Raw genomic sequence first — 56,545 nt, forward strand, 5'->3', positions numbered from 1 at the left:
CCTGCATGATTATTACGTTTGGTGTAGTTTTCGCCACTGTGCAAACGTTTGACGCGAAGACCTTTTACCTCTGCATATCCCTGCTTATCTATTGCATCTCGCTGGCACTGCTGCTCTCGCTCGTGATACCTCGCCCCAGCTACTCGATGTTTTTGGGAATTGTGATCGCACTGATCTTGCCAGGTCTCGGGCTGTGGAGCACCTTCTCCAGTCACTCGGCAGCACCATGGATTAAATATTTGACACCCTTTTCATTTATGGAAAAAGGCGGCGCTTGGACCGGCTTCATTTGGCTCTATGCGGCAGCATTCCTGATCGCTTCTATGTACTTATTCCGACGGAGGGATTGTTAATGGCAATGATCGAGACCATACAGTTGAACAAGCGCTTTGGCAATCGCACGGTCGTGAATGACGTCAGTCTTACTGTGCACAGCGGGGAGATTTTCGGATTCCTCGGTCGAAATGGCGCTGGAAAATCGACCTTTATCAATATGCTGACAGGCATTCTGATTCCGACAGCGGGCACCATTCGCATGTTTGGAGAGGATGCCCATACAGAAGGGTGGAAAAAACGAATTGGTGTACTGCCAGATTACTCCACCTTCTACGACCATTTATCTCCTGCGGAGCACCTGCATTATTTCGCTCGGGTAAAAGGCGTCACACTCACAAAGGAAGACTGTAGGCGCATCCTGACAGCCGTTGAGCTTGAGGAGCATGCATCCCGCAAAGCCAAAACGTTTTCCTTCGGGATGAAAAAGAAGCTGGGCATTGCCCAAGCCTTAGTCGGAGATCCGGAGCTCATCTTCCTTGATGAACCTACTTCTGGCGTAGACGTCGAATCAGCCCTGCATATTCAAAGTTTGCTGCGCAAGCTCCATCAACAAGGAAAAACGATCTTCATGACCTCGCACAATTTGAATGAAGTCGAGAAAATCTGTACCCGGATCGCCATCATGAAAAGCGGAAAAATCAGTTCACTCGGTACTCTCGATGAGTTGCAAGCTGCCCATCAGGCATGGCGATCTGTGAACGTACGTCACTCGGCTTTTGCTACGGACGATTCTGGAAACCTGCGCAACTTTATCGAGTCCCTCGGGCGCAATACGATTTGGGAAGACGGTCGTCTCTTGATCCAGGTCGATGACGATCAAAAAGTGGCAACCCTCGTTCGTGCTCTTGTTCAGGCACGCGTAGATATTTATGGCGTGAACGTTGAAGTCCCTTCGCTCGAACGAATTTTTATGGGGGAAGAGTCTCATGATGCTTAATCTCGTTTTTGTCCTGCTCCTATCCGGGATGCTGCTTTTTAACATCTCGATAGGAAAAAGCATGACCATCGGAAGTATGTCAATCACAATTGGCCTGATCGTCCTCAATCTCATCTTTTTCATCACAAAGTACAGGAAGAGTCAGCATGAAAAAATGAAAGATCAGGTTAGTAGATACGAGCGATAATCAGGCTCATATAAATGGGGGAAGATTCGCATGGCCAGTAGGTATCTGGAGTTTGCCATTATCCTGACAGGGGTTTTGCTGTATAGAATCTTTTGGGGAGATAGTCTTACACCAGGAGTTATCGGGATTTTAATTGGGATGATTTTCGTTTCTCTCATCCTCTTTATGAGAAAGCAGTACGCAAAACGCTAGGAACAAAAGAAGCAGCTTGATTGCCACCGAAAACAGCCTGCAAATATGCGGCTATGGGGCAATTGGCTGCTTTTTTCTACAAGATTTCGAGAAGCTGATCGAGTCGTTCAATGACAGCGAGTGGCTGATGCTCGGAAGTAGGCTTTTTCCCTCGTGGATTGATCCAGACAGCTGAGAAGCCTGCGTCCATCGCGCCTGCTACATCTGCCTCCCACGTATCTCCGACAAATAACACCTGCTTGCTCTCGACTCCGAGCTTTTCGCGAACATGTTCATATATTCGTGGATCAGGCTTATGATGTCCGATAATTTCGGAGAGAAACACACGCTCCCGCGGAAAATACGCAGACAATTCCAGCCGCTCCAGCTTGGTAAATGCCATATCGACAGGACCATTGGTGACAATCCCCAGTGTATGCTCTTCTGCCAACCTCGCGATCGTAGACTGAACAGTGCCATCTGGCTGGATTGCATCCAAACATGCCGCTTGATAGGAGCGTTGAAAATCGTCGACTTGCTCCACTTCAATCTGTCGGTCACAATCAGCCATGGCTCGCTGAAAACGCAACCTTCTGTATTGTGTAAAATCGTAGCGCTTGGCAATAACATCGACCCACAAATCATCTCCGTGGCGCCTCAGAGCCTCAAGGAATTTCGCTTGGTCCAGTTCTGCTGTAAGGGCATGGGTCGCAATCGTCTGCTGCATCCCTTTCTCCCAGCAAGCTGAAAAATCGAAGAGAGTGTCGTCGAGATCAAATAGGATTGTTGTAAATTTGGACATGGCTGAGTTGCCTCCCCTTCCTTTTTTCTTGCTGTTTTCATTGTGCATATGACTCTGTCTTTTGTTATGATCATTGTAACGGAAAAAGGAGGTGGAAACATGTCTAACGAAAAACTCGATATTTTGGTAGAGGGTATGAATGAGTTGCGTTTGGTTGCTCATGCTCTAATGGATCGGCAAGACGAATTCGATGCCAAGATGGAAGCTTTGACTATGGACGTTCACCAGTTAAAAGCAGATGTTGCCGAACTGAAGCAGGATGTTGCTGAGTTAAAGGAAGGTCAAGATCGCCATGAGCGTATCTTGGAGACATTGGCGCTGCGTGCTCTCGAATGGAATAATTTCCGCCTCGACTTCATTCGCAAATCATCCTAATGCCTTTAGCTTTTAGGCAATTCCACAAGTAGTGCCTCTTTCAACTCAACTGGCAAAGAAATAGATTGGCGTGTGTTCGCATCGATCATGACCATTGTCACATCGGCGTCCGCCACTAATACATCTGCAGCATTGTACAGCTCCTGGCGGATGACGAAGCTTTTTTCACCTACCTTGACCACTGTAGTAATCGCCGTTACCTCTTCACGCATCTTCAACTCTTTGCGGTAGTTAATGTTGATATTGACCACTACCGGCATGATGGCCCGTCGCCTCAATTCATCCAGCGTAAATCCTTGTTCCCATATCCACTCAAAACGCGCCCACTCCATGTACTCTAAATACTTGGCATTGTTCACATGTCCGATTACATCAATGTCAGTAGAACGAACCGTTAAATGATAGCGATGAGCCATCGTTCTCACTCCTTGTTTTTCTTCAGTATAACGAATTCAAGTTGCTGAGTGAACACTCATTCAAAATATTCCGAATGATCATGCTGTTCTTTCCTGATCTTTTTCCTATAATAAAAATAAACACCAGAAAGGAAGATTGGATGTTCGAACAAGAACTATTGCCGACCTTGCAAACAGCTCGATCCCGGTATCAGGATGCACTCGTCCATTTGGATGAAGCCGAGCTAGGCTGGAAGCTGGCTCCGGGCTCCAATTCCATCGGATTTTTGATTCATCATATCGCGGAAGTCGAATATCGATTCTGTATGATGTTTTTCGGAAGAGCAATCCCGCCCGAAATCACCCTCACTACAATTGGACCTGTAAAGGATGAAGGAAACTTTACCGACTTGTCTGCCTTGCTTGCTTTCAAAGATGCTGCCTATCACCACTTGGTGGATTCTCTCGCTGCTCTGCCAAAAGACGCGTGGGACATCCCCTGTAAAGAACCAATCGCCACACTGACTCCCCGTCAGGCACTTGGTCGACTGATCTATCATATGGGCTACCACGGCGGGCAGATTGGACTTATCCGCAAGTACGGAGGACCTCAATGAGTCTCATTCTGACAGGTGAGCGACTCATCATTCGCGAATTGCTGCGCGAGGACTTGACCGATTTACTCGCCGCCTACAACAGTAATCCAAAGTACAATCAGCTTCGAAACGGCACCAGCACAGTAAGTCTTGCCGAACTGGAAGCCGAATATGACGCCACCATAAGCATACCTTCCGGGCATTGGCTCGCCATTACTCGTGAAGGTACGATCATTGGAGTCATTCATATCGTCCTCTCCAGTGAAACCGATCCAAAAAGCTGGATTAGTCTCTTGCTTCTGCATGCCAATTATCAGCAGCAGGGCTTCGGAAAGGAAGCAGTGACGCTCATAGAAGCTTTCTGTATCCAACATGGCAATCAGCATGTTCATCACGGTGTCATCGCGTATAATGAACCCGCCCTTCTTTTCTGGGGGCGGCTTGGCTATGAGCAGTATCGTCAGGTGGAGGCACCAGTCGGTCGTCTGACACAACCGGTGCTCCTGGTAGCCAAGTGGCTAACCCCTGCAAAGTAAAGGAGGTGAAATACATGAACCGTCGCCTTTTTGAAAATGATGTGCCCGCTCTCCTCTCCTAGTCGGTGAGGATGCGGTTCTCTTACTGCCTCCCGGCTACGGAATAACGCTAAAATGATTCATTCATTATTCCGGGAGGGACTTGTTATGTCACAATCACAATGGAAGCAAATGTTTTTAGGGGCTGTTTGCCTATCTCTTGCTGCAGCGATCTGGGGCGGTGTTTATGTCGTCAGCAAGGTCGTGTTGGAAGTGATTCCACCGTTCACGCTATTGATTTTGCGTTTTTGCATTGCTTTCGTCGTGCTGGGGGCATTTACCATTGCTCGCAAGGAGAGTGTCGCAAAAAAAGATTACCCTCTGCTGATGGCCATCGCCTTCGTCGGGGTCACGATCTCAATCGCCGCGCAATTTCTCGGCACCAAGCTGTCTACTGCCCACATGGGTGCATTAATTACCTCTGCATCGCCTGCCTTTATTGCCATTTTTGCGGTTTGGCTATTAAAGGAGCGCATCCATCTGAAGCAGGCAATAGGTATATTGTTAGCGACGATTGGTGTCATCATCGTCATCGGTGTTCCAGATCAAGCTGACGCCCAGTCTTCCCTGGCAGGCAACCTGATTTTGTTCATAGCAGCAATTAGCTGGGGATTGTATACCGTTCTCAGCAAAAAGGCAACGCAGCGCTATTCTTCCCTGCTCGTCACTACCTACGTTGCATTGTTTGGCATCATCTTTACGAGTCCGCTCATGCTTTGGGAGCTGTCTGTCACGCCTGTCTCCTGGCAATTTGGCTGGGACATCTGGGCAGGCGTCCTCTATATCGGGATGATTTCTACCGCAGGTGCTTTTTATTTGTGGAACAAAGGCTTTGAGCTGATGCCCGCAGGAAGTGGGGCCGGGTTCTTTTTTGTTCAGCCCATTGTCGGTGCATTTTTAGGCTGGCTGTTACTACATGAACATTTGGGTGTCGGCTTTTTCGCCGGCGGCGCATTTATTTTCCTCGGTGTCGCCTTGTCCACTCTGCGTACACGTGAATCGGCCAAAAACAAACGTGAATCGATGGAGGGGTATCCTCTCTCCCATCACAACGAGAAGCAAGGCTAAATGCTTATATGCTACGAGGACTTCCCATTCGTTGGGAAGCCCTCGTTTTTTTTGCTTATGGACGAAAATATTGCCGGACGTTTCCTTTCTCGAAAGACAGCTCCACTTCAGCAAATGCGCCATTAATAAACGTGATTTGCGGCGGCATATGTCCACAATCCACATCGTAGAGGACAGGAACTTGGAGCTCAGCAGCCAGATCCTGATAGACATCTTCCACGGTATAGCCGTCGACCGCCTGATTCGCTGGACTGCGCCCAAACATGATCCCCGCACAATGATCGAACCATCCAGCCAGCTTCATTTGTACCAATGATCTGCGCAGATCAGTTGTAGAAAGCTCACAGTTTTCCAAATACCAGATGATTGCTTCGTTCCCGATCAGTTCTTTTTGAAACCTTTGCACGTCCCCATACGGTGTTCCGATCACATGACGAATGATATCGATACAGCCGCCAAGTAACCGTCCCTGCATATTTACGTGGGGAGTAGTCTTTGTAGTTTTCCATACAGTCGGTTCCGTCAGGTGAAAGATATGCGGCGAAGGATTCGTATGCTGCCATTCCTTTTGATACCTCGGAGAAGAATACTGCAAGACCGACTCGCCCTTTTGCGTTGACAGAACTGTTTCCCACATAGCCGTCGTCTCATCCATAGCTGCTCCGCGCAAATCTACCAGATTCGTCCCATGGGCCGTAGCCATCCCCGTTTTTATTGTAATCGCAAGCAACAGCACACTCACATCCGAATAGCCTAACACCCATTTGGGTTGCATGGCATCAAAATCAAGCTTGTCTAAAATCTCAATCAGCAACTCGCCACCCCAGGGAGGGATGATGATATCGACGTCTTCATCTTTCATCAGGGAATTGAATTCGGCTGCGCGGTTTATGGCAGGTGCTGACTTGGCTTTTTCCTGTGTCCAGACTGTATCTTTGCAAACGATGGAATACCCCCTGCTCTCCATACGACTGCATGCCAGCCTGATTAATTCATGCAAATACTCTGGTACACCTGATGATGGTGCAGTTACCCCTATCGTAGCGCCCTTTTTCAACGATGGATACGTGATCATGCTTCTCCCTCCCGCTCGCTATGTATGATTTTGGATAATCATACCACATACCCTGGTTTTTAAAAGCTGCGAAGGGAGAAGTGCATTTCCAGTCTAGCGCCTCTGGTTTTTTGGACAAAAAAAAGACGGCCTATAGCCGTCATCAAGTTATATAAAACGGGAGGGAAGTAGAGGAGTTCAAACGAACGTGTTTCCTGTTCGTGAATGATTACTTCTTGCTGGCGTCAGTCGTTGTAGACTGACCAGTGGAACCGCTGCTTTCGGTTCCCGCAGCACTAGGCGATCCAGTGCTGGTACTTGCATCAGATTTGGCATCTGTCGCAGGCGCTTCCGTAGACGAACCTGTGTCCGTCGATGCATCAGAGCTGTTCGCTGAAGCATCCGGAGTGGACTGATCTTGCGAAACCGAGCTATCGGTCGATTGTCCGCTATCAGAAGTGGAGGAGCCCGGAGCGGTTTCGCTTGTCGTGCCCTCTGGTTGTGTCGCAGGTTCAGGTGTTCCTGTTGTGTTAGAGCAGGCAACCAAGCTGCCAGACAGGAGTAATGCGACAGTGGCAATGGAGAACCACTTTTTGTTCATGTTCATTCCCCTTTCATTCCTTGGCTTCGTGACCTTCTCGCTGTCACACCTATATCGTAACGGGCAAAGATAACCATTCTATAAGGAAAGTAGGAAAAAACGATGATCAAAATATGAAAAAAGTATGACCATGATCATTTTGATCGGATTCATTTTGATCGGATCATACTTTAGTTCTCCGGCTTAATCCTTGGAAGCCATATCGTAAAAGTACTGCCCTTACCAGGCGTACTATCCACTCTGCATTTGCCATCATGCAGCTCTACCAGCTCTTTTACAATCGCGAGTCCAAGTCCTGTTCCCTTATTGTTCTTGGAACGTCCCCGATCCACTTTGAAAAAGCGTTCCCAGATGCGGTCCAGGTCATCTGCTGCAATTCCCATCCCTGTATCAATCACTTGAATCTGTACGTATTCTCCTTCCAACGAAGCACGCATGCAAATTTCACCTGTAGCCGTAAACTTGAGTGCATTCTTCACCAGATTTTTCAGAATTTGCGCGATCCTGTCTTTATCGGCATAAATTCGCGGAAGCTCGTCCTCTACCTCTACTCCCAAACGAATCCCTTTTTCCTCTGCTTCTTGATGAAAGGAAAAAGCAACCCGATTCATGACATCTGCCACATCGACAGGGAACTTGACCAGATTTACTTCATTGTTCTCCAGCTTCATTAAGTCCATCAGGTCATCCACCAAGCGATTCACTTGCATCGTTTCGGTGTACATCACAGCGTAATACTTCTGTCGTGCCTCTTCTTCTTCTACCAAGCCATCCTGCAACGCCTCGAGAAAACCTTGGATCGCCGTGAGAGGCGTACGCAATTCATGGGAGACATTCGCCAAAAAATCATTGCGCACTTGCTCCAGATGATGACGCTCCTGCTCTACCTTCTCCAGCTTTTGTGCCATCGTATTGATCGTTTGCGCCAAATCGCTGATCTCGTCGGACGTATCGACCTGGACGCGCTCTGCATAATTCCCACGACCAATTTCTGCCGCTGTTCTCTCAATGGTTCGCAATGGGCGGGAGATTGACCATGACAAATACGAGACCATGATCGTAGATAGAAGCACGCCAAACAAGGTCGCCCACAAAATCGACTCGCGCATTTGCCCAAAGGTTTTCTCAATTCCTTCAATCGGCGCGTGCAAAATAATTCCGCCATAGACGTTTTCGCCCTCGCCCCACGGGACAGAGACCGACAACATCGGGTCATCCAGACCTTCGATTTGTAGTTCGGTTACCGCGCTTTTTCCCTTCAGCACGTTATCCGCGATAGAAACTGCCACGGACTTGCCCGTAAGCATCTCATCCTTCATCGAAGTGGCGACAATTTTTCCTTCTGTATCAAATAACCAGATGCGGGTATCAAATGACTCGTCCAGCATTGCCAGCTTGTCCAAGAGCCGTTTGTTGACTTCATTGCTGTTATGGATAGCGGCATTCACTTTTTTCGCCATTCGCAAAAGCTCTTCTTCTTTAGCGTTGTAAATATACTCTTTCGTAAAAAAGGAGAGAACGATCCCTGTAATCCCCAACCCTACCAAAACGGTCGCCAAAAAGCTGACCAGCAGTCTGCGGTAGATACTTTTCGACATGCCTAGCATCAGTTATCCACCCCAAACTTGTAGCCGATCCCCCAAACCGTTTGAATACATTCGTACGGGAGCTTATCTAAACGCTGTCTGATCTTTTTAATATGAACATCGATCGTTCGAACATCACCAAAATAATCAAAGCCCCACACTTGTTCCAGCAATTGCTCCCGCGACCATACACTTCCCGGCGACTTGACGAGTTGAACAAGCAAATCAAACTCCTTCGGGCGAAAGCTCACTTTTTCCCCGGCAACGATCACTTCCCGTTTATCCAGATCAATCGTCAATTGCTCAAAAACAAAGGTCCGAGCCACTGCCTCATCTTCTACTTTTGGCTTTGGCTGCAATCTGCGCATGATCGCGCGGATACGTGCGACGATTTCACGTGGACTAAACGGCTTCGTCACGTAATCATCCGCTCCGAGCTCCAAGCCGAGAACACGGTCAAACTCCTCATCCTTTGCCGTCAGCATAATAATCGGCGTATCCCACTTCTTGCGGATTTCCCTGCATGCTTCAAAGCCATCCAACTGCGGCATCATGACATCGAGAATGACCACATCCGGCTGTTCCTTTTCCATCATCTCAAGAGCTTCTCGTCCATCTGTTGCTGCGATGAGCTCGATTTGTTGTTTTTCAAAATAAAGGCGAATAATTTCGCGTACGTTTGGATCGTCATCGGCAACCAAGACTTTCATCGTGGACATAGCCAATAACCTCCCTTCTTTCAAAACGACATATAATGAAACATGCCGTTCAGACAATTTACGTTTTTCCATGGTAACATAGATCACCCGTGTTGTGGACGGATAGAAGTCCTATCCAGCTGGTAAAAGCAGGACAAAATGGTTTGCAACAATAAAAAAGCGAGTGGACCTAAAGCCCACCCGCTCTTCATTCATTACTTCGTTTCTCTTATAACCGGAACACTGCGTGTGAGGCTAGCCCACAACAACCCGAACAGTGCGCCCGCAAAGGCTGGCACCAGCCAACCAATTCCTACTTTGTACAGAGGCAATTGTTCCAAGAATGGTGTCAGCGAATCGATAGACAATCCAAGCTGGGAAGCTCCATCCAACAAACTGATGACAGCCGTTGCCGTGATCGCGCCGACGTAAACGGCACGATGTCCTTTGAACATCCGATCACAAAACGTCAGCAGCATCAGCACGATCGCCAGCGGATAAATCGCCATCAAGACAGGCACAGAGAAGGTAATCAGCTGTGTCAAACCTACGTTTGCTACCGCAGCGCTGAACACACTCAGGATCACAGCCATTTTCTTGTAGGAGATGCCAGGAATACGACTCGAGAAAAATTGACTGCACGCTGTGACGAGCCCGACAGAAGTGGTGAGGCAAGCAAGCGTAACAGCTGCTCCCAACAAAAGTGAGCCTAACGGACCGAACAATTGATGCACGACCCCTGTCAAAATTTGTCCACCATTTTCCGATTTCGCAAACGATACACTGGTCGCTCCCAAATAGCTGAGGGCAAGATAGACAAGTCCAAGTCCGGTAGCGGCGAGAATTCCTGCTTTAATCGTAGACCACATCACTTTTTTGCGATCGATGATTCCTCTTTCCTGAACAGCCGTTGTTACTACCAGACCAAATACCATTGCAGCTAATGCATCCAGCGTCAGATAGCCCTCGATAAAGCCTTTGAAGAATGCTGTATCCTGATAGGCGCCTATTGGTTGTGCCACCTCACCCATTGGAGAAATGAGTGATTTGACATACATCAGGCCAATGATGATCAAAAGTGCAGGTGTCAAGATTTTACCGATTCGATCCACAAGCTTGCTCGGGTTCAGACTCAACCAGAAGGTGATGGCAAAATAGACGATTGTGGTCACAAAAAGCGGTACCCAACTGCCTTTCATAGACTCAGGCAAAAACGGCAATACGCCCATTTCAAAGGTTACTGTACCTGTCCGCGGAATGGCCATGAATGGACCAATCGACAGATAAACAATAAACGTGAACACGACTGCAAACATCGGATGGACTCTTGACGCCATCGTTTGCAAGTTACCACCAGCCAATCCTACCGCAATGATTCCAAGTAAAGGCAGACCTACACCAGTAATCAAAAAGCCGGCCATCGCGATCCAAACATTATCTCCTGCTGCTTGTCCTAGAGCTGGCGGAAAAATCATGTTCCCTGCTCCAAAGAATAGGGCAAACAGCATCAAACCAATTGTAATTGTTTCTTTCGTGGAAAGTTCTTTCATATGAATCCTCTCAATATTATTTAATAAAATAAAATTTTCATCAGTATAACTTAAAATTAACTTACTATTCAACCTTTAATTTTTTAAAATTATTGAACTTTTGTTAAAAATGAAAGTTTTTACAGGTCAAATACCTCTTTTCTCTTGATCGCCCCCACTGCTTCCCATACGTACAGACAATAGATACTGCGCCATGGAGCCCACTTTTCCCCCAGCTTGCGAATGTCGTTTTCATTTGGCTTCGTTTTCATCCCATAAAGGTGAATAATTCCATTTCGCAAACCGATGTCAGCAGCAGGCAACAAGTCTGGACGCCCCATCCCAAACATGAGTAGACACTCTACTGTCCATCGTCCAATTCCTCGCAGCGAAGTGAGATAAGTAATGATTTCCTCATCCTCCATTGTCCATAGTCTTTCCAAATCTACCGTTTCATTCACAATGGCGCGGGCGAAATCGATGATATACTCTGCTTTTCGCTGACTAAATTGCAGAGAACGCAAATCCTCCACAGTCAATCTCGCTACCGCGTCAGGCGTCGGAAAAGCGATGATGCTCTCGCCGTTTGAGTTTTCTACTGGGTCGCCTGCTCGTGTAACAAGCCTCTCGCTCAAATTGGCTGCAAAGGTCAGATTGATCTGCTGCCCGATGATCGTCTTGACCATACATTGAAACAAATCGGCATCCAGCATAAGACGAAGACCGCGAAACCGTTCAGTCAAGATGGCGAGCTCCTTTTCTTCCCTCATCTGCTCGTAAATAACAGATAGATCCAAATCGGCACTAAAAGTACGGCGGATCATTTTCTCTAGCAGCTGCTGGTCTGTTTTGGGCAAAATTACCTGTGTCTCGTAGCGTAGTGCAGGCTCTTCCAAGCTGCCTATAAATTGCATACTGACTAGCACAGGCCGTAAGCCGATACGATAGACGCGCTGTAGGCTATTTTTTTCTTTATTCACACGTATCTGCGTATCTGGATGTGTCTCAAGACGCCGAAGCAGCCGGTCAAAAGAATATGGAGGAGTAAGCGAAATAATCAAACAATTCACAAGACTCTCACCTTTCCAGATAAAATAAAAACCTCCGGAGAATCTCCGAAGGTGTCAAGTATACTTCGCAAAACTTATTTCGTAAACATCCCTTTGAGAACAAATTTTACGTTTGCCGGACTTTCTGCCAAACGGCGCATGAAATAACCGTACCAGTCGTTTCCATAAGGTACATAAACACGCATTTTATAGCCTTCACGAGCCAAATCAATTTGGGACTGCGTGCGAATACCATACAACATTTGGAATTCAAACTGTGTACGCGGGATATTGTGTTCCTTTTCCAGCTTTTTCACAAAATCAATAATGTTGTCATCATGAGTTGCCACAGCAGCGTACCCGCCGTTCAACAGATGCTGCTTGATGATTTTTTTGTAGTTCTCATCTACATCTGGCTTGTTTGGGTAAGCGACTTCAGGAGACTCCTTGTAAGCTCCTTTTACGAGGCGGAAATTCACTTTTTTGTCCTTCAGGCTATCGATATCATCCGATGCTTTGTAGAGATACGCCTGAATAACGGTTCCTACGTTGTTGTACTCTTGCAGCAATTCATTCAGAATCTCCATGGTCACATGATTGTGTGCGTAGTCCTCCATGTCGATACGAACGAAAATGTTTCCGTTTTTCTTGGCCGAATCCAAAATGCGTCTCATGTTGTCCATGCAAAGCTCGCGGCTAATATCCAGACCGAGAGAAGTCATTTTCAACGAAAGATTGCAATCGACACCGGATTGGTGGATCGCTTCCAGCGTTTTGATGCAATAGTCAGCAGACTCGTTTGCTTCCTCCACGCTAAACACGAATTCGCCCAGATGATCCAGTGTGCACACGAGACCTTGCTGGTTCAGCTTGCGTACAGCATTGATTGCCTCCGCAATGGTTTGACCAGATACAAAGCGGCTCGCTCCAAAGCGCAGACCCCACTTTTTCGCGGCAGAGTTTAAGGTTTTGTTTTTGGATAAAAATAGAAAGAAATCCTTCATAGCTTGTTCCATCGTTGACTGTCTCCTCCTCAACGTACTCTGTCCACTTCTATTAGCATGAATCGTGCCAACTTATTCTCGTAAGCGCTATCGTGATGTCTATCCGACACATTCAACACATATGTACATTGTGTGTTTATTCTTGTACACTTTTGATTAGATGTACAACAGGGACGATCCTTTTTCCTGTTAGTTTGGATAAGAGGTGACGATTTGAAACCGTTATTTTCGCTGGACAGTACGCTCTCTTCGTTTGCGATTCCGATTCCACCTGATATTGTCAAAATACGCACAGGTGAAACTGTAGGTGAATGGGTAGATAAAGAACGAAGAGGCAAAGTCGTTATCGTCTCTCCTACAACCACGCTCGAACAATCCATCAGCTACATTCTCGTTGGCCCAGGCGTTTCCGATCTGCCGACACTCGTCATCGTGGATGAACAAGGGACTCCGACGGGAATGGTCGAGCCATACCAGCTCATGACTGCCTTTGTCGTGTTGACCCAAAACCAGTCTGCCCTGCTCAGTACCTTGATGGATACGATGAGTGAGGCTGTCACCATCGTGGACTCCCGCAATGTCGTCCAACACTGGAATCGGGCAGCAGAAACGATTTATGAAATCGATCGCGAACAAGTCGTCGGAACTTCGCTCGATGAGCACTTCGCCAGTGAATCGATCCGCCTGCTCGATGCACTGCGTCAAGGGACATCTGTTCAACGTGTCTATCACATTCCTCGTCCAGACAGTCATGTACTCATTAATGCGGCACCGATTCGCCGTGAGGGTGAGATTATCGGCGCGATTTCCATCGAACAGGATATTACCGAGCTGGTTCGTCTCAATGAAGAATTAGCGCATACGACGGCCCATCTCCACAATTTGCAGCAAGAGATGAGTCGATTTCAGGCAGCAGACGATCCTTTTTACGCGATCAAGGGGCATTCGGCCTCGATCCAATCCGCTATTGGTTCCGCAAAAAAAGTGGCGCAGACGGATGCCACTGTGCTGATTTATGGAGAAAGCGGCGTCGGAAAAGAGCTGTTTGCCAAAGCGATTCATCAGGCAAGTCGCCGACATGACAAGCCCTTTATTGCGATCAACTGCGGTGCCATTCCTGCTGCTCTGTTCGAAAGTGAGCTGTTTGGTTATCAAGGCGGTGCTTTTACCGGAGCCGAGAAAAAGGGCAAGCCTGGCAAGCTGGAGCTGGCGCATGGCGGTACGCTTTTCCTCGATGAAATAGGAGAACTGCCGCTAGAATTGCAGGTCAAGCTGCTACGTGCCTTACAGGAACGACAGTTTTACCGTGTAGGCGGAACAGAGCCGATCACCGTCAATACACGGATCGTAGCGGCGACAAACAGACAGCTGGAGCAAATGGTTGCAGACGGTCGTTTTCGCGAGGACTTGTATTATCGGCTGAACGTCTTTTCTATGGAGATCCCTCCACTGCGCGAACGACGTGAGGATTTGCCAGAGCTCGTACAAATTTTCATTCATGAGTATTCGGTGGCTCATGACCACTCTGTACCACGCATCTCCCCCGAAGTCATGCAGGCGTTGTTCGAGTACAGTTGGCCGGGAAACATCCGACAGCTTCGCAACGTCATTGAACGTCTGTCGATCCTGCAAGAAAACGGTGTTATCTTGCCCGAGCATCTGCCGTCTGTCATTCGCAGTCACGCAGAACCCGCACACGTCTCTATGCTGACTCCGATGGGGGGAACGTATGCACAGCCGACCCCGACACCGACGTCAATCATACGTTCATCAATTCCATCAAACCCTCCTCCACCTGCGAACGAGAAAGAGCGCATTCTGGCAGCGTTGGAGCGTACGTACGGGAACAAAAAAGCAGCAGCTGAGCTGCTCGGCGTATCTCGTGGCACCCTTTACAATAAAATGAAGAAGTTCAATATTAACGAGGAGTCTTTCAAATGGGATTGATAACATGGTCAAATCATACGTATCAAATCCATTATGCTGGGGAAACGATTGTCCTTTTGCCGAAGGAGTACGCCTTGTTTCAATTTCTGTACACATGGAAAAACCGGGCCTTTTCAAGAAGTGATTTGCTGGATCGCGTTTGGCCGTTGGAAGACCCTACTGACCGTACTGTCGACGATCACATTTATCGCTTGCGAAAAAAACTGCAAAAGTGGTCTCATCTGCTCACGATTGATACGGTCCGAGGAGTCGGCTACCGGCTTACGCTAAAAGAGCAGCAATCGCCTAGTCCATCCGCATTACACAGTGATTTCTCCGAGAACATCCAGAAGATGCTAACCACCTACCACGGCATGGGTATGGGGGCCGCTTTGCAGACGCTCTATGCGAATCAGCAAGTGCTTGGCTTCCAGATGGACTCTTTTTATGCTACCTATTTGCGGTTTGTTGCCGGTGACTTCGGCTGGTTCGTCGAGGATAACACTCCCATTTTCAAAAAGCTGTTTTATTTGTTCCATCTATACCATATGACAGAAATTGACTCGCAAAAAACAGTAGAAATTTTACAATGGGCTCTGAAAAACGCGAAAAGTATGCCTGAAAATTATCAGGATGAGATGCAGATCACCGCAATCAGTGTCTACGCCCAGGCCAAAGAATGGGAGCGAGCCAAAAAACAGCTGCTTCCTGCCAGGGAGGTTGTTGCGCGAGTCAATTCACCTGGCTTTCAACTCTTTTTTCAAGCGGAAGAAGCCCTCTTGTATCTGCTCATGGGAGAGGTTGACGAAGCTGAGAAAGTTATTCAACGTTCTGAAAAGATCTTGCAAGAACTCCCTATGCAGCGTGAACTCGGCAGCTTTACCATTGCGCGCGGCCTTTGTCTGTACCATCGACAGGAGCTTGCCAAGGCGCGCCGCTTGGTCGATGAAGGTCTGGAGGTGTTACGGAGCACCAAGTTCGTCCCCCATCTCATTTATGGCGCACAAAAGATCTTGTTGTTCTTGAAAGACTTCGGCTACGACGCAGAATGGGAGCGTAAATACCAAAAAATCTGGATGGAATTATCCGAAGAGTATCGGTTTGACTACTTGCAGAAAAAGATTCGGGCCATCATCTCATCAACTATCTGATATTCCTCTGACAAATCCCTTTTATCATCGAGTTAACAGATCGATGGAGGGATTTTTTTGTTAAAAGAAAATAGAACGTTTCGCACCCTGTTCATCTCGTACGGACTGTCTACGCTTGGCGATTGGTTTGATTTTATTGCGGTATCCATCCTCTTGGGGTTTGTGTGGAAGGTTGATCCGATGACGATGGCCCTCCTGCCCGTTGCCTATGCAGCTCCAAGCATTTTGCTCGGGCAGTTTGCCGGAGTACTTGCAGACCGCGTGAACAAGGTACGAATGATCATGACCATGAATATCATGCAGGCTGCTCTCACTCTGCTCCTGCTTGCCATGCCGAATCCATTTTGGTTCTTGGTGGTCATTGCCTTGCGTTCAGGTGCTTCTGTCTTCAATGATCCGGCGCAACAGACCTTGACACGTCAAATCGTACCCGAGAATCAATTGTTACAGGCCTCTGCTTTGAATGGAGCCGTATTCCAGATGGGGAAATTAATCGGTCCACTTGCCGGAGGATTGGTAGCGGCGATTTTTGCCCCCGCCATTTGTTTGATGATTAATGCTTCGACCTTCCTTCTCTCTACTGGATTTCTATTCACGATTCGCAAAGTGGAGAATACGTTGTCTCGTACATCCGCAGAAGAGCAACCTCTCCCTTACCGTCAAGCATGGCAAGAGGGCTGGCGCATCTTTTTGAAAAACCGTATCCTGTTGTTCAGCACGATCTTCGCAACCATTACCTCGTTGGCGATTCAGTTGGCGGATACACAGCTTCCCGTGATTTTCCGCGAAAAGCTGCCCGACAATCCGGAAATGCTCGGGGTTACGGTCAGTGTCATTGGATTAGGGGCACTTGTGACCGTCACCTGGCTCCATCGTCTAAAAGAGATTCGTTCTTACGGGTGGGTGCTGGGCGGTGGCGTTTTGCTCATCGGAATTAGCTTTTCGTGGATTGGATTTTTCCAGCCGGCTGATGGCATGTATTGGCTTCTGATTCCCGCTATATTGGCTGGAGTCGGAACAGGTCTGACTTCGGTCGGCGCCAATTATTTGGTACAAAAAGAAAGCCCTCCGCAAGCACTGGGCCGCGTAAGGGGAATTATCGATTCAATGACTAGCGCCACTTTCATTATTGCTCCGTTGCTCGGTGGCGTCATCATGACCATTTGGGGTCCAAATACCGCTTTTCTATGGGTCGGAATGTTAATCGCTTTGATTGGCGGAGCCGCTGTCCTCCTACAACGATGGATTTGGGGGAATCGAACAAAAGACGTGGCTATTGCTACCGCTACGATTGGATCGGAACGAGTCGGATAATTTTATCGTCCCCTTCCCTCGGATTTCCGCGACCATCGCGGTTGTTGGTCAACAAGTAGAGTGTGCCGTCTTTTCCTTCGACCACATCGCGCAGTCGCCCGAACTCGTCTTGGAACAGAGTAACAGCCTCCAACACCGTATCTGGTTGAGTAACGTCTAAGCTAATTTTCTGAAGCTGCTTACCCCTGAGGTTCGCTACGAGCAGTTGTCCTTTCCACAGCCCTTTGGATACAAACGTCATGCCAGAAGGAGCCCATGTCGCATCACCGCTTTGCAGGAGGGGGGATTTCATCCCCTCTTTTTGCTGTTCACCTGAAATGACCGGCCAGCCGTAATTGGCGCCCGGCTCGATCCGATTGATCTCATCGTGTGCAGTCTGGCCGTGTTCCGAGCTATAGAGTATCGCTGTATCCGGATACCATGCGATGCCTTGCGGATTGCGATGTCCATAACTGTAAACAGGTGAGCCTGAAAAAGGATTGTCGGCAGGAATGGTTCCATCCAGATTGACGCGCAAAATTTTTCCGGCGAGACTTGCCCGATCTTGCGCAAGCATCGGCTCATGCGCATCGCCTGTCGTGATATAGAGGCGCTGATCCGGACCGATTTTGATCCGACCTCCGTTGTGGATCGAGCTTCCCGGGATTTTGTCGAGGAGCACCTTGTCAATCTGTGCTGCGTTGTTTGCTTCCCGCAGTCGCAGGACACGATTGAAAGTGGCGTCTCCCTCTCTGTATGTATGGTAAACGTACAAGTAGTGATTATTCGCAAAATCGGGATCAAGCACAAGGCCCAACAGCCCACCTTCTCCCTCGCTTATGAACGGGGCAGGGAATGAGATGAGTGGCTTTGGCAGTAGCTTGCCTGATTGAATTACTCGCACTCTTCCTGGTCGCTCTGTAAAAAAGATTCGACCATCCGAGGCTATGTCTATGGCCCAAGGCACATCCAAGTGATCAGCCAATACCTCCATCCGATAGGGAAGAGTCTGTTGAGCTGGCTGCGATTCTGTTGCAGGATTCGCTTCGCAAGCCACAACCGGCATACTCAAGATCAAGGTAAGCACACACACCATCCATTTTTTCCACATCTCACGTTTTCCTCCCTGCGCGATTTTGTCCAATAAGAATCAGGAAGCGTTTTAGACAAGATTTCTCTAATGTATACTTCTGTTCCTCTTCGCTTCGCAAAAAATCTGTCTCGATGTCCTCCAGCAGTTGTGCCGGGCCGAAGCACGGTGACATGTTTTCCAGTAGCCTGTATCCTCACTTAGTTCGGGCGGTCTCCTTCCAAACACGTGCTTCCACAGCCAAGGTCGTCGTCCAGTTTTTAGATCTTTTTGCTAGTTAGTTCTAGAGGTTTTTCCGTATTTCTTTGTCTTTTTTCATCTATGATGCCTTTCAAAATGTTGACTGAAGCCGCTTCTTCCCCTCACTACAGCCCCTCCAAAAGCAACCAATAAGGCAAAAAACCCGTCCCTTTGCAACAGGGACGAGTTGTGATCCTCATCATTTACCAGCTTATTTAGCTTCCAATGTTTTTAATGAGATAGTAAGCATCTTCTAAATCTTCGCGTCCTTTCTCGCTCACATCCAACAACTCAGAAGCAGTTATTGCTGCGGCTGTACCCGATGCAATTGCACCAATCACCGTTCCGGCAGTAATTACAGCAATACCCAACTCAGCAGATAAGGCTGCAGTAAGTCTAGTGATGTCATCTCTTGCATCTTCTACACCATCCGCCTTCGTCATAAATGTATCAATATCACGCGCGTGATTGTCTTCACCAACATAAGTAGAAGTAAAAGTCTTTTTTGAGGAGTAGTCCAAGAAAAAATTAGCCTCTTTATATGATGCTAGTTTAAAGAAGTTTGGCGAAATTTCTTCGTATGTAGCCAGATAACCTCCCGATTCGCCTTTAAAAGCAAATTTGTTTTGTTTCCCTACATTGACTGATTGATTGAGGAAATCTTCATCTAGTTTTTCGCCGTTCAAATAATATTCTCCAGATGGTGTTATTTTAATTTCATGAGTTTTGTTATACTGTTCTTCTTCACCATCATTGTATTCCTCAACAATGTCCTTTTCCAGTGTGATTACTTTTGTACCATCTTCATCGGTTTTTATTTCCCTCGAAACTTCTGTTGTTATAATCCCAATAACATTATTATTCTCATCATGAATTTCTCTTTCGTAAGAAAAATTATCAACTAGATTCTCACTATCGTCTGATTGGGCATGTACACCATTAGCTGATAGTGTTAAGACTGAAAAAGTAAGGGCTGCAGCGATAAATTTTTTGAAAATCACTTTCATTTCCACTCACTCCATTTTTGTTATTTTTTTACATTATTAATTATTTATAAATAACTGATAAAAGTAAATAGTAATAATCCGACGATTTTTGGCATTGCTCGACATTGAAATCCAAACAAAAAAGCCCCCTTATTTGGCGAAGGCCTTGTGAGTGAACTTTAGCAGAGCTATTAAACATCTTAAACCTTATGTCGATTTTTGCTTAGTTTATAAACAAACAACAAAAACAACAGTGCATACACAATCAACATACTGTAAGTGTATAAATCTTTAACTCGTATGGTTAATAGTGCCAATGCTGTGATTAAACAAATACCAGTGTTTTGAAAATTATACTTTTGAAATCTGTATCTATAAATACTATATATGATAATCAACAACACTATTATTGGGGCGATAAACTGTATCGAAGTTACATCTATCAACTTGTTCAGTCCCTCCTTTTTGTTACCTTCCTGTGACTGCGCACTTATCTTAACTCAACTGGATAAATATGTAAATAATATTTTTTATCATTTCTTACAAATTTTATTTGTGTCAATTGTGTCCAATGCCAAAAGTCTCAACTCCACCCAATGAATCCCGTAGAACTTTATAGACATTCATCGAAATTGGAAAAACTGGCTAAGACGCAATTGGCACTCAGCGCGAAGACTTTCAATGCTGTAACCGTTTTCGAACAGATATCCTCGTACAGTCACAAGCACGTAGTAAGAAAAGCCATCCTGCAGCTTCTACTTGACGTGAATTTTACCGCCCATCCGCTCGAACTCTCTCCGATATTCATGGTGTTTCCGTTCGGCCCATTGAGACACTACCTCCAACAGTGGTTTGTATGATATCCTCATTTCTATTGCATCCAGTGTCTCAGCATCCTTTGCAACGGCTTTGAACAGCATCCCGTAGACTAAACACTCATGCAACGTTTCTTGCCAGCCAGTTGGCAACAAGTTGCTCGCCTCCAATCAGAGCTACTTGTAAACTGGAGTTATGCTTTTTGGTGTTAGAAGCCGCGTAGGAAGAAGCGGATTTTCAGTCCAAGCGCCTCTGGAGCCCTACTCAGCGAAGGAATGTATGTCGGGGGTTTTCAGCCTCAACCTCTGAAATTTCATCCTTGAACCTCTACTTTTGAGGCGCTCCCGACATTCATTCCGTAGCGGACAGCCCCCGCCTCCCGGTAGGGCGTAGGTCGAAGCGTAGACTGGAAATCCGCTTCTTCCCTCCCCTCCAGCCCCTCCAATCTCACTAGCCAAAAAAGACAAAAAAAAAAAAATTGGTCCCCATTGAACCAATTCACAAAAATACCTACTCAATATTCACTCGTCTTCGTTCCTCGATTTGTCGATGCAAAATGTACTTGCGCAAATTGTGAAAATGACGTGCATTGATTCCTTTGATCGTACAGCCATAAAAATAGTTCGGACCCTCTATTCGTTCATGTATGATAACCAGGTCAGTTTTCACTACCCCATCCGGGCGATTGCGACCATACAATTCAAAAGAAAAGACAATTTGCTGATCCGCAGGCATCTGTTTGTCTGAGCGGAATGCCAAGCCTCCCAGGCTCAAATTCACCAAGTACACCATTTGACTATAGACGGAAAAAAATGAGTCTGGCTCCTGCGTCGGATACTGGATCCAGCCCTTAACCTCCATGTCGAAACGGGGATAGCGCCTGCGCTGTTCCCGAAACTCAGCAGCTGTTGGAGAGTGGAACAAAAACAAGCGATTTTTGTCTTTAGCCACGACCACGGCTTCAAACGTACTGATCGTTTCATAGTCAGCCGTCAATAGACAAGGGATCTGATCCCCTACTGTGACTTCCAATGGGCCGGGAAATACGGCTTCGATCAAGTCCCCTTCTTCATAGGTAACATGACCTTCTATCACTCGATTCCCTTTTCTAATTTGTATTATGCTTTCCATCTGCGTTCTCCACCACTTCGCACAAATATATTACCGGGATTTCCGAAATCTTTACCTGGATGCTTTTCGCGGAAAATAAGGTATAATGGGAACATTGACAGATAGGAGGTTACAGACCGATGAATCGTTATCAATTGGTAACACTGGCTTTGGCATTTTTGGTAACCGCCTGTCTCATCGGAGTTGGCATTGCCATTGGGGAAAAAAGCCCCCTCGGTATCCTTGGCTGTATCGTTGTTGCCTTCTCGTTGATGGGATTTGGCTTTTCGTACAAGCGCAAGCATATGCGCTAACCTCTTCTCCGTTATCGCCGTACAAGCAAACTATTCACATAAAACAGGACAGAGGGCAAGCCCTTAGCCTGCTTCAGTAGTTGTCTAGCGATAGTATAAATGTGTGGCTGGCTCCGATTTACCTTGCGATCCGCGAGATAAAACGCGACTAGCCCGTCCACGATCATACGGTGAAATGCAGGATTTGGCAAGCGTTTAACGCTTGCCTTTGCTTGTTTTATGAAAAGCTTCAAGCGTTCAGTCGCTATCCGTTCCGAATCGTAATAGCTCACGAAGTTTAAATCTCCACCCATTTTATCTTCTTCCAGGTCAATTAAATAGTCCAATAAAATATGTAACCCGCACAGCCACGGAAAGTAAGCTTCACTTACCGTTTGTATTTGCTCTTCCCCTACATCTGGATCAGTCGCCAAGCAAAAAAGAGCGAATATCCCGATGGTCGAGCCTGTGACAGCCGCAAATTCTTGCCAGTGCAAATCGTGATAGCGTTCTTTATACTGATCCCACCACGTCAACAAGTGATCCTCGCGCAAATGGGGAGCAATGTGCTTATATACTTGCAAATCGCTATACAAACAAGAAAACTCGAGTATCTTCGCCTGGACTTTTTCATAGGCTGGCAATTGTGCAACATGCTGTTGACAGGTCTGAACCAGCCCGGCCAAAAAGCCGCCGTCATCCTTATCCTCGCGGTACAAATAATAGTCTCGCAAGGGTGCGTCTGGTGTCAGTGCATCCTGCATCGACACGTGAAGCTGACGGAAGTCTTGCGGGTCTAGTGACGTGCTGCGATCACACAGATTATCCAAGTAGTCGCTGATTGTTTGATAGGCGACAATCAGCGGAACAATTGTCTCTACATGCGGGATGACCTGTGCTGCATAAACACATCCCCCTTGGCAGTGAAACTTTTTGGAGTTCATGCTGTCTTGTGCCTGTTTTCTCAGCTCGGGATTGGGAATCGCCTGTGCTCTTTTGTACCAGGCCGCAAACTCCCGCTCCAGAACAGGTTGCACATGACGATAGACTCGGTATAGTAGCTGCCATGGATTACGTAGTTCGCTCACTTATTTCCCTCCCAAAACAAATGGTAAACGAAAGACATTCCGAAGCTTTTACCAGCTTACATCGAAGCCTTCGCTCATGACCAATAGAAATATCTTATCACATTTGGATGCCCACTCCAAAAGTCAGCCCTGAAATACACCAATTCGCCTTTTTGACTCCATATAGAGTACAAAAATGAACTTTTTAGTATTGATACGAGTAGAAGAGATCGTCATTTCCTTCTGCTTCTCCAGCTCCAGCATGCGTTTTCGCACCTCGGTAAAATCAAAGAATGTGGTCGCGTAGCTCTCAAATTTGGGATTGCTGTAATCGGTCAGCCCGAGGGAAGCCAGATGGGTTAATGCCTGATAAATGGCTCTGCGAACCCGCTGCTCAGCGGCCTTCGTTTCCTTTTGGATCAGGACATTCACTCCCTTCCCCAGCTTGCGGGCTGCAATCGCCCAAAAAATATCGCGTAAAGGAGGAAAATTTACTTCTCCATCCCTTTCCTTCTCCCAGCGATACAGCCACTCCATCATGTCGAGCAAATCTTTGCTGCCTTTTTCGCTAATCATTCCCAATTCAGTCAAGAGAAACCGTGCGGAAGACAAGATGCCTTTTTCCGGAAACGATGCTTCTTTTGAGGGAGCTGCCGTCACATTCATACTGCCGGACAAAACGGAAAGCGACCGCTGAATACCCTCGATGGATTGTTGGAGCAATATGCGTTCCCGTACCTTTTGCAGGACACTGATGACCTCCAAGCGATTCACCGGTTTGGTCACGTAGTATTCGACCCCTGCCGCATACGCCTCAGCGATCATCTCCTTCGTTTCGATTTGCGAGATCATGACAATTTTGCCTGTAAAACGCCTCAGTTGGCGCACCGTTTCAATGCCATCTCGATTCGGCATCAAAAGATCAATCAACAAGATGTCTACTTGCTTCCAATTCAAAAAATCGTGGTCTATCTGTGAGCCGTCCTCAGCTTCCCCACATACCTCTCCCAAATCAGCATCCTCAATCATTTGACCGAGCATGAATCGAATCCCAGGATCATCGTCCACGATGAAGTAGCGCATGAGGTCACCCTTTCTGAATCAGACTTGCGATTGGCAGGCGAATGCAAAATTGTGTCGTTTGTCCGTAAGAGTCCTCGGATAAATCAATCATTCCTTGAAGGCTGTCTGTCACTTCCTTTACGTATGAAAGTCCGATCCCCGTGGATGGTCTGCCTGATACGTCGTATTTGGTCGTGAATCCAGGCATGAACAAGAGCTCCTTGTCCTTCACCACAATGCCTGGCCCATCATCGGTTACACGAAAATGAATCCACTCCCGACTCTCGTCAATCGTAGCCACGATCGATACCATCCCCCGGTCACGAATGGCTTCGACACTGTTGCCGACCAGATTGTTGATGAGTGAGAGTGTCGTGTAAATGTGGCAAGCGAGATACGGCACCTCCAGATTTGTTTCAAACTGAATGTCCTTTTCCAACATTCTTGCGTACTTTCGTTGCCCCTGAACAATGATCCCTATCAATTCGCCAAGTGGCATGTAGTCTCGATCATTCTCGTCAGAAATCAGCTTGGAGAGGCCTGCATATATCCGTTGATTGTCCTTTTTCACTTCATGTACTTGTCCGGCAAGGGACAGCAACCGCTTTGCGTATCGTTTACCCATCCCATTCTTTTGTTCAACCTCGTTCATTTCGCGATACAGCTCATAGCAGTTGCGCGTGATTTCCTCAACCTGATGCAATGTCTTTTTTAGAAGAACAGATTCCTCGTACAAATTGGAAATGAGTATCAACATCTGCTCATTTCGATTACGCTGTTGCTTTTCCATCCATTTCGCCTGACGCAGCTGAATTATATTGAAAAAACCAAGTACAAAAAAACTGCGTATCAACGCAATGACGGCAATCGGTCCTACGACCTCCAACTGAAAGACTCCCTCCCAGGACACTGCACGGAAGGACAGCTCTACCAGATTCGCTGCTATTTCTGCGACTGTCCCCAACAGTCCCACCCAAAGCGGTCGATGATGTAGCATATTAACGCGAAAGAGCGAGAATAGACAAGCAAAGGTAGCATAATAGCAAAATGCGGGGAAGTGCATCTGAAGAGAAGGCAGAAACGCAAAGACATCTCCATACACAAAATCCAAGACTATTCGAAATAGAACAACAATTAATCCTGTTACTATCCCTGCTAAAAAAGAAGGACGCAGCCACAATAAAAAAAAGAAAAAAGCCGTTGTACCAAAACTGATGCGGAAATCATCTTGAAACGGGTGAAATTTGAGCTCTCCGGCAATCGGGACAGCAATGAGCATAAGCAGCAGGATTGAAATGGTTTCTCTCATAAAATGTTGCCCGCACTTCCTCATAAGAAGTTGTTCAAAAAATTCGTCAACGTTTATTTCCTAGTTTACTATATTTTTCTATAGATTTTTGTAGTTTTTTATAGACCTCCCCTTACAATGCCGTAGAAAGCCATATAAACAGAACATTTAGACTAGGGGGAATTATCTTGAAGAAGCGTCATTTTCTTCTCTCGCTCACACTGCTTCTGTCCATGTCGCTCATGACAGCATGTGGAGGTGGCGGGAACTCTGCACAAGGAGGTGCAGGTGGAGGCAGCTCCAACTCAGGAGGAAGCGCCGATCCCTCCCAATTAATTATTGCAACAGGCGGTACAGGAGGCACTTATTTCCCACTCGGCGGCGGCATGGCTGACCATATTACGAAAAACGCTGGGATTACTGCTACAGCACAAGCCACAGGCGCTTCAGCAGAAAACATTCGCCTCCTTCGCGATAAAAAGGCGGACATCGCCTTTACACAAAACGACATTGCCGAGTATGCGTCAAAAGGAACGAACATGTTCCAGCAAGACGGTAAAATTGATTCCTTCCAGGCATTGGGCGCTCTCTACGATGAGACCATCCAAATCGTGGTCTCTGCTGACAGCAATATTAAAAGTGTTGCCGATTTGAAAGATAAGCGCGTATCTGTTGGAGCTCCCGGAAGCGGTACGGAAGTGAACGCCCAGCAAATTTTGGAAGCATACGGGATGACCTTTGAAGATACCAAGCTCCAGCGCCTCTCCTTTGCTGACTCCGCCAAAGCCATTCAGGACGGACAATTGGATGCTGCCTTCCAAACCGCTGGTACGCCTACCGCAGCAATCACGGAGCTGGCAGCGACAACTGGTGTTAAAATCATTCCAATAGACGCGGACAAAATCGATGCAATCATCGCCAAATACCCTTACTACGTGAAAACAACCGTGCCTGCCAATACGTATCAAACCGTTCCAGAAGAAGTGACAACTGTCTCCGTCAAATCGATGCTTTTGATTCGCTCCGATCTCAGTAACGACCTCGTGTACAAAGTAACAAAGGCAATCTTTGAGAACAGCGACAAGCTCGGTCACGCCAAAGCCAAGGAAATCAAGCTGGAGAACGTGAAGAACGGCGTCAGCATCCCTGTTCACCCGGGTGCCCAAAAGTACTTCGACGAAAAAGGCGTGAAGTAAAGCCAGATGGTTTTTATCCAGGCAGTAACAAAGGGAAGAGGGCGGACGTTGTTCCGCCTTTTCTCCTTCCTACTTCTCGTCCTTGTCATTTATGTAGGCATCTCCACTCCGCTGTTTCCCGCTTTGGTTATTCGGGATACACAGTCAAATCAAGTAGTTTGGAGTGCCAACATACAGGGTGAAGCAGTCTTTGGCATCCGCTGGACTCATTCCATTCATCGCTCCACAATTGAGGAGCAATACCGGATTGTAGACAATCAAATTATTTTGTCAGAGATGAGCTTTCACGACTACGGTATCGGCATGGAAAATGAATTGGCTCCTGGCGAGGAGCTGGTTCTGGCCGATGGACGATTCCACATTCGCAATATGCAGCGTTCTTTTCCTGCCCTACGGCTATTTATCGGGCAAGTACGGGCTAATCATACGTTGCTTTTCGCTGGACAGGATATTCCGTTGAGTTTGATCGACAAGCCGGGAGAAGCCATCACGATTCAGGCAGAAAAGCGATCCATTTTGAGCGAGTTAGGAGGTTACTAGATGAGTACAGCATCGAATATGAACCAGCAAGAGATGGATAAGCTGATCGCGCAATACGACAAAGAATCAGCCACACGCCAGCTCGCGGGTCCCATGAAGTGGATCTCTTTTGGTCTACTTGTCCTCTTCTCCCTGTACCAGTTATCCAGCACACTTTTCTTTACATTGCCTCCCCAGATTCACCGCCCGATCCACTTGGCTTTCGGGCTAGCACTTGTCTATCTGTTATATGCGGGGACATCCAAAGGGAACAATCACAAAATCGGAATCGTGAACATGATTCTCGCCCTGCTTGGAGTCTTCGTATCATTGTATTGGGTCATTGACTACGAAGGACTCGTGACCCGAACAGGCAACTATACAACATTGGATATGGTGGTCGGCGGTATTGCTGTCGTGCTTGTCCTTGAGGCTGCACGACGAGTCGTCGGAATTCCAATCGCTCTCATCGCCACTATTTTTCTTTTATACACCTACCTCGGACCTTATATGCCCGGCTTTTTGGAGCATCGCGGCAATGATGTCGAGCGGATTATCGGACACAGCTACTACACACTAGAGGGGATTCTTGGTACGCCACTCGCCGTTTCCTCTACTTTTATCTTTTTGTTTGTACTGTTTGGTGCGTTTCTCGAAAAAACAGGCGTCGGTGAGTATTTTAACGATTTGTCACTAGTCATTGCAGGCAGACGAATCGGCGGTCCTGCGAAGGTAGCCGTTTTTTCCAGCGCCCTGCAAGGGACGATTAGCGGCAGCTCTGTGGCCAATGTCGTTACCTCCGGCGCCTTTACCATCCCGATGATGAAGCGGCTCGGCTATCGCTCCGAATTTGCCGCGGCGGTGGAAGCCTCCTCCTCTACCGGGGGACAAATCATGCCTCCGGTAATGGGAGCTGCTGCCTTTTTGATGGCGGAGTTCATCGGCGTTCCTTACTTGGAGATCGCCAAATCAGCGATCCTTCCAGCGATATTATTTTTCGTAGGAATCTGGATTATGACGCACTTTGAAGCAAAGCGACTCGGATTGCGCGGACTCTCGAAGGAAGAACTGCCAAACAAAAAAGAAGTTTTGAAAAAAATGTACTTGCTCCTCCCCATCGTGATCATTATTACAGCCTTGATGATGAACATCTCCGCCGAGCGGGCAGCGATTATCGGTATCGTCTCTACGATTGTCGTAGGAGCCTTCCGAAAAGAAACCCGCATGTCTATTGCTGATATTTTTGCAGCGCTTGCCTCTGGTGCCAGAATGGCTCTCGGCGTCGTGGCCGCAACTGCGTGTGCCGGAATCATTGTCGGTACCATTACGTTGACAGGGATTGGGTTGAAGCTGGCAAATGGTCTGATTGATCTGGCTGGCGGCCAGCTTTTGCTTACGTTGTTCTTTACTATGATCGCATCGCTTATTTTGGGAATGGGAACGCCAACAACGGCGAACTACATTATCACTTCGACCATCGCGGCTCCAGCGCTCATTCAATTGGGCGTTCCTGCTATCGCGGCTCACATGTTTACCTTCTACTTCGGAATTGTCGCAGACATCACGCCACCAGTTGCGCTTGCTGCCTTCGCTGCTTCAGGCATTGCCAAGTCAAAGCCAATCCAGACAGGCGTAGAATCAACGCGGCTATCGATCGCCGCTTTTATGGCTCCCTATATTTTCGTCATCTCGCCAGCCTTGCTGCTGATTAATACCACCTTGCTGGAATCAATCTGGGTCATGCTGACATCTATACTTGGGATGATCGGAGTAGGCGCAGGATTGATCGGATACTGGATGTCCAAGCTAAACATATTGGAGCGAATCCTGGCCATTGCTGGTGGTGTGCTCGCGGTCATCCCCGGAATTGAAACGGATATCGCCGGCTTTATTTTGATCACACTTGTATTTGCCCTGTCGTATTACAAAGCCCGGAAGCAAAAGCACTCTGTACAAACGACACTGTAAGAAACAAACAAAAAACCCTCCCAAGCGTTCGTTTCCTGTTGTCAGGAAGCTTTTGCCCAGGAGGTTTTTCTTCATTTATTCTTCTTGTTCGCTTCGAATGATTTTGGTCCAGCCATCTACTTGCTCCACGCGGCGTTCCTTCATCAGCTTGCCGAGTGCCCGCTTGAAGCTGGATTTGCTCATTTGGAATTTTTCTCGGATGACATCTGCGTCTGTCGAATCGGTATAAGGCATCGCTCCGTCACGATTGATCATATAGCGCAGCAGCTTGTCCGCATCTTCGCCGTACTGTACTTCCTTGCGCTCTTTCATGGAACCGTTCAGACGGCCATCCTCACGCACAAAGCTGACGCGGCAGCGCACAGTTTGTCCGAGGCGCAGACGCCCTACCATTTCATCACGATGAATGAAAAGGATATGCTCGTCCTCCGTCAACAGGAATGCACCTGCTTGAATCACTTTGTAGACCGTGCCTTCGACAGACTTGTTTTTCATACTCTCATCTGCCATTGCTGCGATCTTGACGATTTCGTTTTCAGTGACCGGCTTTGCCAAGAGTCTGCCGAGCTTGTCTTGCTTCAGCGCTACCAGCATTTGATCCTTTGGGCGCGGCCATTCATCGCTATGCTTGGGCAGATCATCGATGAACAAGAGCAGATCCTTGTTAATGCCGTTGTCCAGGAATACACCCATGCGCGGAGAAATGTCCACTACTTCCAGCCAGCCGTATTCACCCATGCCGACATGAGGCATGTCCATGGTCGCAGCCAGTCGGTTTTCGTGATCATGGTACAAAAACACTTCGACCTCATCATCGATATGTAAACGCTCATGCGCTTCATTGGCATGGAGAAACACTTCATCTTTGCCATCGCTTAAAAAATAGCCGATTTCCGTTTTACGCGCTACCGTCATGGTAAGCGTCATTCCTGCCGCCAAATTGCCGTTCTGAATGATTTGGGGCTCACGCTTTTCACGTTTTTCACGCTGTTGTCTTTTGTACATATGTATTTTTTCCTCGCTCTCTACCTTTGTGCACACTAAATATACCCATCCCCCACGAGAAAATACCACAACTTTTTTCTAACAAAATAACGATGCCCAACGAAATAGGCAAGTCTTCCATTAACGAACATACATATGACAGTAAGACTGGCTTGGCCCTACTTTTTCAAGACTGGAGTGACTCTTGCCTATGCTGTTGTTGCTTGAACATATTTTTCTCGGCATTGTACAAGGCTTGACTGAATTTTTACCGATATCCAGCACGGGTCATCTCGTCCTGTTTCGCAAAGTGTTTGGTATGCAGGAGGTCGGACTTTTATTTGACACGATGCTCCATTTCGGTACGCTGATTGCTGTTGTTATCGTCTTTTGGCCACAGGTTCGTTATATTATTATGAATCCGATGAGCAAACTGACAAAGCTATTGGTCGTAGGCACCATCCCTACGGCTGTGATCGGACTTTCCTTTGAAGATTATTTTGAAGAAATCTCCCAGACGGGCATTACGATTGGGTGGGAATTTCTTGCGACAGGCGCCATCCTCTGGGCGGTGGAGTCCATGCGCCGTGGCAATCGAAAATTTGAGGAAATCAACTACACGGACGCCCTCATCATCGGGACACTGCAAGGTGCTGCCATCCTGCCCGCTATTTCCCGCTCAGGACTAACAATTGCCGGTGCTCTCCTGCGCGGAATCGACCGTGCGGACGCTGCACGTTTTTCGTTTTTAATATCCTTGCCTGCGATTCTGGGTGCTTGTGTCTTGCAAACAGCCAAGCTCGTAGAAACACCGCTTGAAACAGCTTTATTGATCCCGATGCTCGTGGGCACCATGTTTGCCGGACTAGCTGGATATGTAGCCATTCGCTGGATGCTTACGATCATCAGTACAGGGTCGATGAAGGGCTTCGCTATCTACGTCTGGGTATTGGGTGGGTTCATTTTACTCATGCAGCTCTTGGGCTGGTAGTGTGAAAAAAGCCGGCTGCTTGCTCGCCGGCTTTCATCTGCTTTCTTCCTTGTCTGGATAACGGCTGGCAATTAATTTGCCTACCAATAAAATTACGCCGTAGAACGCCGTTGCCAAAAGCGAGGTAGCCAGCCACGTTGCCGTTCCCAGCACCAGATAAAGCGCAGCATGAGCAGCAAAGATACCTACCAGCCACAGCATAATGTTCATTCGATTAAAAAACGTCATCAAACTACGCAATTGCCTCGCACCTCCACCATTCCATTTACTACTGTTATAGCCGATGAAACGGTGTTTTATCCCCTTACCGCTCTCCAAGATCAGGATGAGACACAATAACCGCAAAGCCTGCTTGCTCCAAAATTTCTGCCAGTACCGAAAGAGGCGTGTCGGCAACCTCTCTGTATATTTTCGGCGTATGCAGATGGATCGCATCAGGAAAATCTTCACTTAAATGCGTTCGCAATTTTTTCCCACTGTCATCTTCATCCGTAAACAGGTATACCTCATCTGCATCTGCTGCTTCCGTTTGCGCAAGCAATTTCTCTCCTTTTTCCAAACTGTAGGAACCGTATGTACAAAGAATCGTAACAGGCTCAGCCAGCACTCGAAGCAAGCGTTCCTTGTCTGTCTTCCCCTCCACGATCATGACACACCCTGCCATCCGCTCCCATCCTCCCTGGCGCACCATTTTTATTTAGTATACCTCAACTGCCATCTAGGAAAATGAGGATGACTACTCCCCATCGAAACAACGCATCTTAAGGAAGCATCCATTAACAAACAGGGGGTAGTAATATGTCCAAATTCAAAAGCGCCAAAAACCTGAATCAAAAAGGATTAGCTGTAGCAGGGCTGACCAGCAGTACGGTTGCGGATGATATGCATACAGAAAACAACCAAGGATCTTCCCATCAGCATCAATACAACAACGAAAATAGGAAGAATCAAAAATAAAAAAAATGAAATGGTTGCCTGAATAGAGTTTCCTTAGTAAGATAGTTTTATGAATATTGAACAACTTGAACTAACCGAAAAGCGAATCAAAATTTTTAAAGCGTTGGCAGATGAGACAAGGCTAGCCATTTTAAAAGCCTTATATCATTCCGGCAACGAGCTGAGTTGTACAGAAGTGGGCTTGACCTGCGATACTTCCAAGTCCAATGCCTCCTATCATTTCAAGACACTTCGAGAGGCAGGACTGATCAAAGTCAGAAAGGAGGGGCAAACACGGTACATGCGCATCTATAAAGAGACATTTGATCATATACTGCCTGGCTTTTTAGATACCTTGTGATTGGTATCCTTTTTTTGCTCAATAGTTCAAAAGTTATTTAACTATAGGATTATAAAACAAAGAGGAGAGTTTTCATAATGGAGCGCCTATTTTTGATGATCTTTTTCTTCACCATGTTTTTGATTGGCACGAACACATTTATCATTAGCCCACTGCTGCCAACCTTGCGAGAGTTATATCACGTATCCACGAGCCAGGCAGCCGCCTGGCTGATCGGAACTTATGCTCTCGGATTTGCTTTGGCCGCTTTAGTCGCTGGTCCGCTATCTGATAATCGAAATAGGAAACATGTGATGGCAGTCGGTATGCTTGGATTTGCACTTTCCACAATTGCATGTGCCTTTGCACCTAGCTTCACCGCGATGCTTTTCTTTCGCTTCCTTGCCGGGATCTGTTCTGCCTTTATCGGACCTCAAGTGTGGGCTGCCATTCCTGTTTTGTTTCCCCCTGCACGTATCGGAAAAGCAATGGGAGTTGTCATGGCTGGTCTTTCCGTTTCCCAAGTGATCGGTGTCCCTATAGGCAGTTTTCTGTCAGCTTATCATTGGTCGTTTCCTTTTTTGGCTGTAGGAATTACTTCTCTCGGAGCTTTTGTACTCATTATCCGAAAACTTCCTGATTTATTGCCGCCTACCTCCATAGCCGGGCTTGGAACAAACAACGCCCGAGTGGCTATTTTTGCACGTTACAAGGATCTGTTGCGACTGCCACAAGCTTCACGCAGCTTTATCGGCTATTTCGTTTTCATGACGGGTGTCTATGCAGTCTTTTCATTCTATGGTGTATGGCTTTCCGATCAATATCAGCAATCCGTTACCGAAATTGGCTTGATCACTTTAGTTATCGGGCTTGGCAACACCGTTGGCAGCTTACTCAGCGGTTGGTTACTCGAGCGTTGGAAGAGAAGTACGATTTTGACCGTTGGGTTTCTGGGCAGCGCCCTACTCTATCTTGTTTTGCCTTACATACCGGGAGTCGGCTTTTTGCAGGTTGTCCTCTTCTTCATGTACTGCTTTGGCGGTGTACTCGTGCCTGTTCTGATGGGTTACTTGCAATCATTGTCCGACACCTCGCGCGGTACTATATCGAGCTTGGCCAACGCTTGCATGTACATAGGGACATTCATTGCCTCTTCTTTCGCAGGCAGTTTGTATTCTAATTTTGGTTTCGCGGGGGTCAGCACCTTCGCCTCATTCACGTTTCTTATCGCTTATTTTCTCTTTGTTTGGAGGACTGGTAAATTAAATGTAACCGCACAAGCATGAGTCCTTTACATTCCCTCTTCGCCTTGCTACGCTATGGTCAAATTCATTTTATCGAAGTCAGCAGGACGGAGAGGGTCAACGTGGATTCATCCCCATCTTTATGGAAAAATAGTTCGTTCCTCAAGCTCTGGCTTGCACAAATGACCGCAAGCATCGGAGATCATTGCTACAGCTTCGCTTTACTCTGGTATTTGCTCCAAGCAACCAAATCGGGTACGGTGTTGAGCCTGCTCGCAATCCCGGAAATGGTGGCGGGTCTCATGTTTTACCTCGTCGGCGGGGTTATGGCTGACCGGTACAGCCCACGCATGCTTATGGTGGGTGCAGATGTTGCGCGAATTCTAGTCGCGATCACGGTAGGCATCATGGTCTACATAGGTGTGGAAGAGTTTGCTTTTTTTCTGGCAGCCCAATTCTTGTTGGGTTTGTTCTCCAGTCTGTTTCAGCCAGCACGAACCGTTGCACTCAAATCAGCGGTTCCCCAAGAGCAGCTAGGGCGAGCAAATGCCATTTTGGATACGACTTTCCGAACGATTCGGATTATTGCGCCTATGTCGATTGGACTGGTCGCTTCGATCATGCCGCTCTCTACTTTGTTTTTTGTGAACGCAGGCAGCTATTTGATTTCCGTCTTGTTCCTTTATGCCATTCGTATTTCGTTGACTGATCAACAACAAGGATCTACTACGAAAATGACACCCAGTCAGTACGCTAGGGATATTGCCTCAGGTTTACGGGAGCTTAAACAAAATCGCGCTTTGTTCTTGATTCTTCTTTTTAGCAATATGGGCTTTCTCGTCTGGCAGGTTACTTACACGGTGGGCTTTCCGTTTATGGCAGAACGCATGCAGCAAGGTAACGGAAGTACATTAGCTGTCTTGTTGGGCTTCTACGGCATCGGGAACTTGCTGGGAAGCCTGTACATGGCTCGCTCGTTCTACACCCGGTATTTATTTGTGATTTTGGTTGGATGGGTGTTTCAGGCAGTCGGATTCCTGTTGCTAACGACAGGAGGCACCGCTCACTGGGTTGCCTTCCTCGGAGCAGCCGTGGCAGGGATCGGGGGGCCGCTCATTGGTATCCCGACCGTGACTGCTATTCAAATCAAAGCATCCAGCAGCAGCACAGGCAAAATTTTTGCGATCAACATGCTCATGTTCACCTTCTTTTGCACATTGTCCAGCAGCCTCGGTGCCATCTGGCTGGGCAAATGGCCCGTCGAGCAGCTTTTCCTCGTCAGTGGACTATTCCTCGCTGCCATGAGCTTCGCAGGCCTCCTGATTGAAAAACGAGCACCAGCCGAACAACACCAATCTTCCTCCGTTTAAGACGGAAGGATTGGTGTTTTCTCATTATTTGCAAAAAAACAATTGCAACCGATTTTTTCATGTCATATAATCTGACATAAATAAAAATAGTGTCAGGTTATGTGACACAGAAAAGAGGTGGATGGATGGAACCTACTGTCGCAAGTCTCTCGTCTGCCATTGACGCCACATGGGTCATGGTCTCGGCCATTCTGGTCATTCTCATGCAGGTTGGATTCGCCCTGCTGGAAGCTGGTTCTACTCGCATGAAAAACGCTGGTCACGTCGCAGGAAAAACAGTCCTAACCTTCGGCATCTGCTCGATTGCCTTCTGGGCCTTTGGCTTTGGTCTGACGTTTGGAGACGGGAACTCTTTCATCGGACTTTCCGGATTCTTTTTTGACGGCATGCAAAAAGAAGCTTTCTCCGCTTTTTCCGCTGCAACTGTCCCTATCTCGATCCTCTTCCTCTTTCAGCTCGCTTTTGCAGCCGTTTCACTCGCGATCGCCTGGGGCGGTTTTGCTGAACGCGCCAAGCTATCCATTTATTTTATTTTCAGCGTACTGTTTACTGTCCTCATCTATCCTGTCGTCGGTCACTGGGTATGGGGCGGCGGTTGGTTGGCGCAGCTCGGGATGCAAGACTTCGCTGGTTCTACGGTTGTCCATCTCCAAGGGGCCATCGTCGCACTCGTCGCCACTATCCTTTTGAAGCCCCGTATTGGAAAATACAATCGCGACGGCAGTTCCAATCTGATTCCTGGTCACAACCAAGTCTACTCTGTCTTAGGTGTCCTGTTTCTTTGGATCGGTTGGTTCGGGTTCAACGCCGGCTCTACATTAGGCAGCACATCTGGATTTTTCGGCTATATTGCCGTCACTACCAATCTCGCTACCGCAGCGGGTGCTGTCGCCGCTCTTGCTATCTCCTGGATCGTCATGGGAAAAGCAGATATTCCAAGCATGCTCAACGGCGTCCTCGCTGCTCTCGTCGCGATTACAGCATCTTGTGCCTTTGTCGATCCGTGGGCAGCTGTCGTGATTGGCGCCGTGTCAGGTATTCTCACATTTTATACATCCATTTGGTTTGACCGCATGGGGATTGATGATCCTGTCTTCGCTTTTTCCGTGCATGGGGTGGCTGGTATATGGGGAACGTTGTCCACGGGCTTATTCGCTACCCCAGAGCTTGCTGAAAAGGTCGGCGTAGGCGGTCCTGGGCTGTTTTATGGCGGTGGCCTGCATCAGTTAGGGGTTCAGGCGTTGGGGTTGGCTGGCTCCGCGCTCTACGTCTTCGTGGTAGCCTTCATCATTTTGTATGTATTAAAAGTAACCATTGGCCTGCGAGTCACTGAAGAGGAAGAGGTGGTTGGTCTTGACCTTAGCGAACACGGGGGATACGGCTATCCCGAACTGCTCCAGCCTGAACGCGTACGACCGGCTGCAGCTACCCAAAGCAGCACCTCTCACTCTCTCACCTGAACAAGTGGAAAAAATACGGAATGTTGACTCCTTTGACGAGCTTGCCTTATTGCGACGAGAATTTTTGGACCCTTCTGTGTTGCGTCCATTAAATCGCGCAGGGGAATTAGCCCCCTTTTCCATCGTCGTCAATCTGATTCACGACAATCTCATCCGACAAGGGGTGCTCCTCGCTGTGAACGACCTTGCCAAAAGAGGCTTGGGTACCCCTCCCGTCCCCTTTGCCTTTCTGCAATTCGGCAGTGGCGGTCGATCAGAGCAAGCACTCATCAGCGATCAAGATAACGGTCTCGTCTATCAAATGCCAAATCATCTGGGCGAACAGGAAAAAGAGAAGATACATGGCTACTTTCAATTACTGGGGGCGACGATCGTTGCAGGCTTGGAAGTGGCTGGTTATCCTCCCTGCCAAGGGAATGTGACTTGCCTCTCACCAAAATGGCGAGGTAGCACCGAGCAATGGCTGGACCAAATAGACAGATGGGTCTCTCACCCCATATGGGAGAACGCCCGTTATTTACTGCTCGCAAGTGATGTGCGTGTCTTATGCGGGGAATCGGCCATTTTTACTCCCGTCCATGATCGTTTCCGTCAATTGCTTGCAGGGAATGTCTTCTTGCTGAATCGACTGGTGAGCAATACGTTGCATTATCGGGTGCCGCTCGGAATCTTTGGCAGAGTTTTACCTGAGGTCCATGGACGATTCCGCGGTGCCATCAATGTGAAGTATGGCATTTATTTGCCACTGGTGAATTGCGTACGGCATTTTGCCTTGGCGCATGGAATCTTTGCCAGTTCTACCTTGGAACGCTTGGATCTACTCGGCGAAAAAGGCGTCTGGAGCAAAAGCTTTTGTGACGAGGTAGCCGCATACTTCCGGCAAATTCAAGGTTTGCGACTGATCGCCCCCCTCCATTGGGAAGATGGGCAATACACAAGCAATAGCTATATCAAACTAGGGGAGCTTTCTCCTGACACCCAAGCGATGGTGCGACAGTCGATGAAGCTGGCGATCCGCCTGCAAAAAATGACCGAAAAGCTCCCCTCCGTTTTTGGGGGATAGGAGGAGATTGCGTGGCAAAATGGGACTTATTCGGTCGCATTTGGCATATGAACCGCGACGTTCCGGGTATTGCAGATGATAAGCAACACATCGCCTATCTGCGCTCCATCTCCAAAGCGAATAAACCAGTCGATTCCAGTGCCGATATTCCTCTACACGATCTGGAGGTTGTTGTCGTCGATCTGGAAACGACCGGTTTTTATCCCGACCACGGAGACGCGATTATATCGATGGGAGCCGTCGCCATGAGAGGAGAGCACCTCCTCCTCGGCGATTCTTTTTATACGTTGGTCAATCCAGGACGGGCGATTCCTCCACACATCCGCTCTCTCACTGGAATTACCGATGATATGGTTGCCGATGCTCCCGAGCTAGTAGAGGCTTTGTCCCGTTTTTTTCAATTCGTTGGAGATCGTCCGCTCGTTGCCCATCACTCTCGCCATGAGCGTGAATTTTTGCGATCTGGGCTTTGGAAAACGAGCCGGCGTCCGTTTACCCATCGCATGCTGGATACGATGCTGCTCATCCGATTGTTGAGCAATCCGATTGGCAACGGCTCGCTGGACGCCCTCTGTGCGGCCCACGACATCCCGATCTCACGCAGGCATCACGCTTACTGTGACGCTGTTGCCGCTGGTACACTCTGGGCGAAGTATTTGATTAAAGCACAATCCCAAGGCTATACACACCTGCGGCAGGTTTACGAAGCCGTACGCTAGAATTAGTGCGAATCATTTAACGAGTCCTACCAACCAACTTGAGGAGAGAATATCATGCTACAGATCCGAGACGCAGTTCTGGGTGACCTGCCCGCCATGCTCGCTATTTACAACTACGCGGTGGAAAATCTGGTTGCTACCTTTGACTTGGAGCCACAGACCTTGGCCCAGCGCGAAGTGTGGTTTCACAAACACGGTGGCAGACATCCGATCATCGTCGCCGAATCCGAAGGGAAAGTGATCGGATATTGCAGTCTGTCCGTTTTCCGCGAGAAGCCCGCCTATCAAAAATCAACGGAACTGTCTATTTATATCGCCCCCGATAAAAGCGGGAAAGGTATCGGCACTGCCTTGATGAGTGCGATTCAGGAGCGCGCCAGACAACTCGAATACCATACGATCATGAGCGGAATCGTAGGCGGCAATGACGCCAGCGTGAAGCTACACGAGAAATTCGGTTTTACATTGGCAGGGAAGTTTCAAGAGGTGGGATTCAAGTTCGGAGAATGGCACGATGTTCATTTTTATCAATGGATGGTCAAGTAAAACATACGAAAAGCCGACACCCCTTTCCACAAGGAAGTGTCGGCTTATTTGTTTTTGTAAGAAGCGAATCCCTAAAAGTGGCACATCTTAAGCCAGGGTCTAATCCCTTAGCCCTTATGATATTAGTGTAACCGACGGATGATTATAAGTCTATATCTTTTTGAAAATTTGCACTAAAGTAGGTATACCTGGCCAGGGAATCAAAAACAGGAGGTAGCCCTGCTGTGCAATGGCTGTCATGGGATCTGAATCTAAAGACCAGATTGATCGGCGAGACGCTTTTCAACTTATTGTTTTGGATGTACTTTCCCTTCCTCACCCTCCACTTTAGTGATACCTTTGGCAAAAATGTTGCCGGGTTACTCATGGCAGTACCACCGATTATGAGTACGATCGGCAATCTTTTTGGCGGCTATTTGGCTGATCGATTTGGTCGTCGATATGTCATGCTGTCAGGAGCGTTTTTGCAGGCAGGCATGTTTGTGCTGTTTGCCTTCTCCCTCTCTTCTTGGATCGATTATCTTGCGTTTATAGGAATCGGGCTTGGTAAAGCGCTATACAGCCCGGCGAGTTCTGCCATGGTCGCTGATCTCACCTCCGAAAAAGACAGACGGAGAGTCTTTGCTACCTTTGTTACAGCCATGAACATTGGCGCTGTTTTGGGACCCGCTCTGGGTGCTATCTTTTTCTTTCAATACCGAAGTGAGCTGCTATGGACTTGTGCGCTTGTCACTTTTTTGTATTCGATCGCAATCTGGTTCAATGTGAGAGAGACACTGCCACAGTCCGTAAAAAGCTCTGTCGCCTCTATCCATTTCCCTTCCGTTATGAAGGAGCAATGGCAGAGCTATGCCGTCATTCTACGCGACAAAGCTTTTGCGATCTATATTTTCGCAGGCATGCTGATTACGATCGCAATCGTGCAGCTCGATCTATTTTTGGCAGTCTATGTAAAAGAATTCGTCCCAGCACAGACGCTGTTTTCGTGGAATGCCTGGTCACTCTCGCTTAGCAGTACGGAGATTTTCGGATGGATGCTGGGAATAAGCGGCCTTCTGTTTGTTCTGTGCGCTTTGCCTGTTACCAAATGGTTTGAGAACTGGAGCGACCGGAATGTCTTCCTCTTGTCCTCCCTGCTATTTGGCATGGGCATGTTTTTGGTAGGATTCACGACGAATGCCTGGCTGTTGTTCGGATGCGTGGTCGTCTTTACCGTAGGGGAAGTGATGAGAACTCCGGTTGAGCAGAGCTTCGTCAGCAAATACGCACCAGAACATGCACGCGGACAGTACATGGGTGCGGCTAACCTGCAGTACTCACTTGGCCGCTTCCTCGCTCCCGTGACCGTCATTCTTTCGGAGTGGATCATACCGATTGGCGTTTTTGGGTTTATCCTGTTCTGCTCCCTTTTGAGTGCCGTTCTTTACGTAAAGCTATTCCAAATCGTTCAGAACCGCGAGTCCTCTCCTTCCAACTAAACGACAACAAAAAACGAAAAGTGGTTGCGCAGCCATAACCTCTGCCAACCACTTTTTCCTTTTCAGCATTATAATTTTTTGGGAGCTTCTAACTTCACAGGGTCAACCATTACTTTTATCTGTGCTGGCGTTCCTTCAATCGTTACTTTCACATCGGAAGCAACCATTTCTTTTGGCGTTTTTGCAATGTTCGTAACCGCAATGAACTGATCCAGCTCCGGAGTCCAGGCAAGTCCAGTAGCTTGGATCATCGCCTTCACTGTATGAACGTCAAAAATCCCTTCATACATGATACCGTCTATTGTTTTTTGATCACCGCTCAGCAAGACGCTAACCCATATTGCTTTTTCACTTGCCACGTTTTCTTGTTTTGGATAATAAAAGCGGTAGTAATTCGTCTGCTTGTCTAGCTCAAGCTGAAAAGGAAGGGTATGAATTCCTTTCACAGCTAAATCTTCTTTGATTTTGTTGTAATGACTCAGGTACGTGTCTGTTGACATCTCTTTAAACGAGGAAGCAGAATGGGAGATGCTGTTTTCAATTGCAGTCGTTTGGTTAGACATTCCGAGGATGGCAAGACCAGCGACTACGACAATGGCTACTGCTGCGATGGAGACTGCAATTTTTTTCATGATGCGCTCCCTTCAGCAGAAGCCGCATCGATTTCCTTTGCCCCTGTCATTTCCAACAAGGCCTCATAAGAGACTGGCAAAAGTGATTCTGCGATACCAGCCGCCGTATAAACCACAGAAAAGCGTTTCAAGGACCGATCCACATAGACAGGCACTTCTTCCTGCAAAGCAAATGGACAAACCGCTCCGACACGGAAACCTGTCATTTTTTCTACTTCTTCCGGCGTAGCCATCTTTGGCTTTCCTTGTCCAAACGCTGCCTTCACTTGCTTGGGATGGACGCGTACATCGCCTGCTGCCACGAACAAGGCGAACTGCTCATCCACCCGAAACAAGATCGACTTTGCAATTTGGCCGATCTCGACACCTAATGCCTGTGCAGCCACTTCGGACGTAGGCAACGGCTGTTCAAACAAAATCGGCTCGATACTCGAATCATAACGTTGTACGTAGCTGCGAACCTTTTCCAAAGGGCTAACAATCATTCCCCGTCACTCCCAATCTCCACTAAAAAAACGTCATCGCCTTGTGACACGCTGCCCGTCTTGACAACCGAAGCATAAACGCCAAAGTGATTATTATGACGCTTGACGCATGCCTTCAATACGGCAGGAGTCATCGCCAAGGTTTCTGGATCGATATTGACATACACACAGCGCTCGCAGTGCTTGTTGACTTGCAAGGTCACATCATTGATTTTGATCTGTTTGCCCAGCCATTTGTCTTCAGCAAACGGCTCATCATCCTCCAGGACAACGACCAAATTCCCTCGAAAGCGTCGTGGATCTACCTGTTCTGCCCCAATCTGCCGCGCGATCTCTCTGAGAGATGCATCCGTGACCAGCAGAATGTGGTCTTCCCAGTTCACGCCGCCTTTTTGCGGACTACTAATCATAGGCGTAATGGAGCGCTTCACCGTCTCCGCGACATGGGCAAATAAAGCATCATCCCACGTATGTACACTGCCATCCCGGGCTTCAATCCGAATCGGCGGGTACGCTTCTTTTCCTGTCCCTTCGCTCATGCTGGCATGATATCCGATAAGAGCGGGCACAACATCCGCACTGAGATACTTGCCTTGACGAGTATTGTCCCAAAAATAATAGGCACGGTCTCCATACAAGCCAAATTCATCGACCGTACTTGATGCAAGCTCTTCCCCTCGCATTCCTTTGACAGGATGACGGAAAATGGTCTGTAATGTTCCTACTTTTTTCATTCGGTTCCCCTCCCCAACGCTTTCCTATCCGGATATAAACGAATTGCGAACCCGCCCCCAAAACGTCAGTCGCTTGTAGCGAGCGAATTTCACTTTGTCGGGTCCCACTCTGCAACGAATGGAACACACATCTTTCCACACTGCCTGCTCGCGATCCAAGCCGATCATAATCTCGGGATTCATGACGATCAGCTCTACTTCATGATGCTTCGGCAATACGAGCGAGCTGTTGATCGTCCGATACGCTTGGTTATTGATCGAAGCAATCTCGGACAACTGAATCGCCTCAATGGACGGATGGACAATCGCTCCATCCACCGCCTTGTTGTAGGCTGTACTTCCTGATGGTGACGAAACGATCAAGCCGTCACCGCGAAACGTCTCCAGCTCATCGCCATTTATATAGACGCATGTCACCAAGGTAGACAAATTCGCGTTACGCAAAACCATTTCATTCAACGCCCACTTTTCGTACTGCTTTCCATCTCTTGTACTGATCCTGCATTGGACAGTCGGGTATTCCGCGATCAGAGGCTCTTCGTGTATCAAACGCTCAACGAATTCGTCCAGCTCCTCGGGACGCCAGTCCGCATAGAAGCCGAGATGTCCCGTATGAATGCCCACATAAGACGGCTCGATCCCGTATTGATGGACGGCTTCCAAAAGTGTCCCGTCTCCCCCGATGGACAACACCATATCCGGTTGCTCACCGGGTCCCTTCACAAAAGTAAACGGGCTGTTTGCTGCATGCAGCTTTTCTTTTAATGCTTGTTCTACTTCTCGTGTATAATCGTCATTTCGCAGTACAGTCGCAATCTTCATGCTGGTCTGCCCTCACTTATCCTTACAAGCGGTCATGTACGCTCTGTTGTTTGTCTTCACTATACCATAGGAAAAATCGACTTGCATAAAATCCCACTTGTCACCAGCGGTCACTCTGAAAAGACTGGTTGCGAAATTGAGATAAACGCCTCTTCGTAGCTGGTGATATTTCCCGAGGAAGCTCATCCCAAGCGAAAAAGCGCATTTCCGCTACTTCTTTGTCATCCTTATGCAATTCTTGGCCAGTTGTAAGGTCGACATGATACAAGGCAATATGATCTCGTTTCCCTTCCCGCTCACTGTAAAAAAGATGGCAGAGGGTAAGTCCGTCCGCTCGTATTCCGCACTCCTCCCACAGCTCTCTGCGAGCAGCATCCCCAAACGACTCTCCTCGCTCCACTCCCCCTCCCGGCAAATACCAGCCATGGACATACGTATGTCGAATTAACAAAACTCCCTTTTCTTTATCCGTTACAATGACACGAACACCCAAGGTGAGAGGCTTGCGGATTTTCCAATACCATTTCGCCACTGTATGGTACCAGGCCATATTTCCACCTCGCTTTTTCCATGTGCTACCATTCTTTAGCCACCTATATTTTCCCTGCCATAAACAAGAAAAAAACAGGCCTATCAACGGCCTGTCTCACGCGAGGCGATTCTCCAGCTCTTTGACAACCGCTTCTGCTTTTCGAATCCATCTCGAATCAATCTGTGCGTCCTTGTCTACCGGCTCTTGAAACTGATTCATCAAGCCCGAAGCGAGCGCCTCCGTGTAGCCGATATCTTCCTCTACCCCAGTCTGGTACACATGTCGGATCACAAACGGCCGCCCGATTTCCAACCATGCATCTGGGCTATCAAGCTCGCCTTGCAATACTTTTACAGGCAAGCGCAAAAAGACCGTGTTTTTGTCATCCAGCGCCCGGTCGAAGTACCCTTGCTCATAATCCCAGTTGGATAATGTAAAATGCGGTTGAAGCGCTTCACGAAAATAACCGAATGTCGCCCGCGTGCCTGGCAAACTGCTGTTTATGTGTTGCATCGTCAATCCCTGCCTTTATTTATTTTGTGAGAAACGTCCACCGTTTTGTTCGTAGTGTGTGACAAAAGGCGAAGTTGTACTCTCACGTCTACAAAAAGCAGCAAGCCTCCTAAGCCGTGATGGCCTTGAGAGGCTTGTAAGTTCCCCACCATTAAATCAAGACAATTGTCAGGAGTGTAAAGAGCGCCAATGGAATGATTTTACGTCCGTTCCGGCATCTTTTACGTCTTCTCCCTTGAACTCTTGGCAAAACATATGGCGGTGGGGGTGGTGGTGGCGGACAAAAAAATGGCGGATAAGGCGGGAATGGTGGGAATGGCGATAGATTTTGCCCGTAAGGACTTACCTGCGGATTCTGCTCGCTATACGGACTGACTTGGGGAGCGGGGCGATTACTGCTGCTATACGGGCTGACTTGGGGGGCGGGACGATTGCTGCTGCTATACGGGCTAACCCGTGAGTTGTTGGAACTGCCGAAAGGGCTGACCTGACCGTATGGATTGTACCCATCACCGTAAGGACTTACCTGCGGATAGTATGGATTGCCTCCATAAGGACTGAGATCGCCATAGGGAGGATAACCTGCATACGGATTATAGCTCACATACTGAAAGTAATAATCAGGATATTGCCCCCATCCTCCGTACGGCTGCCGATTGGACACTTCCATTACTTGATAAGGATTGTAGCCCTCATAGTTCTCATAATCATACTCATCGAAAACTTCTTCTTCCTCCGCATCCTGGTCCACAACTTCTACGTATACGTTCTGATCATCATAATCGACAATGACGCCTTCAAACACTTGCCCGTCAATCGCTTCGATGCGCACTTTTTTCTCCACGTGCTCTTTGCAGATGTTGTGCACATTTTCTCGCATATCCTTTAACAGGCTGACAAATTGAATGTCAGCCTGATACAGGTTTTTTTCAGAATCAGACTGCATGGAAACTCCTCCCCTTCTGGTGTTTCTTTATTACCATATACAAGTGCCCATGGGGAGGTTACCGGATTCTAGGCCAGACTAGCCCAATTTACAGAAAGCGGGCAGGTAAAAATGGCAAAAGGCGCTCCGTCTCCCCTTTTTCCACAAAGTCCGCCATCGATTTTGCAGTGACAGGAGAAAGCAAGATGCCATTGCGAAAATGTCCACCTGCGATCGACAGTCCTTCCCAGCCAGGAACGGGGCCCAATAGCGGCTTGCCATCTTGTGTCGCAGGTCGAAGTCCACCCCAAGCCTCCAGAAAGGTAGCGGAGTGAAGCGCAGGAACATACGGCATGGTCCCTTGCAGGATACTCGCCAAACCTGCCATTGTAACATCTCGCTGGAAGCCACTCTCATCCTCAGTCGCACCAATGACAATTTTTCCATCCTTTTTCGGGGTGATGTAGCCTGTCGTTCCGAAAATCACCGTTCGCAATGGAATGCCCACGGACGAAACGGCCGCAATCTGTCCACGAACAGGGCGAATCGGCACGGAAATACCAAGCATCTCCAGCATCATTCCAACCCACGCTCCCGAGGCAATCACGGTTTGTGCGGCACGCAGTGACCCTGTAGAGGTCTCGATCCCGATTACTTTTCCGCCTTTTACCGCAATGCCGCTCACCACGCAGCCAGATAGCAGCTTCACTCCTTGCAATTGGCAAGCAGTTGCCAAGGCGCGAAGAAGCATTCGATTGTTGATGTGTCCTTCGTACGGCGAATAGATGGCCGCTTGCACTTGATCGGTCAGAAGCGGCTCTATCTCTTTCACTTGTGCTGTAGTCGAGAGCCAATGCACAGCATGGCCCGCTTCTTTTTGCCAACGGTACTTGTCTGCAAGCTGTTGGACTTCTTCCTCATTTAACGCGACGGTCAGCAATCCCTCCAGGCTTAGCTGTACATCTCCGCCAGTCAATTCTTCCAGCTCTGCAGCCCATTCCGGGTATAGCGCAAGTGACTCCATGCCCAAATCGAGCATCGGTCCAGGTGCTGTGAATTCTTTCAAAGGAGCAAGCATTCCTGCAGCAGCAGAAGACGCCTGCCCTCCCCATTCACCCTGCTCGACTAGGGTAACGCTCACCCCGCGCCGCGACAGCTCGTATGCCAAGCTCAATCCGATAATTCCTCCACCCACTACCAGACAATCATTCATCTTTTTCTCTCTCCTCACCATGTTGACTAAAACGACTTGTACGTTGCTGTTGTGGCGTGGAGGAAACAGGAGAAAACGCTCAGCTTCTAGGGCCACCCCTTGGGGGATTGACTGCACGACTCCATGCAAAAAGCGAAACCGCGTCCAAAGTGGTATCTTCAAGGATGTGTATCAGAGGTGGACGCTTAAGAGCGTGTTTCGCTTTTTGCATTCCGTCTCGGTCGGTGTCCCTAAGATCTTCGCTTATTTCTCCTGTTTCCTCTACGAGCTTTCCTTGTTTTCCGATAGTTTAAAGCTTTAAAAATGATGAAAAATGCCTTCAGTTACGCCAGAGAAGAATATTTCCAGACGTAGCGACTTGTGGAGTCCTACCGAGCGGAGAAGGGATTCGCGGGCAACAGAAACGCAACCGTGCCCATACGACGTAGCGGCTACCACTTTTGCGTTTCCCCGCGAATCCCTTCGGAGCGGGCAGTCCCAGCCCCCAGCAGGACGGAGCCTGGAGCTTAGACTGGAAATATTCTTCTCTCCACTACAGCCACACATAGCCTCCATAACAAAAAGCCCACCAATTCCCGAGCAGGAAAAGGTGGGCTACATACGCATAGGTAACAATCAAGCGAAAAGCGCTGTCTGCCGGCAACCGTATCCCTGCGCCGGCATGATCCGGATCAGGTGCAATGGGTCGATGGTCGGTTGCTTCCATCCTCTCAGCCCCGCATGAAGGACTCCCCAAGTTGCTTGTTCATTATGATATTCCTTTGTAAGTATAGTCCTGTTTGCAACCATCTGACAAGCACGTCCGCTGGTTAATCCTCATCCTTCACATCGTAGCTCTCCGGAATCGGTTCATGACGCGCGACATCCTCGAACTCCCGGAGCTTGCGAATTTCCTCCAGATGATGATTGAATTGCTCTTTGTTGATAATGTACTCATTGCCGTCATGGACAGCACGGATGCGCCCCTGCTTGATTTTTTCCATAATAAACGTCTCGGGAAGCTCCAAATAGGCGGCTGTCTCCTCAACGGTCAAATACGTCTTATTCTCGCGCAACCTAGCCTCCAGTTCCGCTTTCTGCCGCTCGTAGCCCGGTTTACCCAGCAAGGCAAACATATTGGCTTTGTACGCCTCCACCCCTGGCTGATCAAACGGATTGACGCCTAGCAAATAGCCGCTGATTCCGCATGCCTTTTCAAAAAAGTAAATCAGTCCGCCAAGATAGTAAGCTGTCGCCTCCGGTATTTCCACAAGCAGATTCGGTACGCCGCCGTCCACATGGGCCAGCACCGTTCCCTCGAAAGCCTTTTTATTGACATACCCCATTCGTTTGCCAGTCAAAAAATTCAATCCATCGACGTCAGCGGGGTCCTCCTGGACAGTCAAATCCACAGCGGGCTTCGTCACAGACAGAACGGTCTCAAACAAATGCCTCATGCCGTCCTGTATGTATTGACCCAACGAATGCAAGTCCGTTGAAAACTCGGCTGAAGCCGGAAAAATTCCTTTGCCGTCCTTGCCTTCCGATTCCCCGAAGAGCTGCTTCCACCACTCCGCAAAGTAGCGAAACTGCGGTTCATAGCTGACCAACAGCTCCACCGTCTTGCCTTTTCGATAGAGTGCATTACGAATGGCCGCATACTGATAACACGGATTGTCACGCAAATCCATGACCATGTAGCGTTCACGTGCATCCTTGGCCCCTTGCATGAGCGCATCCATGTTCGCCCCGCTTACAGCGATCGGCAACAATCCAACCGCGGTCAGGACTGAATATCGCCCACCAATATCATCTGGAATGACAAAGCACTCATATCCCTCATCATCCGCCAGCTTTTTCAGGGCTCCTCGCTGTTTATCCGTCGTAATGTAAATTCGTTTTTTGGCCTCTTCACGTCCGTATTTCTTTTCCAGCCATTCCCGAAAAAGTCGAAACGCGATAGCGGGCTCAGTCGTCGTGCCCGATTTTGAGATGACGTTGACGGACACATTTTTTCCTTCTACTACGTCCATCAGATGAGAGATATAAATCGGACTAATATTGTTGCCCACAAAATAAATCTCTGGAAAACGTCGCTTGGACTTCGGCAGCAAATTGTAGAAGCTGTGGCCTAAAATGTCAAGCACCGCTTTTGCCCCTAGATACGATCCTCCGATGCCAATCACCAGAAGCACATCTGAATCTGATTGAATCCGTGCTGACGCTTGGCGAATTCGCTCATACTCGTCCCGGTCGTATTGTTCCGGCCAATCGACCCAACCAAGATAATCCTTTCCGGGTCCAGTCCTTGAATGAAGCATTTGATGCGCAATCTCGATCGCTGGAGAAAGCTGCTCCCACTCATGCTGTTTGACAAAGGCTCGAGCGTTGGCGTAATCAAAGCGAATCGGTTTGTTCATAGCTCCCCTCCGAGGAACGTCATCTCATCTTTATCTATGATATCACGGCAATTGGCGGCAAAGAACTTCCCGATAAAACGTATCAAAATGCGTTTAAATGTGTCCAAAATGTGAACATTCGGCGTTTTATGTTACCTTTTTCCAGCACTACCGTAAAACCCTTTCGAGCAATGAAATAATATGGTTCTTACCAAAGCAAGGAGAATGAACATGAAAAAACGATGGTGGATCATCGGTTCCGTCGTAGTCCTCCTGGGCATCGGGGGCGTTGCTTTTTCCATGATGGGATCGCAACAAGCTATGGGAATGCCTGTCAACATCGGCGCACCAACGAAATCGGCTTTGGAAAGCAAGGTTTTGACATCAGGGCTCGTCACCGTAGAAGACAAGCTTAAACAGTACGCCAACGTCACCGGAACCTTACGGGAGTTTGTTCTCAAGGAAGGCGATAAGGTGAAAAAGGGGCAAGTGATTGCGAAAATCGACACATCCGATGTCGATAGCAAAATTCTCGAGCTGGAAGCGCAAATGGAATTGGCCAAAGCCAACCTCGCCAAGGCACAAATCGGCAACGAGCCGGAAGAAGTCGCACAAGACCAAGAACGTGTCTCCCAAGCCCAGCGTGAATACGACGCGGCAAAGCGAGAATATGATCGGATGAATCAATTATTCACTTCTGGCGCTTCTACCCAGCAAGAGCTGGACAAGGTGAAATCACAAATGGATAGCGCCCTATCTACGCTGAATGTCGCCAAGCAACAGCTCGCTCTCAAGCAAAAGGGACCACGCAAGGAAGACATTGCCGCTCAGCAAGCCCAAATCAACAAGCTGAACGTAGAAAAAGCACAGCTGAATAAAGAACGTGTCCAAAGCGTCGTTGTAGCACCTATGGATGGAACCGTCGTTGGCGTTGCAGCGGATAACGGTCAATACGTCAACAAGGGAACGGAAATCTTGACCCTTGCCAATCTGAACAATCTGTTGATTGAAGCAGATATCAACGAATCCGATGTCAACAAGCTCAAAATCGGTCAATCTGCCACGATTGAAGGCGTGACACTCGGAAAGAAAAAGCTGAATGCGGAAGTTACTCGCATCTCTCCAACCGCGACCACTACTGCCACCAAGTCGGGGCAAGGTGAAAAAACACGCGTCAAAGTCACCCTCAAGCCATCTGGAGATCTCTCTGCTTTGAAGCCTGGCTTCCATGTGGACATCAACATCTCCGTCGAAAAAATCGATAATGCCTTGCAAGTCCCAATCGAAGCTGTACAGCAAGATGCTGACGGCAGCACCTTTGTCTGGGTATCTGCTAATGGTGTTGCGAAAAAGCAGAAGGTCGAAACCGGTATGGAAAATGAGTTGTTCACTCACGTCAAGTCCGGACTGAACGGTGATGAGCAAGTGATTCTAGGCCCTGTCGAATCCCTGACTGAAGGAGCACCAGTCATGCCGATGAGTGGCGGCGGCGCACCAATGGGCATGTAACACGTAAAGAAGGAGGTCAGCCGACGATGCTTCATGTAGAAGGCTTGACGAAAGCATACAAGACGGGTGATACCGTACTGCCCATCTTAAAAGGTGTCTCCCTGCTGGTGGAACAAGGCGAATTCGTTGCCATCATGGGGCCATCAGGATCAGGGAAATCGACGTTCATGAACATGCTGGGCTGTCTGGATCGTCCAGATTCAGGTTCGTACATGTTAGATGGCATTGAGGTCAGCAGCCTGAAAGATACCGAGCTCGCCGTTGTTCGCAACCAAAAGATCGGCTTTGTGTTCCAATCGTTTAATCTGCTCGCCCGCTCTACCTCCTTGCACAATGTAGAGCTGCCGATGATGTACGCCAATGTCAGTCGCTCAGAACGGCGCAAACGGGCTACAGAAGCACTCAAGCGAGTGGGACTTGCTGAACGTATGGATCATAAGCCAACCCAACTATCCGGTGGTCAAAAACAGCGTGTGGCGATTGCCAGAGCACTGGTCAATAAACCAGCGATCCTGCTGGCAGACGAACCGACGGGAAATCTGGACAGCCGCTCCGGGGTCGAAATCATGGCCATGTTTCAGGAGCTGCATGCGCAGGGCGTTACGATCATTCTCGTTACCCACGAATTGGATATCGCCCAGCACGCTGAGCGGATTGTGACTTTCAAGGATGGCGTGATCATTCGCGATGAAAAGGTTACGGAGCGGATATTCTCCAAGCCGTCTGACGAGGTGATTGTCACATGAATTTTATGGAAAGCTTTAACACCGCCGTGGAGGGTATTTGGGCGAATAAAATGCGCTCGATCTTGACCATGCTCGGGATCATCATCGGGATTACCTCCGTCATTGTCGTCACGGCACTCGGTGAAGGTGGACAGAAAGCCATCAATGAAGAGATGGAAAAGTTCGGGCAAAACACGTTTAGCGTCTTCATCAATTGGGAGACAAAAGAAGAGATAGCCGCAGAAGATATGACCGTGGAAGATACAGAGGTGCTCGGCAGGATTAGTCCTGCCATCGAATACATCGTGCCTTCCAACTCCAGTACGATTGATTTGAAGGGTCCGAAAAAAGAAGAGCGCGTCAACCTCACTGCCTCCACTGCTGACTATTTTTCGATGCAATCAACCTTGAAGGTGGCAAAAGGGCGACTTTTCAACGAGATAGATGACAAAGAGCAACGCGCTGTCATCGTTCTTGAGGAACCTCTTGCTCAAAAGCTGTTCGGTCAAATGAGCCCGATTGGTCAGCGAGTTCGTTGGGGCAATCAATCTCTCGTCGTAATCGGGACGTATACGGAAGAGAAGTTCAAGTTTGACATGGCAACGAGCTATGGAGCGATTATTCCCATCCGTTACGAAATGAGCCTGCAGGAAGAGCCTTCTGTTCAAATGATCATGGGAAAAGCGATCGACAAAGCCTCTGTCGACCCAGCCATGCAGCAGGTCAAACAGTATTTAGGCCGCAAGCATCAAAAGGAAGACCATTACAGGGTTCGCAGCATGCAAGAATCGATGGATCAGTTTAATCAAATGACGGGCACCTTAACGCTGATCTTCAGTATCATTGCAGGAATCTCCCTCGTGGTTGGCGGTGTCGGCGTTATGAACATCATGCTCGTATCCGTGACAGAGCGTACTCGCGAAATCGGGATTCGCAAAGCCTTAGGGGCACGCAGACGAGATATTTTGATTCAGTTTTTGATTGAATCGGTCATCGTCTGCTTGATCGGTGGATTGATCGGGGTGTTGTTCGGCCTTGGTATCGCTTCGATCATTGCCTATTTTGCACAGTTGCCGCCGCTAATGTCCTGGAACAGCGTATTTATCGCATTCGGCTTCTCCAGTGCCATTGGTATATTCTTCGGCCTCTATCCGGCCAACAAGGCAGCCAAGCTCGATCCAATCGAAGCACTGCGCTACGAATAAGGAAGAATGGTGCAGCCAATTTTCCTTCCTTAAATGGGCGTGTAGCCTTTTCGAAAAAACAAGCACCTGTAAGCTCTCTGGCTACAGGTGCTTGTTTATGTTGGCAACGTATCTGTTACCAGCTTCAAAAGAAAAAAAAGCGCAATCCCCACGCTCGCGACAGTCCACCAGAGCGGCTTGCTGTCAGCCTTTTCTGCCTTGTAGATCCCGATTAACTTCCAGGTCCCTACTGCCACACACAAGAGGCTAAACAGGAGCAGGATTGTCCCCATGACCTCCCTCCCCTCACTCCTAGCTATATGGGAATGGGAGAGAAAAAATCACTTCTTCGAGTCCTTTTTGCCCAATCGGCCGAGGACCATCCGGCCCCGCTCCTTGATCGACTCGTCCTTGATATCTTGTTGCCGCTTCTTCATCAAACCGTTTTTGGAAGTATCCGGTCGGTCCGTTTGCCGTCCATCCCGCATTAGCTGTACTTGCCTCCGCTTTTTTTCTCGTAATCGTCCAAAAGCTCAGCAAAGCTCTTGTTGCGCTCGCGTTCTTCCTGCTCCCGGCGCTTTTGTTCGGCTGCTTCCTTTTCTTTGCGCTCGCCTTCTGTCTTCATGTCTTTTTCAAGCTGCTTGAGTGCTCCGAGCGCATCTGCATTCAGCATATCTTTCAAACTGTTCAATCCGCTTTTCGCGTCTGCCGTAGTTGTTGTCACTGCTTGACGCTGTTGTGGTTTTCGTTGTTTTTTCGCCATTGAATTGCCACCCTTTCCCTATCCTCATTCTGTCCTCATTCTCTGGCCCCATCCGGGTCATACTATCTTCATCTTTCACAAAGAGGAGGACATCACATGGTTCGCAACAAAGAAAAAGATTTTGGAAAAACCGCTGAAATTCGAGGACCCAAAGCCCAATCCGAGGCTGTCCGCTCTGACGGCTCCATTAATAGTGAACCACAAGAAAGGCTAAAAGAAAACCGCTAACAAGAAAACCGCCGGGCAGCCATTATGCTCGGCGATTTTTACTGGACGGCAGGCGCAAGCTCCCATCCGAAACCGAATAAGGGGTCAGTGACTGATGCATGCTATGGGAAAAAAGGAGGTCCAGATGATGGATAACGAGAAGCAGAAGAACGATCAGACGAAGGATATTTCCCTCGATGGGACGCTGCCGCATCAAATCAGTGCTCCTGACTTCAAAAACTCGTCCCGTACGATTCAAAAGCCATTCGTCAATGAGTTCGGAGTCGTCATCGGTGACAGCTTGTACGAGTCCAAGGAATCTCCCTTACACAACTGGAGCACAGAAACCGATCCCTCCGTCATGGCAGGGGACCGGTGGGTACATCCGACCAATGACATTGGCTGGAACTCGATAGAAAACCGTGAGCTCCTTGAGGATCAAGAAAAACCAGATAGAGCGCGCTTTATGCACCCTACCCTCGATGTGAGCAAAGGCAAGGACTAATACCAGCTTTTTCATGCAAGCCCGTTCGGCAGAGGCACATCTGACCGGACGGGTGTTTTTGGATTGCGCCTGCACCTTGAGCCTCGGGACACTACTCTGACTTGTGTTACAATGGAAGACAAGTAGCAGAAAGGAGCTAGTCCATGAGTATTACACTTGCGATAGAACCAGCGTTTTCCCTTGCCTATCAACGTTATGCCGGCTTTGTTCCGGGAGATACGCTTCGATTATATGTACGAACAAGCGGCCCCGGGACCGGTGGCATGTTTTATGCGATTGAAAAAGATGAGACCCTCACCGATGATGCTGTGTTTGAAGTAGAGGGATTGCGATTTGTCATTCGTCCGACTGATTTCTGGTACTTCGACGGGGGACATCTGAGCTACAATCCGCTCCATGGCGAGTACGGCTTTTACTTCACCAACCCTCGTCTGGATGGCAACTAGAAAAGAAACTTCTCTCTCTTTGATTCGTAAGAAGGAATATCTGCCTATATCTTCTGGGAGGAAAAACGATGAAAAAAAGCCGTTCAGTCCTTTTGGCGATCGGTGCTTTCTTACTTGCCAATTTAAAATGGATACTTAGCATACTGAAGTTTTCGAAATTCGGAACCACCATTATATCCATGGGGATTACCTTGTGGGCGTATGCCGTTTTCTACGGATGGAAATTCGCCGTGGCTCTCGTCTATCTGATCTTCGTCCACGAAATGGGCCATGTGATTGCCGCCAAGCGAAAAGGAATCGCGACTTCACCCGCTGTCTTCATTCCTTTTGCCGGAGCCTTCATTGCCATGAAAGACATGCCGCGCGATGCAAAAACGGAGGCGTACTTAGCCTACGGCGGACCCTTGGCGGGGATGATTGCTTTCTTGCCTGCCCTCCCGCTGTATTGGTATACGCAGGACCCTTTCTGGGGCTTGGTTATCTACTTGGGCGCCATGCTCAATTTATTTAACCTGCTGCCCATCTCCCCGCTGGATGGCGGCCGCATCGTTTCGGTATTGTCGACGAAGATTTGGTTTATCGGGTTAGTCGGACTTGGCGTTATGCTGTTCGCCAACCCTGGACCGATTACTGTGATCATTTTCATCATCGGCTTGATTACGTGGTACAACCGCCTACGTGGAAGCTATCAACAAAAGCTCCTGCAATACGAGCGCGAAAAGATTGCAGACTTCCAGCAAAGCATAGCCAAATGGCCCGCTCTGGAATCGACATGGGATATTCGCACGCAAATGAATGCCGAGGTCAATGCGATCAATCAGGAAGATTTGAAGAAATTCTATGTTCCATTTTTGCAGGACAAAAAACGCCTTCAGCGTGATTTCAAGCGACTCGATAAAGTGTATGTGAACAGAAAATGGGAACTGTTCAGACTGTGGGAACGAGAGCCTGTACTGTATTACGATTCTGACCCGAACCGACCGATCCCATCGGATGCGCTCCGTGATGGAGAACGTGCGGCGCAAGAGAGGCTGGCTGAACTGGATGAGCAAATGCACCAGCTCACTACGTACTACGACGCACCTGCCTCTACGAAGTGGAAAGTGTTGGCTGCCTATCTCGGTTTAGCTGCTGTTTTGTCAGCGTTTTTCGTGTACGCCCAACAAATACTGCACAGGTAACCGCTTGCACTTTGCGTTGCTTGACAAAAATGGATGCCCATCTGCGGCGTTCTCCGAGCGCAAAAACATGCGCTACGGTTATCTGAGAGTCGCTCTTCCCGACCAAAAGGGCGTAAAACGCCCCCTACGGTGGTATATCGCTTTTGTGCGTTCCACCCAATCAGAGTAAAATAGAAAATAGTACTTTCATAAAATTCCAGAGAGGATGACTTGTTACTTGGACACCGTCCCGATAGTGCTCAACCTACTGCTTGTTATATTTCTTGTTTTTCTCAACGGCTTTTTCGTAGCCGCAGAGTTCTCACTCGTGAAGGTGCGGCAGACGCGCCTGACACAGATGGTGAATGAAGGTAACAGACGTGCAGTCTATGCCCAAAAAGTAACGCATAAGCTAGACGCTTACCTATCAGCCTGCCAGGTCGGGATCACTCTCGCCTCGCTGGGACTGGGTTGGGTCGGGGAACCGGCCATTGCCCATATGATTGTGGAGCCTTTGCTTGGATCCTCAGGATTGCCTGGATATGCGATCTCCGCGATTTCTTTTGGTGTAGCCTTTGCGATTATTACGTTCCTCCACATTGTCTTGGGTGAGTTGGCTCCGAAATCATTGGCCATTCAAAAAGCAGAAATCACCTCGTTGTGGGTTGCCGCGCCATTGATGTTTTTCTATAAATTGCTTTACCCTGCCATCTGGTTCTTGAACGGAACCGCCAACGCTCTCATGAGACGACTCGGACTCGAAGCCATCTCAGAACATGAAGCGGCACATACGGAAGAAGAAATTCGAATTTTGGTCAACCAAAGTCACCAAAGTGGCCATATCGACCAAACCGAATTGGCTCTTGTGGAACAAGTTTTTGACTTCTCCGAAACCGTCGCTCGGGAAACGATGATCCCGCGCATTGATATGGTTTGCTTATATACGACGAATACCTTTGAAGAAAACCTGGAGATTATCCGCTCGCAGCGCCACACGCGTTTTCCGGTTGCAGCTGAGGACAAGGACAACATCATTGGTTTTGTCCATGCGACAGACTTCTACCTTTCTGCCTTGCAAGACGGAAGCGTAGAGCTGGATACGTTGGTCCGCCCTGTCCTGACCGTACCGGAAACCATGGAAATCAGCACGGTATTGCGCCTGATGCAGAAAAACCGTTCACAGCTCGCGATTGTCATCGACGAGTACGGCGGAACAGCCGGTCTCGTAACGATGGAGGATATTTTGGAAGAAATCGTTGGGGATATCCAAGACGAGTTTGATGAGGAAAGACCAGAGATTGAAAAGCTGGACAATGGCCTCTCTGTATCCGGTATGCTCGTATTGGCTGACCTGAATGACCATCTTCCGTTCGAACTCGAATCCGAAGATGTAGACACGATTGGCGGTTGGTTGTACAGCCAGTTGGAAGAAGACATCGCTGTTGGTGCGACAGTAGAATGGGAAAACCACCTGTTCACCGTCAAGCAGATGGATCATCACCGTGTCACACGCGTTCTGATTACGCGTTTGGAAAAAGATGAATCGGAGCAACAAGAACTGTTGACCGTCTCCTAATCATCACACCCTTAACACAAACCCAAGCCCCACACCTGCTTACTTGCCTGGTGTGGGGCTTTTTCTATTTGTCTACGTGATTCCCTGGTCCGTTAGTTGCTTCCAGTTGTCCACGCCGTTGTCCTCCAAAATCCCCA

64 protein-coding genes, 2 pseudogenes and 1 riboswitch (2 of these 67 only partly in view) are annotated in these 56,545 nt (G+C 48.2%); of the genes and pseudogenes, 33 read left to right on the plus strand and 33 right to left on the minus strand.

All coding sequences use genetic code 11. The features are described 5' to 3' along the window. The 4 genes in view from KB186_RS22665 to KB186_RS22680 are tightly spaced (at most 30 nt apart) and all read left to right on the plus strand, a layout consistent with a single transcriptional unit that may run on beyond the window. Positions 1-353 carry the final stretch of an ABC transporter permease gene (locus KB186_RS22665; protein WP_173611317.1) on the plus strand. The gene continues 361 nt to the left of window position 1, outside the view, so the window shows 353 of its 714 coding nt (coding positions 362-714); its start codon lies off the left edge, out of view; it ends in the stop codon at positions 351-353. After that, the gene (locus KB186_RS22670) at positions 353-1,273 is read left to right on the plus strand and encodes an ABC transporter ATP-binding protein (RefSeq protein WP_232774400.1); all 921 of its coding nucleotides are present in this window, start codon (positions 353-355) and stop codon (positions 1,271-1,273) included. Before KB186_RS22665 ends, KB186_RS22670 begins: the two co-directional genes overlap by 1 nt. Then, the gene (locus KB186_RS22675) at positions 1,263-1,460 is read left to right on the plus strand and encodes a hypothetical protein (RefSeq protein WP_232774401.1); all 198 of its coding nucleotides are present in this window, start codon (positions 1,263-1,265) and stop codon (positions 1,458-1,460) included. Before KB186_RS22670 ends, KB186_RS22675 begins: the two co-directional genes overlap by 11 nt. A gap of 30 nt (positions 1,461-1,490) precedes the next feature. Continuing rightward, positions 1,491-1,652: a hypothetical protein gene (locus KB186_RS22680; protein WP_173611315.1), complete on the plus strand. Its 162-nt coding sequence runs from the start codon at positions 1,491-1,493 to the stop codon at positions 1,650-1,652. Between the two features lie 76 nt (positions 1,653-1,728). Here the strand turns inward: KB186_RS22680 and KB186_RS22685 are convergent, their stop codons facing one another. Next, complete coding sequence (locus KB186_RS22685) at positions 1,729-2,433, minus strand: HAD family hydrolase (RefSeq protein ID WP_173611314.1); 705 nt, start codon at positions 2,431-2,433, stop codon at positions 1,729-1,731. 99 nt (positions 2,434-2,532) lie between these two features. Between KB186_RS22685 and KB186_RS22690 the strand changes: the two genes are divergently transcribed. Beyond that, positions 2,533-2,808 (plus strand): hypothetical protein, encoded by a 276-nt coding sequence (locus KB186_RS22690; protein WP_221868785.1) that lies wholly within the window; start codon positions 2,533-2,535, stop codon positions 2,806-2,808. Between the two features lie 5 nt (positions 2,809-2,813). On the opposite strand, the gene KB186_RS22695 is transcribed toward KB186_RS22690, so the two are convergent. Beyond that, positions 2,814-3,224, minus strand: coding sequence for an acyl-CoA thioesterase (locus KB186_RS22695; protein WP_173611312.1), 411 nt, complete (start codon positions 3,222-3,224; stop codon positions 2,814-2,816). A 140-nt stretch (positions 3,225-3,364) separates the two neighbouring features. Between KB186_RS22695 and KB186_RS22700 the strand changes: the two genes are divergently transcribed. From KB186_RS22700 to KB186_RS22710, 3 genes are all read left to right on the plus strand, one after another. Further along, positions 3,365-3,820, plus strand: coding sequence for a DinB family protein (locus KB186_RS22700; protein ID WP_232774402.1), 456 nt, complete (start codon positions 3,365-3,367; stop codon positions 3,818-3,820). Then, a complete protein-coding gene (locus tag KB186_RS22705; protein WP_173611310.1) occupies positions 3,817-4,335 on the plus strand; it encodes a GNAT family N-acetyltransferase in 519 nt (172 codons plus the stop codon). The genes KB186_RS22700 and KB186_RS22705 overlap by 4 nt, the downstream gene beginning before the upstream one ends. Positions 4,336-4,482: 147 nt before the next feature. Continuing rightward, positions 4,483-5,442 (plus strand): DMT family transporter, encoded by a 960-nt coding sequence (locus KB186_RS22710; RefSeq protein WP_173611309.1) that lies wholly within the window; start codon positions 4,483-4,485, stop codon positions 5,440-5,442. 55 nt (positions 5,443-5,497) lie between these two features. On the opposite strand, the gene KB186_RS22715 is transcribed toward KB186_RS22710, so the two are convergent. The 7 genes from KB186_RS22715 to KB186_RS22745 all read right to left on the minus strand — a co-directional run bounded on the left by KB186_RS22715 (position 5,498) and on the right by KB186_RS22745 (position 12,975). Next, a complete protein-coding gene (locus KB186_RS22715) occupies positions 5,498-6,517 on the minus strand; it encodes a S66 family peptidase (protein WP_221868786.1) in 1,020 nt (339 codons plus the stop codon). Positions 6,518-6,725: 208 nt separating this feature from the next. Then, positions 6,726-7,097 (minus strand): hypothetical protein, encoded by a 372-nt coding sequence (locus tag KB186_RS22720; RefSeq protein ID WP_173611307.1) that lies wholly within the window; start codon positions 7,095-7,097, stop codon positions 6,726-6,728. A 170-nt stretch (positions 7,098-7,267) separates the two neighbouring features. Next, positions 7,268-8,704, minus strand: coding sequence for a sensor histidine kinase (locus KB186_RS22725; protein ID WP_173611306.1), 1,437 nt, complete (start codon positions 8,702-8,704; stop codon positions 7,268-7,270). Further along, a complete protein-coding gene (locus tag KB186_RS22730) occupies positions 8,704-9,402 on the minus strand; it encodes a response regulator transcription factor (RefSeq protein WP_304502556.1) in 699 nt (232 codons plus the stop codon). The genes KB186_RS22725 and KB186_RS22730 overlap by 1 nt, the downstream gene beginning before the upstream one ends. 194 nt (positions 9,403-9,596) lie before the next feature. Further along, positions 9,597-10,931, minus strand: coding sequence for a branched-chain amino acid transport system II carrier protein (gene brnQ / locus KB186_RS22735; RefSeq protein WP_232774403.1), 1,335 nt, complete (start codon positions 10,929-10,931; stop codon positions 9,597-9,599). Positions 10,932-11,050: 119 nt separating this feature from the next. Continuing rightward, on the minus strand, positions 11,051-11,980 hold the full coding sequence (locus tag KB186_RS22740; RefSeq protein ID WP_232774404.1) for a DNA-3-methyladenine glycosylase family protein: 930 nt from the start codon (positions 11,978-11,980) through the stop codon (positions 11,051-11,053). A 74-nt stretch (positions 11,981-12,054) separates the two neighbouring features. Next, the gene (locus KB186_RS22745) at positions 12,055-12,975 is read right to left on the minus strand and encodes a proline dehydrogenase family protein (protein WP_173611303.1); all 921 of its coding nucleotides are present in this window, start codon (positions 12,973-12,975) and stop codon (positions 12,055-12,057) included. A gap of 201 nt (positions 12,976-13,176) precedes the next feature. Between KB186_RS22745 and KB186_RS22750 the strand changes: the two genes are divergently transcribed. The 3 genes and pseudogenes from KB186_RS22750 to KB186_RS22760 all read left to right on the plus strand — a co-directional run bounded on the left by KB186_RS22750 (position 13,177) and on the right by KB186_RS22760 (position 17,354). Beyond that, complete coding sequence (locus tag KB186_RS22750; RefSeq protein WP_232774405.1) at positions 13,177-14,910, plus strand: sigma-54 interaction domain-containing protein; 1,734 nt, start codon at positions 13,177-13,179, stop codon at positions 14,908-14,910. Next, positions 14,901-15,173 (plus strand): annotated as a pseudogene (locus KB186_RS28540) (winged helix-turn-helix domain-containing protein); the annotation flags it as partial. The gene KB186_RS22750 and the pseudogene KB186_RS28540, both read left to right, overlap by 10 nt. Before the next feature lie 924 nt (positions 15,174-16,097). After that, positions 16,098-17,354, plus strand: coding sequence for an MFS transporter (locus KB186_RS22760; RefSeq protein ID WP_232774407.1), 1,257 nt, complete (start codon positions 16,098-16,100; stop codon positions 17,352-17,354). On the opposite strand, the gene KB186_RS22765 is transcribed toward KB186_RS22760, so the two are convergent. From KB186_RS22765 to KB186_RS22780, 4 genes are all read right to left on the minus strand, one after another. Continuing rightward, the gene (locus KB186_RS22765; protein WP_232774408.1) at positions 17,326-18,444 is read right to left on the minus strand and encodes a PQQ-dependent sugar dehydrogenase; all 1,119 of its coding nucleotides are present in this window, start codon (positions 18,442-18,444) and stop codon (positions 17,326-17,328) included. The genes KB186_RS22760 and KB186_RS22765 overlap by 29 nt on opposite strands. A gap of 434 nt (positions 18,445-18,878) precedes the next feature. Then, positions 18,879-19,670 carry a hypothetical protein gene (locus KB186_RS22770; protein WP_232774409.1) on the minus strand — a complete coding sequence of 264 codons (792 nt, stop codon included), beginning with the start codon at positions 19,668-19,670 and terminating at the stop codon, positions 18,879-18,881. Between the two features lie 734 nt (positions 19,671-20,404). Continuing rightward, positions 20,405-20,620, minus strand: a complete 216-nt coding sequence (locus tag KB186_RS22775; RefSeq protein ID WP_232774410.1) for a YhjD family protein — start codon at positions 20,618-20,620, stop codon at positions 20,405-20,407. A 355-nt stretch (positions 20,621-20,975) separates the two neighbouring features. Continuing rightward, entirely contained in the window at positions 20,976-21,596 is a 621-nt protein-coding gene (locus KB186_RS22780; RefSeq protein WP_173611298.1) for a PilZ domain-containing protein, read from the minus strand. 119 nt (positions 21,597-21,715) lie between these two features. Between KB186_RS22780 and KB186_RS22785 the strand changes: the two genes are divergently transcribed. Then, a complete protein-coding gene (locus KB186_RS22785) occupies positions 21,716-21,889 on the plus strand; it encodes a YlaF family protein (protein WP_007722723.1) in 174 nt (57 codons plus the stop codon). 11 nt (positions 21,890-21,900) lie between these two features. Here the strand turns inward: KB186_RS22785 and KB186_RS22790 are convergent, their stop codons facing one another. The 3 genes from KB186_RS22790 to KB186_RS22800 all read right to left on the minus strand — a co-directional run bounded on the left by KB186_RS22790 (position 21,901) and on the right by KB186_RS22800 (position 25,306). Next, positions 21,901-22,956 (minus strand): tetraprenyl-beta-curcumene synthase family protein, encoded by a 1,056-nt coding sequence (locus tag KB186_RS22790; protein ID WP_221868787.1) that lies wholly within the window; start codon positions 22,954-22,956, stop codon positions 21,901-21,903. A 123-nt stretch (positions 22,957-23,079) separates the two neighbouring features. Next, positions 23,080-24,018, minus strand: coding sequence for a response regulator (locus KB186_RS22795; protein ID WP_232774411.1), 939 nt, complete (start codon positions 24,016-24,018; stop codon positions 23,080-23,082). A gap of 4 nt (positions 24,019-24,022) precedes the next feature. Next, entirely contained in the window at positions 24,023-25,306 is a 1,284-nt protein-coding gene (locus KB186_RS22800) for a sensor histidine kinase (protein WP_221868789.1), read from the minus strand. A gap of 167 nt (positions 25,307-25,473) precedes the next feature. Between KB186_RS22800 and KB186_RS22805 the strand changes: the two genes are divergently transcribed. From KB186_RS22805 to KB186_RS22815, 3 genes are read left to right on the plus strand one after another with little or no spacing between them, the layout of a single operon-like run. Beyond that, on the plus strand, positions 25,474-26,481 hold the full coding sequence (locus tag KB186_RS22805; RefSeq protein WP_232774412.1) for a TAXI family TRAP transporter solute-binding subunit: 1,008 nt from the start codon (positions 25,474-25,476) through the stop codon (positions 26,479-26,481). Between the two features lie 6 nt (positions 26,482-26,487). Further along, the gene (locus tag KB186_RS22810) at positions 26,488-27,021 is read left to right on the plus strand and encodes a DUF1850 domain-containing protein (protein ID WP_232774413.1); all 534 of its coding nucleotides are present in this window, start codon (positions 26,488-26,490) and stop codon (positions 27,019-27,021) included. Then, positions 27,022-28,968, plus strand: a complete 1,947-nt coding sequence (locus tag KB186_RS22815) for a TRAP transporter permease (protein ID WP_232774414.1) — start codon at positions 27,022-27,024, stop codon at positions 28,966-28,968. A 75-nt stretch (positions 28,969-29,043) separates the two neighbouring features. Here KB186_RS22815 and KB186_RS22820 read toward each other — a convergent pair whose 3' ends face one another. After that, positions 29,044-29,973, minus strand: a complete 930-nt coding sequence (locus KB186_RS22820; RefSeq protein ID WP_221868791.1) for a CvfB family protein — start codon at positions 29,971-29,973, stop codon at positions 29,044-29,046. 190 nt (positions 29,974-30,163) lie between these two features. On the opposite strand from KB186_RS22820, the gene KB186_RS22825 reads away from it, so the two are divergent. Continuing rightward, entirely contained in the window at positions 30,164-30,943 is a 780-nt protein-coding gene (locus KB186_RS22825) for an undecaprenyl-diphosphate phosphatase (protein ID WP_221868792.1), read from the plus strand. Between the two features lie 33 nt (positions 30,944-30,976). Here KB186_RS22825 and KB186_RS22830 read toward each other — a convergent pair whose 3' ends face one another. Then, positions 30,977-31,183 carry a hypothetical protein gene (locus KB186_RS22830; RefSeq protein ID WP_173611289.1) on the minus strand — a complete coding sequence of 69 codons (207 nt, stop codon included), beginning with the start codon at positions 31,181-31,183 and terminating at the stop codon, positions 30,977-30,979. A gap of 64 nt (positions 31,184-31,247) precedes the next feature. Beyond that, positions 31,248-31,607 (minus strand): toprim domain-containing protein, encoded by a 360-nt coding sequence (locus KB186_RS22835; protein WP_221868793.1) that lies wholly within the window; start codon positions 31,605-31,607, stop codon positions 31,248-31,250. Between the two features lie 134 nt (positions 31,608-31,741). Here KB186_RS22835 and KB186_RS22840 point away from each other — a divergent pair, with 134 nt between their 5' ends. From KB186_RS22840 to KB186_RS22880, 9 genes are all read left to right on the plus strand, one after another. Beyond that, on the plus strand, positions 31,742-31,900 hold the full coding sequence (locus KB186_RS22840; RefSeq protein ID WP_232774415.1) for a hypothetical protein: 159 nt from the start codon (positions 31,742-31,744) through the stop codon (positions 31,898-31,900). 49 nt (positions 31,901-31,949) lie between these two features. After that, positions 31,950-32,240, plus strand: a complete 291-nt coding sequence (locus tag KB186_RS22845; RefSeq protein ID WP_173611286.1) for an ArsR/SmtB family transcription factor — start codon at positions 31,950-31,952, stop codon at positions 32,238-32,240. 77 nt (positions 32,241-32,317) lie between these two features. After that, the gene (locus KB186_RS22850; RefSeq protein ID WP_232774416.1) at positions 32,318-33,505 is read left to right on the plus strand and encodes an MFS transporter; all 1,188 of its coding nucleotides are present in this window, start codon (positions 32,318-32,320) and stop codon (positions 33,503-33,505) included. Between the two features lie 80 nt (positions 33,506-33,585). Continuing rightward, a complete protein-coding gene (locus tag KB186_RS22855) occupies positions 33,586-34,833 on the plus strand; it encodes an MFS transporter (RefSeq protein ID WP_232774417.1) in 1,248 nt (415 codons plus the stop codon). 125 nt (positions 34,834-34,958) lie between these two features. Beyond that, complete coding sequence (locus KB186_RS22860) at positions 34,959-36,293, plus strand: ammonium transporter (RefSeq protein WP_173611283.1); 1,335 nt, start codon at positions 34,959-34,961, stop codon at positions 36,291-36,293. Between the two features lie 49 nt (positions 36,294-36,342). Continuing rightward, complete coding sequence (locus tag KB186_RS22865) at positions 36,343-37,356, plus strand: DUF294 nucleotidyltransferase-like domain-containing protein (RefSeq protein WP_330873252.1); 1,014 nt, start codon at positions 36,343-36,345, stop codon at positions 37,354-37,356. 11 nt (positions 37,357-37,367) lie between these two features. Next, positions 37,368-38,075: a 3'-5' exonuclease gene (locus KB186_RS22870; RefSeq protein ID WP_232774419.1), complete on the plus strand. Its 708-nt coding sequence runs from the start codon at positions 37,368-37,370 to the stop codon at positions 38,073-38,075. Positions 38,076-38,129: 54 nt separating this feature from the next. Then, complete coding sequence (locus KB186_RS22875; RefSeq protein WP_232774420.1) at positions 38,130-38,621, plus strand: GNAT family N-acetyltransferase; 492 nt, start codon at positions 38,130-38,132, stop codon at positions 38,619-38,621. A gap of 224 nt (positions 38,622-38,845) precedes the next feature. Next, complete coding sequence (locus tag KB186_RS22880; protein ID WP_173611280.1) at positions 38,846-40,099, plus strand: MDR family MFS transporter; 1,254 nt, start codon at positions 38,846-38,848, stop codon at positions 40,097-40,099. Positions 40,100-40,167: 68 nt separating this feature from the next. Here the strand turns inward: KB186_RS22880 and KB186_RS22885 are convergent, their stop codons facing one another. The 10 genes and pseudogenes from KB186_RS22885 to KB186_RS22925 form a co-directional block, all read right to left on the minus strand. Continuing rightward, positions 40,168-40,731 carry a hypothetical protein gene (locus KB186_RS22885; RefSeq protein ID WP_232774421.1) on the minus strand — a complete coding sequence of 188 codons (564 nt, stop codon included), beginning with the start codon at positions 40,729-40,731 and terminating at the stop codon, positions 40,168-40,170. Then, positions 40,728-41,216: a YbaK/EbsC family protein gene (locus tag KB186_RS22890; protein ID WP_173611278.1), complete on the minus strand. Its 489-nt coding sequence runs from the start codon at positions 41,214-41,216 to the stop codon at positions 40,728-40,730. The genes KB186_RS22885 and KB186_RS22890 overlap by 4 nt, the downstream gene beginning before the upstream one ends. Next, entirely contained in the window at positions 41,213-41,950 is a 738-nt protein-coding gene (locus KB186_RS22895; protein ID WP_221868797.1) for an MOSC domain-containing protein, read from the minus strand. Before KB186_RS22895 ends, KB186_RS22890 begins: the two co-directional genes overlap by 4 nt. A gap of 24 nt (positions 41,951-41,974) precedes the next feature. Beyond that, a complete protein-coding gene (locus tag KB186_RS22900) occupies positions 41,975-42,772 on the minus strand; it encodes an NAD kinase (protein WP_173611276.1) in 798 nt (265 codons plus the stop codon). 100 nt (positions 42,773-42,872) lie between these two features. Continuing rightward, positions 42,873-43,322, minus strand: coding sequence for an NUDIX domain-containing protein (locus KB186_RS22905; RefSeq protein WP_173611275.1), 450 nt, complete (start codon positions 43,320-43,322; stop codon positions 42,873-42,875). 96 nt (positions 43,323-43,418) lie between these two features. After that, positions 43,419-43,817, minus strand: coding sequence for a YugN-like family protein (locus KB186_RS22910; RefSeq protein ID WP_232774422.1), 399 nt, complete (start codon positions 43,815-43,817; stop codon positions 43,419-43,421). Between the two features lie 151 nt (positions 43,818-43,968). Next, positions 43,969-44,763, minus strand: coding sequence for an LSm family protein (locus KB186_RS22915; protein WP_232774423.1), 795 nt, complete (start codon positions 44,761-44,763; stop codon positions 43,969-43,971). Positions 44,764-44,851: 88 nt separating this feature from the next. Then, on the minus strand, positions 44,852-45,955 hold the full coding sequence (thiO, locus tag KB186_RS22920; protein WP_232774424.1) for a glycine oxidase ThiO: 1,104 nt from the start codon (positions 45,953-45,955) through the stop codon (positions 44,852-44,854). Positions 45,956-46,583: 628 nt separating this feature from the next. Beyond that, a riboswitch (TPP riboswitch) is annotated at positions 46,584-46,700 on the minus strand. A gap of 64 nt (positions 46,701-46,764) precedes the next feature. Continuing rightward, positions 46,765-47,010 (minus strand): excisionase family DNA-binding protein, encoded by a 246-nt coding sequence (locus KB186_RS28495; RefSeq protein WP_370646713.1) that lies wholly within the window; start codon positions 47,008-47,010, stop codon positions 46,765-46,767. Continuing rightward, positions 47,005-48,354, minus strand: a pseudogene (locus tag KB186_RS22925) (glucose-6-phosphate isomerase); the annotation flags it as partial. The gene KB186_RS28495 and the pseudogene KB186_RS22925, both read right to left, overlap by 6 nt. Before the next feature lie 210 nt (positions 48,355-48,564). Between KB186_RS22925 and KB186_RS22930 the strand changes: the two are divergent. Genes KB186_RS22930 through KB186_RS22940 form a run of 3 tightly spaced genes read left to right on the plus strand, consistent with a single transcriptional unit; the run spans position 48,565 to position 51,772 of the window. Continuing rightward, positions 48,565-49,842 carry an efflux RND transporter periplasmic adaptor subunit gene (locus KB186_RS22930; protein ID WP_232774426.1) on the plus strand — a complete coding sequence of 426 codons (1,278 nt, stop codon included), beginning with the start codon at positions 48,565-48,567 and terminating at the stop codon, positions 49,840-49,842. 26 nt (positions 49,843-49,868) lie between these two features. Then, the gene (locus KB186_RS22935) at positions 49,869-50,588 is read left to right on the plus strand and encodes an ABC transporter ATP-binding protein (protein WP_047073491.1); all 720 of its coding nucleotides are present in this window, start codon (positions 49,869-49,871) and stop codon (positions 50,586-50,588) included. Further along, on the plus strand, positions 50,585-51,772 hold the full coding sequence (locus KB186_RS22940) for an ABC transporter permease (RefSeq protein WP_232774427.1): 1,188 nt from the start codon (positions 50,585-50,587) through the stop codon (positions 51,770-51,772). The genes KB186_RS22935 and KB186_RS22940 overlap by 4 nt, the downstream gene beginning before the upstream one ends. A 95-nt stretch (positions 51,773-51,867) precedes the next feature. Here KB186_RS22940 and KB186_RS22945 read toward each other — a convergent pair whose 3' ends face one another. The 3 genes from KB186_RS22945 to KB186_RS22955 are packed head-to-tail and all read right to left on the minus strand — an operon-like array spanning position 51,868 to position 52,514. Then, positions 51,868-52,044, minus strand: a complete 177-nt coding sequence (locus KB186_RS22945; protein ID WP_007724726.1) for a hypothetical protein — start codon at positions 52,042-52,044, stop codon at positions 51,868-51,870. A 48-nt stretch (positions 52,045-52,092) separates the two neighbouring features. After that, the gene (locus KB186_RS22950; RefSeq protein WP_173611268.1) at positions 52,093-52,239 is read right to left on the minus strand and encodes a hypothetical protein; all 147 of its coding nucleotides are present in this window, start codon (positions 52,237-52,239) and stop codon (positions 52,093-52,095) included. Continuing rightward, on the minus strand, positions 52,239-52,514 hold the full coding sequence (locus KB186_RS22955; RefSeq protein ID WP_173611267.1) for a DUF3886 domain-containing protein: 276 nt from the start codon (positions 52,512-52,514) through the stop codon (positions 52,239-52,241). The genes KB186_RS22950 and KB186_RS22955 overlap by 1 nt, the downstream gene beginning before the upstream one ends. Positions 52,515-52,610: 96 nt before the next feature. Between KB186_RS22955 and sspK the strand changes: the two genes are divergently transcribed. The 5 genes from sspK (at position 52,611) to KB186_RS22980 (ending at position 56,408) form a co-directional block, all read left to right on the plus strand. Continuing rightward, positions 52,611-52,742, plus strand: a complete 132-nt coding sequence (gene sspK, locus KB186_RS22960) for a small acid-soluble spore protein K (protein WP_007724732.1) — start codon at positions 52,611-52,613, stop codon at positions 52,740-52,742. Positions 52,743-52,869: 127 nt separating this feature from the next. Further along, positions 52,870-53,226, plus strand: a complete 357-nt coding sequence (locus tag KB186_RS22965) for a DUF3905 domain-containing protein (RefSeq protein WP_221868370.1) — start codon at positions 52,870-52,872, stop codon at positions 53,224-53,226. A 143-nt stretch (positions 53,227-53,369) separates the two neighbouring features. Next, positions 53,370-53,672, plus strand: a complete 303-nt coding sequence (locus tag KB186_RS22970; RefSeq protein WP_173611266.1) for an iron-sulfur cluster biosynthesis family protein — start codon at positions 53,370-53,372, stop codon at positions 53,670-53,672. A gap of 68 nt (positions 53,673-53,740) precedes the next feature. Beyond that, positions 53,741-54,853: a site-2 protease family protein gene (locus KB186_RS22975; RefSeq protein WP_173611265.1), complete on the plus strand. Its 1,113-nt coding sequence runs from the start codon at positions 53,741-53,743 to the stop codon at positions 54,851-54,853. A 217-nt stretch (positions 54,854-55,070) separates the two neighbouring features. Next, positions 55,071-56,408 carry a hemolysin family protein gene (locus tag KB186_RS22980; RefSeq protein ID WP_173611264.1) on the plus strand — a complete coding sequence of 446 codons (1,338 nt, stop codon included), beginning with the start codon at positions 55,071-55,073 and terminating at the stop codon, positions 56,406-56,408. 72 nt (positions 56,409-56,480) lie between these two features. Here KB186_RS22980 and KB186_RS22985 read toward each other — a convergent pair whose 3' ends face one another. Beyond that, positions 56,481-56,545 carry the final stretch of a cation diffusion facilitator family transporter gene (locus KB186_RS22985; RefSeq protein ID WP_221868342.1) on the minus strand. 913 nt of this gene lie beyond the right edge of the window, so only the last 65 of its 978 coding nucleotides appear in the window; the start codon falls outside the window, past its right edge — the gene reads right to left on this strand; it ends in the stop codon at positions 56,481-56,483.

Source organism: Brevibacillus sp. AF8, from assembly GCF_021270385.1.
Lineage (GTDB): Bacteria > Bacillota > Bacilli > Brevibacillales > Brevibacillaceae > Brevibacillus.

Coding starts and splice junctions, on each gene's coding strand:
- KB186_RS22950 (WP_173611268.1), bottom strand. CDS start 52,239: ATGCGGGATGGACGGCAAACGGACCGACCGGATACTTCCAAAAACGGT.
- KB186_RS22815 (WP_232774414.1), top strand. CDS start 27,022: ATGAGTACAGCATCGAATATGAACCAGCAAGAGATGGATAAGCTGATC.
- KB186_RS22745 (WP_173611303.1), bottom strand. CDS start 12,975: ATGGAACAAGCTATGAAGGATTTCTTTCTATTTTTATCCAAAAACAAA.
- KB186_RS22695 (WP_173611312.1), bottom strand. CDS start 3,224: ATGGCTCATCGCTATCATTTAACGGTTCGTTCTACTGACATTGATGTA.
- KB186_RS22975 (WP_173611265.1), top strand. CDS start 53,741: ATGAAAAAAAGCCGTTCAGTCCTTTTGGCGATCGGTGCTTTCTTACTT.
- KB186_RS22685 (WP_173611314.1), bottom strand. CDS start 2,433: ATGTCCAAATTTACAACAATCCTATTTGATCTCGACGACACTCTCTTC.
- KB186_RS22910 (WP_232774422.1), bottom strand. CDS start 43,817: ATGCAACACATAAACAGCAGTTTGCCAGGCACGCGGGCGACATTCGGT.
- KB186_RS22780 (WP_173611298.1), bottom strand. CDS start 21,596: ATGGAAAGCATAATACAAATTAGAAAAGGGAATCGAGTGATAGAAGGT.
- KB186_RS22900 (WP_173611276.1), bottom strand. CDS start 42,772: ATGAAGATTGCGACTGTACTGCGAAATGACGATTATACACGAGAAGTA.
- KB186_RS22965 (WP_221868370.1), top strand. CDS start 52,870: ATGGATAACGAGAAGCAGAAGAACGATCAGACGAAGGATATTTCCCTC.
- thiO (WP_232774424.1), bottom strand. CDS start 45,955: ATGAATGATTGTCTGGTAGTGGGTGGAGGAATTATCGGATTGAGCTTG.
- KB186_RS22970 (WP_173611266.1), top strand. CDS start 53,370: ATGAGTATTACACTTGCGATAGAACCAGCGTTTTCCCTTGCCTATCAA.
- KB186_RS22940 (WP_232774427.1), top strand. CDS start 50,585: ATGAATTTTATGGAAAGCTTTAACACCGCCGTGGAGGGTATTTGGGCG.
- KB186_RS22730 (WP_304502556.1), bottom strand. CDS start 9,402: ATGTCCACGATGAAAGTCTTGGTTGCCGATGACGATCCAAACGTACGC.
- KB186_RS22770 (WP_232774409.1), bottom strand. CDS start 19,670: ATGAAAGTGATTTTCAAAAAATTTATCGCTGCAGCCCTTACTTTTTCA.
- KB186_RS22715 (WP_221868786.1), bottom strand. CDS start 6,517: ATGATCACGTATCCATCGTTGAAAAAGGGCGCTACGATAGGGGTAACT.
- KB186_RS22820 (WP_221868791.1), bottom strand. CDS start 29,973: ATGTACAAAAGACAACAGCGTGAAAAACGTGAAAAGCGTGAGCCCCAA.
- KB186_RS22945 (WP_007724726.1), bottom strand. CDS start 52,044: ATGGGGACAATCCTGCTCCTGTTTAGCCTCTTGTGTGTGGCAGTAGGG.
- KB186_RS22675 (WP_232774401.1), top strand. CDS start 1,263: ATGATGCTTAATCTCGTTTTTGTCCTGCTCCTATCCGGGATGCTGCTT.
- KB186_RS22850 (WP_232774416.1), top strand. CDS start 32,318: ATGGAGCGCCTATTTTTGATGATCTTTTTCTTCACCATGTTTTTGATT.
- KB186_RS22765 (WP_232774408.1), bottom strand. CDS start 18,444: ATGTGGAAAAAATGGATGGTGTGTGTGCTTACCTTGATCTTGAGTATG.
- KB186_RS22725 (WP_173611306.1), bottom strand. CDS start 8,704: ATGCTAGGCATGTCGAAAAGTATCTACCGCAGACTGCTGGTCAGCTTT.
- KB186_RS22935 (WP_047073491.1), top strand. CDS start 49,869: ATGCTTCATGTAGAAGGCTTGACGAAAGCATACAAGACGGGTGATACC.
- KB186_RS22915 (WP_232774423.1), bottom strand. CDS start 44,763: ATGCAGTCTGATTCTGAAAAAAACCTGTATCAGGCTGACATTCAATTT.
- KB186_RS22840 (WP_232774415.1), top strand. CDS start 31,742: ATGTCCAAATTCAAAAGCGCCAAAAACCTGAATCAAAAAGGATTAGCT.
- KB186_RS22700 (WP_232774402.1), top strand. CDS start 3,365: ATGTTCGAACAAGAACTATTGCCGACCTTGCAAACAGCTCGATCCCGG.
- KB186_RS22800 (WP_221868789.1), bottom strand. CDS start 25,306: ATGAGAGAAACCATTTCAATCCTGCTGCTTATGCTCATTGCTGTCCCG.
- KB186_RS22680 (WP_173611315.1), top strand. CDS start 1,491: ATGGCCAGTAGGTATCTGGAGTTTGCCATTATCCTGACAGGGGTTTTG.
- KB186_RS22710 (WP_173611309.1), top strand. CDS start 4,483: ATGTCACAATCACAATGGAAGCAAATGTTTTTAGGGGCTGTTTGCCTA.
- KB186_RS22835 (WP_221868793.1), bottom strand. CDS start 31,607: ATGGCAGGGTGTGTCATGATCGTGGAGGGGAAGACAGACAAGGAACGC.
- KB186_RS22845 (WP_173611286.1), top strand. CDS start 31,950: ATGAATATTGAACAACTTGAACTAACCGAAAAGCGAATCAAAATTTTT.
- brnQ (WP_232774403.1), bottom strand. CDS start 10,931: ATGAAAGAACTTTCCACGAAAGAAACAATTACAATTGGTTTGATGCTG.
- KB186_RS22670 (WP_232774400.1), top strand. CDS start 353: ATGGCAATGATCGAGACCATACAGTTGAACAAGCGCTTTGGCAATCGC.
- KB186_RS22895 (WP_221868797.1), bottom strand. CDS start 41,950: ATGAAAAAAGTAGGAACATTACAGACCATTTTCCGTCATCCTGTCAAA.
- KB186_RS22860 (WP_173611283.1), top strand. CDS start 34,959: ATGGAACCTACTGTCGCAAGTCTCTCGTCTGCCATTGACGCCACATGG.
- KB186_RS22810 (WP_232774413.1), top strand. CDS start 26,488: ATGGTTTTTATCCAGGCAGTAACAAAGGGAAGAGGGCGGACGTTGTTC.
- KB186_RS22875 (WP_232774420.1), top strand. CDS start 38,130: ATGCTACAGATCCGAGACGCAGTTCTGGGTGACCTGCCCGCCATGCTC.
- KB186_RS22690 (WP_221868785.1), top strand. CDS start 2,533: ATGTCTAACGAAAAACTCGATATTTTGGTAGAGGGTATGAATGAGTTG.
- KB186_RS22785 (WP_007722723.1), top strand. CDS start 21,716: ATGAATCGTTATCAATTGGTAACACTGGCTTTGGCATTTTTGGTAACC.
- KB186_RS22905 (WP_173611275.1), bottom strand. CDS start 43,322: ATGGCCTGGTACCATACAGTGGCGAAATGGTATTGGAAAATCCGCAAG.
- KB186_RS22890 (WP_173611278.1), bottom strand. CDS start 41,216: ATGATTGTTAGCCCTTTGGAAAAGGTTCGCAGCTACGTACAACGTTAT.
- KB186_RS22885 (WP_232774421.1), bottom strand. CDS start 40,731: ATGAAAAAAATTGCAGTCTCCATCGCAGCAGTAGCCATTGTCGTAGTC.
- KB186_RS22795 (WP_232774411.1), bottom strand. CDS start 24,018: ATGCGCTACTTCATCGTGGACGATGATCCTGGGATTCGATTCATGCTC.
- KB186_RS22720 (WP_173611307.1), bottom strand. CDS start 7,097: ATGAACAAAAAGTGGTTCTCCATTGCCACTGTCGCATTACTCCTGTCT.
- sspK (WP_007724732.1), top strand. CDS start 52,611: ATGGTTCGCAACAAAGAAAAAGATTTTGGAAAAACCGCTGAAATTCGA.
- KB186_RS22705 (WP_173611310.1), top strand. CDS start 3,817: ATGAGTCTCATTCTGACAGGTGAGCGACTCATCATTCGCGAATTGCTG.
- KB186_RS22930 (WP_232774426.1), top strand. CDS start 48,565: ATGAAAAAACGATGGTGGATCATCGGTTCCGTCGTAGTCCTCCTGGGC.
- KB186_RS22955 (WP_173611267.1), bottom strand. CDS start 52,514: ATGGCGAAAAAACAACGAAAACCACAACAGCGTCAAGCAGTGACAACA.
- KB186_RS22825 (WP_221868792.1), top strand. CDS start 30,164: ATGCTGTTGTTGCTTGAACATATTTTTCTCGGCATTGTACAAGGCTTG.